This is a genomic window from Kitasatospora sp. NPDC033851 (assembly GCF_055576085.1).
In genome coordinates this window covers 170389-225660 of sequence record NZ_JBVIRL010000005.1, presented here as the reverse complement: position 1 = coordinate 225660, position 55272 = coordinate 170389, and the positions used below count along the sequence as shown (strand labels likewise).

Annotated in this window: 55 protein-coding genes (2 of these 55 cut by a window edge); 24 read left to right on the top strand and 31 right to left on the bottom strand. The window is 73.4% G+C overall.

Annotated elements, in window-relative coordinates; translation table 11 throughout:
* Together ACZ51D_RS12750 and ACZ51D_RS12745 are read right to left on the bottom strand one after the other, a co-directional pair.
* Nucleotides 1-498, bottom strand: the 5' portion of a protein-coding gene (locus ACZ51D_RS12750; protein ID WP_465620693.1) for a hypothetical protein. Its footprint begins 27 nt before the window's first position; the window shows 498 of its 525 coding nt (coding positions 1-498); its start codon is at nt 496-498; its stop codon lies beyond the left edge, outside the window.
* A 98-nt stretch (nt 499-596) separates the two neighbouring features.
* Nucleotides 597-1526: a hypothetical protein gene (locus ACZ51D_RS12745; protein ID WP_360490188.1), complete on the bottom strand. Its 930-nt coding sequence runs from the start codon at nt 1524-1526 to the stop codon at nt 597-599.
* A gap of 124 nt (nt 1527-1650) precedes the next feature.
* Between ACZ51D_RS12745 and ACZ51D_RS12740 the strand changes: the two genes are divergently transcribed.
* Both ACZ51D_RS12740 and ACZ51D_RS12735 read left to right on the top strand, forming a co-directional pair.
* A complete protein-coding gene (locus tag ACZ51D_RS12740) occupies nt 1651-2022 on the top strand; it encodes a YbjQ family protein (RefSeq protein WP_465620695.1) in 372 nt (123 codons plus the stop codon).
* 84 nt (nt 2023-2106) lie between these two features.
* Nucleotides 2107-3318 (top strand): NAD(P)-binding domain-containing protein, encoded by a 1212-nt coding sequence (locus ACZ51D_RS12735; RefSeq protein ID WP_465662215.1) that lies wholly within the window; start codon nt 2107-2109, stop codon nt 3316-3318.
* A gap of 68 nt (nt 3319-3386) precedes the next feature.
* Here ACZ51D_RS12735 and paaE read toward each other — a convergent pair whose 3' ends face one another.
* The 8 genes from paaE to ACZ51D_RS12695 form a co-directional block, all read right to left on the bottom strand.
* Nucleotides 3387-4529, bottom strand: a complete 1143-nt coding sequence (gene paaE, locus ACZ51D_RS12730; RefSeq protein ID WP_360490194.1) for a 1,2-phenylacetyl-CoA epoxidase subunit PaaE — start codon at nt 4527-4529, stop codon at nt 3387-3389.
* A complete protein-coding gene (locus ACZ51D_RS12725) occupies nt 4530-5078 on the bottom strand; it encodes a PaaD-like zinc ribbon domain-containing protein (RefSeq protein WP_465662352.1) in 549 nt (182 codons plus the stop codon). It lies immediately after the preceding gene.
* Between the two features lie 176 nt (nt 5079-5254).
* Complete coding sequence (gene paaC / locus ACZ51D_RS12720) at nt 5255-6181, bottom strand: 1,2-phenylacetyl-CoA epoxidase subunit PaaC (RefSeq protein WP_465620699.1); 927 nt, start codon at nt 6179-6181, stop codon at nt 5255-5257.
* Between the two features lie 13 nt (nt 6182-6194).
* Nucleotides 6195-6512 (bottom strand): 1,2-phenylacetyl-CoA epoxidase subunit PaaB, encoded by a 318-nt coding sequence (gene paaB / locus ACZ51D_RS12715; protein ID WP_465662213.1) that lies wholly within the window; start codon nt 6510-6512, stop codon nt 6195-6197.
* Nucleotides 6509-7525 (bottom strand): 1,2-phenylacetyl-CoA epoxidase subunit PaaA, encoded by a 1017-nt coding sequence (gene paaA / locus ACZ51D_RS12710; protein ID WP_360490200.1) that lies wholly within the window; start codon nt 7523-7525, stop codon nt 6509-6511. The genes paaB and paaA overlap by 4 nt, the downstream gene beginning before the upstream one ends.
* A gap of 305 nt (nt 7526-7830) precedes the next feature.
* Nucleotides 7831-9252: a M20 family metallopeptidase gene (locus tag ACZ51D_RS12705; RefSeq protein WP_465662211.1), complete on the bottom strand. Its 1422-nt coding sequence runs from the start codon at nt 9250-9252 to the stop codon at nt 7831-7833.
* A 757-nt stretch (nt 9253-10009) separates the two neighbouring features.
* Nucleotides 10010-10669 carry a response regulator gene (locus ACZ51D_RS12700; protein ID WP_465662209.1) on the bottom strand — a complete coding sequence of 220 codons (660 nt, stop codon included), beginning with the start codon at nt 10667-10669 and terminating at the stop codon, nt 10010-10012.
* Nucleotides 10670-10749: 80 nt separating this feature from the next.
* Nucleotides 10750-12000: a sensor histidine kinase gene (locus ACZ51D_RS12695; protein ID WP_465662207.1), complete on the bottom strand. Its 1251-nt coding sequence runs from the start codon at nt 11998-12000 to the stop codon at nt 10750-10752.
* Nucleotides 12001-12260: 260 nt separating this feature from the next.
* Between ACZ51D_RS12695 and ACZ51D_RS12690 the strand changes: the two genes are divergently transcribed.
* The 4 genes from ACZ51D_RS12690 (at nt 12261) to ACZ51D_RS12675 (ending at nt 15950) form a co-directional block, all read left to right on the top strand.
* Nucleotides 12261-13106 (top strand): class I SAM-dependent methyltransferase, encoded by an 846-nt coding sequence (locus ACZ51D_RS12690; RefSeq protein WP_465620708.1) that lies wholly within the window; start codon nt 12261-12263, stop codon nt 13104-13106.
* 118 nt (nt 13107-13224) lie between these two features.
* Nucleotides 13225-14238, top strand: a complete 1014-nt coding sequence (locus ACZ51D_RS12685; RefSeq protein ID WP_465620710.1) for an aldo/keto reductase — start codon at nt 13225-13227, stop codon at nt 14236-14238.
* Nucleotides 14239-14331: 93 nt separating this feature from the next.
* On the top strand, nt 14332-14919 hold the full coding sequence (locus ACZ51D_RS12680; protein ID WP_465620712.1) for a TetR/AcrR family transcriptional regulator: 588 nt from the start codon (nt 14332-14334) through the stop codon (nt 14917-14919).
* 110 nt (nt 14920-15029) lie between these two features.
* Nucleotides 15030-15950, top strand: coding sequence for an ADP-ribosylglycohydrolase family protein (locus ACZ51D_RS12675; RefSeq protein WP_465620713.1), 921 nt, complete (start codon nt 15030-15032; stop codon nt 15948-15950).
* An 83-nt stretch (nt 15951-16033) separates the two neighbouring features.
* On the opposite strand, the gene ACZ51D_RS12670 is transcribed toward ACZ51D_RS12675, so the two are convergent.
* The gene (locus ACZ51D_RS12670) at nt 16034-16300 is read right to left on the bottom strand and encodes a GlsB/YeaQ/YmgE family stress response membrane protein (RefSeq protein WP_360490216.1); all 267 of its coding nucleotides are present in this window, start codon (nt 16298-16300) and stop codon (nt 16034-16036) included.
* Between the two features lie 179 nt (nt 16301-16479).
* A complete protein-coding gene (locus ACZ51D_RS12665) occupies nt 16480-16746 on the bottom strand; it encodes a GlsB/YeaQ/YmgE family stress response membrane protein (protein WP_360490218.1) in 267 nt (88 codons plus the stop codon).
* Between the two features lie 199 nt (nt 16747-16945).
* Here ACZ51D_RS12665 and ACZ51D_RS12660 point away from each other — a divergent pair, with 199 nt between their 5' ends.
* The gene (locus tag ACZ51D_RS12660) at nt 16946-18187 is read left to right on the top strand and encodes a glycosyltransferase (protein WP_465620716.1); all 1242 of its coding nucleotides are present in this window, start codon (nt 16946-16948) and stop codon (nt 18185-18187) included.
* 146 nt (nt 18188-18333) lie between these two features.
* Here ACZ51D_RS12660 and ACZ51D_RS12655 read toward each other — a convergent pair whose 3' ends face one another.
* The 4 genes from ACZ51D_RS12655 to ACZ51D_RS12640 form a co-directional block, all read right to left on the bottom strand.
* A complete protein-coding gene (locus ACZ51D_RS12655; protein WP_465620718.1) occupies nt 18334-19881 on the bottom strand; it encodes an NCS1 family nucleobase:cation symporter-1 in 1548 nt (515 codons plus the stop codon).
* 39 nt (nt 19882-19920) lie between these two features.
* Nucleotides 19921-20934, bottom strand: a complete 1014-nt coding sequence (locus ACZ51D_RS12650) for a TIGR03842 family LLM class F420-dependent oxidoreductase (RefSeq protein ID WP_360490224.1) — start codon at nt 20932-20934, stop codon at nt 19921-19923.
* A 181-nt stretch (nt 20935-21115) separates the two neighbouring features.
* Nucleotides 21116-22546 carry a dihydropyrimidinase gene (gene hydA / locus ACZ51D_RS12645; RefSeq protein ID WP_360490226.1) on the bottom strand — a complete coding sequence of 477 codons (1431 nt, stop codon included), beginning with the start codon at nt 22544-22546 and terminating at the stop codon, nt 21116-21118.
* 11 nt (nt 22547-22557) lie between these two features.
* Nucleotides 22558-23400 (bottom strand): nitrilase-related carbon-nitrogen hydrolase, encoded by an 843-nt coding sequence (locus ACZ51D_RS12640; RefSeq protein ID WP_360490228.1) that lies wholly within the window; start codon nt 23398-23400, stop codon nt 22558-22560.
* A 412-nt stretch (nt 23401-23812) separates the two neighbouring features.
* On the opposite strand from ACZ51D_RS12640, the gene ACZ51D_RS12635 reads away from it, so the two are divergent.
* The 9 genes from ACZ51D_RS12635 to ACZ51D_RS12595 all read left to right on the top strand — a co-directional run bounded on the left by ACZ51D_RS12635 (nt 23813) and on the right by ACZ51D_RS12595 (nt 32021).
* Nucleotides 23813-23890 (top strand): putative leader peptide, encoded by a 78-nt coding sequence (locus ACZ51D_RS12635; RefSeq protein WP_107054354.1) that lies wholly within the window; start codon nt 23813-23815, stop codon nt 23888-23890.
* A 209-nt stretch (nt 23891-24099) separates the two neighbouring features.
* The gene (locus tag ACZ51D_RS12630; protein WP_465620722.1) at nt 24100-24681 is read left to right on the top strand and encodes a cysteine dioxygenase; all 582 of its coding nucleotides are present in this window, start codon (nt 24100-24102) and stop codon (nt 24679-24681) included.
* On the top strand, nt 24675-25061 hold the full coding sequence (locus tag ACZ51D_RS12625) for a rhodanese-like domain-containing protein (RefSeq protein ID WP_465620724.1): 387 nt from the start codon (nt 24675-24677) through the stop codon (nt 25059-25061). Before ACZ51D_RS12630 ends, ACZ51D_RS12625 begins: the two co-directional genes overlap by 7 nt.
* A 354-nt stretch (nt 25062-25415) precedes the next feature.
* Complete coding sequence (locus ACZ51D_RS12620) at nt 25416-26597, top strand: ABC transporter ATP-binding protein (RefSeq protein WP_465662204.1); 1182 nt, start codon at nt 25416-25418, stop codon at nt 26595-26597.
* Nucleotides 26587-27255 carry an ABC transporter permease gene (locus tag ACZ51D_RS12615; protein WP_360490236.1) on the top strand — a complete coding sequence of 223 codons (669 nt, stop codon included), beginning with the start codon at nt 26587-26589 and terminating at the stop codon, nt 27253-27255. The genes ACZ51D_RS12620 and ACZ51D_RS12615 overlap by 11 nt, the downstream gene beginning before the upstream one ends.
* The gene (locus ACZ51D_RS12610; protein WP_465620728.1) at nt 27252-27929 is read left to right on the top strand and encodes an ABC transporter permease; all 678 of its coding nucleotides are present in this window, start codon (nt 27252-27254) and stop codon (nt 27927-27929) included. Before ACZ51D_RS12615 ends, ACZ51D_RS12610 begins: the two co-directional genes overlap by 4 nt.
* A gap of 50 nt (nt 27930-27979) precedes the next feature.
* Nucleotides 27980-28933: an ABC transporter substrate-binding protein gene (locus ACZ51D_RS12605; RefSeq protein WP_465620730.1), complete on the top strand. Its 954-nt coding sequence runs from the start codon at nt 27980-27982 to the stop codon at nt 28931-28933.
* Nucleotides 28934-29145: 212 nt separating this feature from the next.
* The gene (locus ACZ51D_RS12600; protein ID WP_465662203.1) at nt 29146-29724 is read left to right on the top strand and encodes a hypothetical protein; all 579 of its coding nucleotides are present in this window, start codon (nt 29146-29148) and stop codon (nt 29722-29724) included.
* A 554-nt stretch (nt 29725-30278) separates the two neighbouring features.
* Entirely contained in the window at nt 30279-32021 is a 1743-nt protein-coding gene (locus ACZ51D_RS12595) for a glycosyl hydrolase family 18 protein (protein ID WP_465662201.1), read from the top strand.
* Nucleotides 32022-32115: 94 nt separating this feature from the next.
* On the opposite strand, the gene ACZ51D_RS12590 is transcribed toward ACZ51D_RS12595, so the two are convergent.
* The 8 genes from ACZ51D_RS12590 to ACZ51D_RS12555 all read right to left on the bottom strand — a co-directional run bounded on the left by ACZ51D_RS12590 (nt 32116) and on the right by ACZ51D_RS12555 (nt 39349).
* On the bottom strand, nt 32116-33399 hold the full coding sequence (locus tag ACZ51D_RS12590) for a multidrug effflux MFS transporter (protein ID WP_465662199.1): 1284 nt from the start codon (nt 33397-33399) through the stop codon (nt 32116-32118).
* 246 nt (nt 33400-33645) lie between these two features.
* Nucleotides 33646-34128 (bottom strand): hypothetical protein, encoded by a 483-nt coding sequence (locus ACZ51D_RS12585; protein ID WP_465662197.1) that lies wholly within the window; start codon nt 34126-34128, stop codon nt 33646-33648.
* 446 nt (nt 34129-34574) lie between these two features.
* Nucleotides 34575-35453 carry an alkaline phosphatase family protein gene (locus tag ACZ51D_RS12580; protein WP_465620739.1) on the bottom strand — a complete coding sequence of 293 codons (879 nt, stop codon included), beginning with the start codon at nt 35451-35453 and terminating at the stop codon, nt 34575-34577.
* Between the two features lie 225 nt (nt 35454-35678).
* Nucleotides 35679-36503 carry an ATP-grasp domain-containing protein gene (locus tag ACZ51D_RS12575; RefSeq protein WP_465662195.1) on the bottom strand — a complete coding sequence of 275 codons (825 nt, stop codon included), beginning with the start codon at nt 36501-36503 and terminating at the stop codon, nt 35679-35681.
* Nucleotides 36500-36874: an ADP-ribosylation/crystallin J1 gene (locus ACZ51D_RS12570; RefSeq protein WP_465620742.1), complete on the bottom strand. Its 375-nt coding sequence runs from the start codon at nt 36872-36874 to the stop codon at nt 36500-36502. Before ACZ51D_RS12570 ends, ACZ51D_RS12575 begins: the two co-directional genes overlap by 4 nt.
* A gap of 73 nt (nt 36875-36947) precedes the next feature.
* A complete protein-coding gene (locus tag ACZ51D_RS12565) occupies nt 36948-38135 on the bottom strand; it encodes an acyl-CoA dehydrogenase family protein (protein ID WP_360490256.1) in 1188 nt (395 codons plus the stop codon).
* 123 nt (nt 38136-38258) lie between these two features.
* A complete protein-coding gene (locus ACZ51D_RS12560; protein WP_396287678.1) occupies nt 38259-38567 on the bottom strand; it encodes an AzlD domain-containing protein in 309 nt (102 codons plus the stop codon).
* The gene (locus tag ACZ51D_RS12555) at nt 38567-39349 is read right to left on the bottom strand and encodes an AzlC family ABC transporter permease (RefSeq protein WP_465662193.1); all 783 of its coding nucleotides are present in this window, start codon (nt 39347-39349) and stop codon (nt 38567-38569) included. The genes ACZ51D_RS12560 and ACZ51D_RS12555 overlap by 1 nt, the downstream gene beginning before the upstream one ends.
* Before the next feature lie 204 nt (nt 39350-39553).
* Between ACZ51D_RS12555 and ACZ51D_RS12550 the strand changes: the two genes are divergently transcribed.
* On the top strand, nt 39554-40144 hold the full coding sequence (locus ACZ51D_RS12550; RefSeq protein WP_465620893.1) for a helix-turn-helix domain-containing protein: 591 nt from the start codon (nt 39554-39556) through the stop codon (nt 40142-40144).
* A gap of 48 nt (nt 40145-40192) precedes the next feature.
* Here the strand turns inward: ACZ51D_RS12550 and ACZ51D_RS12545 are convergent, their stop codons facing one another.
* Entirely contained in the window at nt 40193-42112 is a 1920-nt protein-coding gene (locus tag ACZ51D_RS12545; RefSeq protein ID WP_465662192.1) for a cholesterol oxidase substrate-binding domain-containing protein, read from the bottom strand.
* 250 nt (nt 42113-42362) lie between these two features.
* Here ACZ51D_RS12545 and ACZ51D_RS12540 point away from each other — a divergent pair, with 250 nt between their 5' ends.
* Both ACZ51D_RS12540 and ACZ51D_RS12535 read left to right on the top strand, forming a co-directional pair.
* Nucleotides 42363-43130: a carbon-nitrogen hydrolase family protein gene (locus tag ACZ51D_RS12540; RefSeq protein WP_465620745.1), complete on the top strand. Its 768-nt coding sequence runs from the start codon at nt 42363-42365 to the stop codon at nt 43128-43130.
* A gap of 204 nt (nt 43131-43334) precedes the next feature.
* Entirely contained in the window at nt 43335-44741 is a 1407-nt protein-coding gene (locus ACZ51D_RS12535) for a class II fumarate hydratase (protein ID WP_360490266.1), read from the top strand.
* A 168-nt stretch (nt 44742-44909) separates the two neighbouring features.
* On the opposite strand, the gene ACZ51D_RS12530 is transcribed toward ACZ51D_RS12535, so the two are convergent.
* Nucleotides 44910-45380 (bottom strand): SPW repeat protein, encoded by a 471-nt coding sequence (locus ACZ51D_RS12530; protein WP_360490268.1) that lies wholly within the window; start codon nt 45378-45380, stop codon nt 44910-44912.
* A gap of 203 nt (nt 45381-45583) precedes the next feature.
* Here ACZ51D_RS12530 and ACZ51D_RS12525 point away from each other — a divergent pair, with 203 nt between their 5' ends.
* Both ACZ51D_RS12525 and ACZ51D_RS12520 read left to right on the top strand, forming a co-directional pair.
* Nucleotides 45584-46138: a PadR family transcriptional regulator gene (locus ACZ51D_RS12525; RefSeq protein ID WP_465620747.1), complete on the top strand. Its 555-nt coding sequence runs from the start codon at nt 45584-45586 to the stop codon at nt 46136-46138.
* 84 nt (nt 46139-46222) lie between these two features.
* Entirely contained in the window at nt 46223-47938 is a 1716-nt protein-coding gene (locus ACZ51D_RS12520) for an acyl-CoA dehydrogenase family protein (protein WP_465620748.1), read from the top strand.
* Nucleotides 47939-48082: 144 nt separating this feature from the next.
* Here ACZ51D_RS12520 and ACZ51D_RS12515 read toward each other — a convergent pair whose 3' ends face one another.
* On the bottom strand, nt 48083-48775 hold the full coding sequence (locus ACZ51D_RS12515; protein WP_360490274.1) for a response regulator transcription factor: 693 nt from the start codon (nt 48773-48775) through the stop codon (nt 48083-48085).
* A 283-nt stretch (nt 48776-49058) separates the two neighbouring features.
* Here ACZ51D_RS12515 and ACZ51D_RS12510 point away from each other — a divergent pair, with 283 nt between their 5' ends.
* Nucleotides 49059-51143, top strand: coding sequence for a sensor histidine kinase (locus ACZ51D_RS12510; RefSeq protein ID WP_465662190.1), 2085 nt, complete (start codon nt 49059-49061; stop codon nt 51141-51143).
* A gap of 100 nt (nt 51144-51243) precedes the next feature.
* Here ACZ51D_RS12510 and ACZ51D_RS12505 read toward each other — a convergent pair whose 3' ends face one another.
* From ACZ51D_RS12505 to ACZ51D_RS12490, 4 genes are read right to left on the bottom strand one after another with little or no spacing between them, the layout of a single operon-like run.
* Nucleotides 51244-51513: a hypothetical protein gene (locus ACZ51D_RS12505; protein WP_465620751.1), complete on the bottom strand. Its 270-nt coding sequence runs from the start codon at nt 51511-51513 to the stop codon at nt 51244-51246.
* Nucleotides 51514-51516: 3 nt separating this feature from the next.
* Complete coding sequence (locus ACZ51D_RS12500; protein ID WP_465662188.1) at nt 51517-52179, bottom strand: cupin domain-containing protein; 663 nt, start codon at nt 52177-52179, stop codon at nt 51517-51519.
* Between the two features lie 31 nt (nt 52180-52210).
* Complete coding sequence (locus tag ACZ51D_RS12495; protein WP_465620755.1) at nt 52211-52621, bottom strand: hypothetical protein; 411 nt, start codon at nt 52619-52621, stop codon at nt 52211-52213.
* A complete protein-coding gene (locus tag ACZ51D_RS12490; RefSeq protein WP_465620757.1) occupies nt 52618-53040 on the bottom strand; it encodes a hypothetical protein in 423 nt (140 codons plus the stop codon). Before ACZ51D_RS12490 ends, ACZ51D_RS12495 begins: the two co-directional genes overlap by 4 nt.
* 357 nt (nt 53041-53397) lie before the next feature.
* Between ACZ51D_RS12490 and ACZ51D_RS12485 the strand changes: the two genes are divergently transcribed.
* Nucleotides 53398-54864: a phosphoribosyltransferase family protein gene (locus ACZ51D_RS12485; RefSeq protein WP_465662186.1), complete on the top strand. Its 1467-nt coding sequence runs from the start codon at nt 53398-53400 to the stop codon at nt 54862-54864.
* A gap of 230 nt (nt 54865-55094) precedes the next feature.
* Nucleotides 55095-55272, top strand: the 5' portion of a protein-coding gene (gene hppD / locus ACZ51D_RS12480) for a 4-hydroxyphenylpyruvate dioxygenase (RefSeq protein ID WP_360490287.1). The gene runs 1037 nt beyond the window's last position; the window shows 178 of its 1215 coding nt (coding positions 1-178); it begins with the start codon at nt 55095-55097; its stop codon lies beyond the right edge, outside the window.

Genomic DNA, 55272 nt, shown 5'->3' with positions numbered 1-55272 from the left:
CACGGCCGCCCGGATGCCCGCGCTGTAGGCGTCCTCGGGCAGCGCGTCCAGGCTGCGCACGGCCTGATCCAACTGTTCGCGCGCGAGGTCTGGCTCGCCGAGCTTGAGGTGGTCGGAGGCCAGGTTGAGGTGCAGCGAGGGGTAGAAGGCGCGTACCTGGAGGGCCGGTTCGTAGGTCCGGGCGCGCTCGGCGGTCAGCGAGTCGGCGGCGGCCAGCGCCCGCCGGTCCCATTCCAGCTCGGCCTGCGGGTCGTCCTGAAGATCGGCCAGATAGTGCGCCAGCACGCAGCGGTGGAAGACGTCCTGGTCCCCGAGCTCCTCCCAGAGCGCCTCGAAGCCGGCCCGCGCCTCGGCCGTCTGCCCGCGCTGGGCCGCCCGTACGCCGTCCAGCCCGAGCGCGATCCGGTCCAGTGCCCGATCGTCGCCACCGGCCAGGGGTTCGCCGGCCCGGCCGGAACCAGTCGAGGACACCTCACGCATATCAGGCACATCGGACATGCCCGCAGCCTAGCCGCCCGGCCGGCGACCCGCCCCACCCGATCACAGACCCGCCCCGGCCGTCCGGCGCCCAGTCCCGGCCGTCCCATCCGCTCCGGTCAGCGCCGGTAGCCGCGCTGCGGGTCTCGCTCCTCCGCGTCCTCGTACATCAGGAACCAGCCCTCCGGGTGCGTGGCCGCCAGCAGCGCCTCCGTCCGCTGTTCCGCACCGAGCTCGGGGTCACCGTCGTCGGGCCCGTAGACGCCGAACAGCTCGTCGTTGCAGCCGTCCCAGTCGTAGTCGTAGAGATCGGCCGGGAGGTCGCCCATCATGTCGGCCACCGACTCGGGCTGCGCACCGAGCAGTGCCCGGGCGTCCACCAGCGCCATCCGCAGCCCGATCTCCTCCGCCAGGCAGCGCGGCAGCGGCCATTCGCCGAGCGCGAGGTCGTCGGCCAAGTCGTCGAAGGCCCGGGCGATCGCCCGGCGCCAGGCCACGTGCATCCGCCAGGTGCGCTGGGGCAGGCGGGCGAAGACCGTCCAGTCGATGTCCTCGCCGTCGGCGACCGCCTCGTCCCCGTGCTCGTCGAGGTCGTCGTAGGCGGCGTCGGCCAGGCCGAGCAGCTGGGCGTGGAGCAGGCAGGCGGTGCGCGGGGTGAGCGTCCAGTCCGCGCCCGCGCCGCCGTCCTCGTCGTCGCTCTCCAGCGGGAAGAGTTCGGCGAAGTCCGGCGTGAAGTCCTCGGTCACGCTGATCTCCAGCGTGCCGCCGATCGCCTCGACCCCGGGGATGGCGGCCACCAACCGGTCCGGGTGCAGCAGCGCGCCGAGCGCCGCGTTGGCGTCCTCGGCGACCTCGCGCAGCAGTTCACGGCGCTGGCCGGCCGGGTCGATGCCCCCGAAGTCCAGCTCCTCGACGACCCTGATCGCGGCCGCGCGCAGGGCCGGCCAGTCGGTGATCCGCAGGCCCAGCACCACCGTCGCCTCGATCTCCTGCGCACCGGAGTCCTCCGCCGCGCCCGGCCCCTGTGGATGATCGCTTCGCTCGCCCATGGGGCTACGGTACGGCTTTTCGGCCGCCCGATCACCGGTCCGGCCCAGCTTCCGGCAGCCTTCTCGGCCACCGCCCGGCCCAGCCTCGGTCACTCGGACGCATGACATTGGCAGGATGCGTCCCATGGCTGACATCAATGAGTACGGCGGCGGGCAGGGCCCGAACGCCGATGTCCTGGTCGTGACCACCAATGACATCCCCGGCTTCCGGGTCGATCACGTGATCGGCGAGGTCTTCGGGCTGACCGTCCGCAGCCGCCACGTCGGCAGCCAGATCGGTGCCGGTCTGAAGTCGCTGATCGGCGGCGAGCTGCGCGGTCTGACGAAGACCCTGGTCGAGAGCCGCAACGAGGCGATGCAGCGGCTGGTGGAGCAGACCAGGGCGCGCGGCGGCAACGCCGTCCTGATGATGCGCTTCGACGTGACGGAGGCGGCGGACGTCGGCACCGAGGTCTGCGCCTACGGCACCGCCGCGCTGATCTCCCCGATCGGCTGAAACCCGGTCCCGCCCGCCCACGGGAGCAGCGGGTACAAGCACGAACGGCGGGAACAGTCGCCGGGCCCCCGATGTTTCACGGGCGTGACTGTTTACGGTGCAACAACCTTCGGCGCGACGGACGCCGCGCCGCAGCGCGTGGACGTCCTGGTGGTGGGCGCCGGGCAGGCGGGCCTGTCCGCCGCCTACCACCTGCGCCGCCGCGGCTTCGCCCCCCACCGGGCGGGCACCGACGGCGGCTTCGTCGTGCTCGACGCCGACGCCGAGCCCGGCGGCGCCTGGGCGCACCGCTCACCGTCCCTGCGGATGGCCACCGTGCACGGTTTCCACGACCTCCCGGACGCCGAACTCCCGCCGGCCGACCCCGAGGCGCCCGCACGCGAGGTGGTGCCGGGGTACTTCGCGGCGTACGAGGCCCGGCACGCGCTCCCGGTCGTACGCCCGGTCGCGGTGCGCGCCGTACACGCCGAGTCCGAGCGCCCCGACTCCCGGCTGCTGGTGGAGACCGACCGCGGCGCCTGGTCCACCCGCGCGCTGATCAACGCCACCGGCACCTGGACCCGACCCTTCCTCCCGCACTACCCGGGCCACTTCGCCGGGCGCCGGCTGCACTACGCCGACTACCGCGGCCCCGAGGAGTTCACGGGCAAGCGCGTCCTGGTGGTGGGCGGCGGCGCCTCGGCGATCCAGGTGCTGTCCGAGGTGGCGGCGGTCGGCGAGACGGTCTGGGTCACCCGCTCCGAACCCGTCTACCACGAAGGGCCGTTCACTCCTGAGTACGGGCGCGCGGTGGTCGCCAAGGTCGAGGAGCGGGTCCGGCAGGGGCTGCCGGTGCGCAGCGTGGTGAGCGTGACCGGGCTGGGCCCGTCCGTCGCCTACCGGCGCGCCGAGGAGCTGGGCGCGCTGCACCGCAGGCCGATGTTCGACCGCCTCACCGAGCGCGGAGTCGCGTGGGGTGACGAGGAGCTGGCGGTGGACGCGATCGTCTGGGCCACCGGCTTCCGCCCCGAGGTCGGTCACCTCGCCCCGCTCGGGCTGCGCTCCCCCGGCGGCGGCATCGCGCTCACCGGCACCCGCGCCACCGCCGATCCGCGCGTCCACCTGGTCGGCTACGGCCCCTCTGCCAGCACCGTCGGCGCCAACCGGGCCGGGCGCGCGGCCGTCAACGACCTGGTCAAGCTGCTCGGCGACCCGGCGGAACAGCCCGCGCCGGCGGAGCAGCCCGACCCTGCGAAACAGCCCGGCCCGGCGATGCAGCCCGACCCGGTGGAGCAGCCCGTGCCGGCGGCGGTCTGACCGTCCCCGGAGCGTCGTCTGACGCTTGACCACCCGGCCGCCGCCGGATCACCCGCCGACCGCGGGGCTCAGCGGTCGTAGTCCACCGTCACCCGGTCGGTGAGCGGGCGGGCCTGGCAGGTGAGGACGTAACCGGCGGCCAGTTCCTTCTCCTCCAGGGCGAAGTTGCGGCGCATCTCCACCTCGCCCTCGGTGACCAGGGCGCGGCAGGTGCCGCAGACCCCGCCCTTGCAGGCGAACGGCAGGTCGGGGCGGGAGCGCTGGGCGCCGTCCAGGATCGAGCGGTCGCGCGGGAGGGAGAGGGCGCTGCCCCGGCCGTCGAGGACGAGGGTGACCTCGCTGTGCTCACCGGGCCCGCCGGCGGACGAGGCGTCCGTGCGGTCCCAGTCCTCGTCGCGCTCCGGGAGCGGCTCGTCCTCGGCGTGGAACAGCTCCTGGTGCACCCGCTCGCCCGGGACGTCCAGCTCGGCGAGCAGTTCCTTCGCCCCGGTGACCATGCCGAACGGGCCGCACAGCCACCAGTGCCCGACGCTCCCGACATCCACCAGCGCCGCCAGCAGCGCCCGCACCCGCTCCGGGTCCAGGCGTCCGCTGAGCAGCTCGGCGTCCCTGGTCTCCCGGGAGAGCACGTGGACCAGCTGGAAGCGGCCGAGGTAGCGGTCCTTCAGGTCGGCGAGCTCGTCCGCGAACATCACGGTGTCGCTGCGCCGGTTGCCGTAGAGCAGGGTGACGGTGGAGCGGCGGTCGGCGGCCAGCACCGAGCCGGCGATCGACAGCATCGGGGTGATGCCGGAGCCGGCCGCGAGCAGCACGTGGTCGGCGGGGACGCCGAGTTCGGGGGTGAAGAGGCCCGACGGCGTCAGGACCTCCACCTCCTCGCCGGACCGGGCCTCGCGCACCAGCCAGCGCGAGAACAGCCCGCCCGGCACCTCCCGGACGGCGATCCGCAGCGGGCCGCCGACGGGGGCGCAGATGGAGTACGAGCGGCGCTCGTCCGCGCCGTCCACCAGCTTGCGCAGCGTCAGGGTCTGCCCGGGGCGGAAGGCGAACGCCTCCGTCAGCTCGTCCGGCACCTCGAAGGTCACCGCCACGGCGTCCTCGCAGAGCCGCTCCACCCGGTCGATCCGCAGCCGGTGGAAGGTGGGGCGGCGGGCCGGGCGGATGCCGGTCGCCGGGGTGTCGGCGGAGGCGGGCGAGACGGCGGCGGGCATTCAGATCTCCTTGACGCGTTCGAAGGGCTCCCGGCAGGCGCGGCAGCGCCAGAGCGCCTTGCAGGCGGTGGAGCCGAAGCGGGACAGCTCCTCCGTCTCCGTCGCACCGCAGAGCGGGCACGGCACGGGGGCCAGGGCAACGGCTGCGGTACGGGTCGCGACTGCGGTACCGGTCGCGGCGATGGCGGCTCCGGCGAGGGTCTCGGCTCCGGTACGGGTCTCGGCTCCGGCGCGGGTCGGGCCGAGGGCGAGCAGGACCGGTCCGGCCGCGCGGACGGCGGAGGTCGGACGCGGCGGGGCGATCCCGGCCTCGGCGAGTTTGCGGCGGCCCTCGGCGGTGATCAGGTCGGTGGACCACGGCGGGTCCAGCCGCAGCCGCACCCGGACCTCCCGGTACCCGGCGGCGCGCAGCCGGCGGTCCACGTCGGCGGCCATCTCGGCGACGGCGGGGCAACCCGAGTAGGTCGGGGTCAGCCAGGCGGTGACCGCACCGGTGCCACCGTCCACCTCGACGTCGGCCAGGACGCCGAGGTCGGCCAGGGTGAGCATGGGCAGCTCCGGGTCCGGGACGGCCGCGGCGACCGCCCAGGCCGGGTCGCGGGTGGTGCCCACGGTCGCCAGGCCGACGGTTTCCACCACCGCGTCCTCCGTCACCACGTCGTCCACCAGCACGTCGCCCACCAGCGCGTCGTCCACCACCGCGTGTTCCGTCACCACGTCGTCCGTCACCACGTCGCCCCCGGGTGTGCGCGGGCCAGCACCTGCAGCTCGGCGAGCAGCGGGCCGAGGGCCTCGGTGTGCACGCCGTCCCGGCCGGCCAGGCCGAGGACGGTGGCCAGCGGCGGCACGTCCGGCACGGTCAGCCCGGCCTCGGCGAGGACGGCGGCGAGCGAGCGCAGCACGGGTTCGCGCAGGGTCGCCGGGTCGACGCCCACCCGCAGCTCCACCGGGTGGGCCGTGAACAGCTCCTCCAGCAGCGGCCAGACGGCGTCCAGCCCGGCCTGCATCCGCTCGGCGGAGTACGGCGTGCCGTCGCCCAGGCGCAGGGTCCACGCGGTGGCGTACTCGCGGTGGTACGCCAGCTCCTTGACGCCCCGGGCCGCGACCGCCGCCAGCACCGGGTCGGGGTGCGCGCTCAGCGCCTCGTACAGGGCGCCTCGCGCGGTGGCGAACAGCAGCAGCCGGGCGATCGAGTACGCGAAGTCGCCGTTCGGCGTCTCCACCAGCCGGACGTTGCGGAACTCGCGGTCCTCGCGCCAGTACGCGAGGTCGTCCTCGGTGCGGCCGGAACCGTCCGCCTGGCCGGCCCGGGTCAGCAGCAGGCGGGACTGGCCGAGCAGGTCGAGGCCCAGGTTGGCGAGCGCGACCTCCTCCTCCAGCTCGGGCGCCCGGGTGCACCACTCGATCAGCCGCTGGGAGAGGACCAGGGCGTCGTCGCCGAGCATCTGGCAGTAGGCGGCCAGGTCCGTGCCGTCGATCCCGGCGGGCAGGGTGGTGTCCACGCCGAGCAGCGGGTCGGCGAAGCCCGTCCCGTACGCCCAGCGGCCCTCGCCCTCGGGGCCGGGGGCCGCCTCGGTGAGGCTGAGGTAGACGTGGTCGTCGTGGTCGGCGCCGGTGGCGGCGTGTCCCTGCGTGGCGGTGTGGTCCTGCATGGCGGTTCCCCCGTCAGATGTGCGGGACATCCTCGGGGATGTCGTAGAAGGTCGGGTGGCGGTAGACCTTGTCGCCGCTGGGCTCGAAGAACGGGTCGCGCTCGTCCGGGGTGGAGGCGGTGATCGCGTCCGAGCGGACCACCCACAGGCTGACGCCCTCGTTGCGGCGGGTGTAGAGGTCGCGGGCGGCGAGCAGGGCCATCCGGTCGTCGGCCGCGTGCAGCGAGCCGACGTGGACGTGGTTCAGCCCGCGCCGGGGGCGCACGAACACCTCGTACAGCGGCCAGCCGGCCGTGGGCGCGGCCGTGGAGTCGGCCTTGGGCTCGGTCACTTTCCGTTCTCCTGTTCGGTGGCGTGCTGTTCGGCGTGCTGCTCGGCGGTGCGGGCGGACTGCTCCGCGGCGCGCTTGGCGGCGTAGGCGACGGCCGCTTCGCGGACCCAGGCGCCGTCCTCGTGGGCGGCGCGGCGGCGGTCGATCCGCTGGGCGTTGCAGGGGCCCTGGCCGCGGATGACCCGGTTCAGCTCGGACCAGTCCGGCTCGCCGAAGTCCCAGCCGCCGCGCTCCTCGTTCCAGCTCAGCTCGGGGTCGGGGAGGGTGACGCCCAGGTGCTCGGCCTGCGGGACGGTCATGTCGACGAAGCGCTGCCGCAGCTCGTCGTTGCTGTGCCGCTTGATCCGCCAGGCCATCGAGCGGGCGGTGTTCGGCGAGTCCGCGTCCGAGGGGCCGAACATCATCAGCGACGGCCACCACCAGCGGTCCACGGCGTCCTGGACCATCCGGCGCTGGGCCTCGGTGCCGCGCATCAGCGTCATCAGGAGCTCGTAGCCCTGGCGCTGGTGGAAGGACTCCTCCTTGCAGATCCGCACCATCGCGCGGGCGTACGGGCCGTAGCTGCAGCGGCAGAGCGGGACCTGGTTGCAGATCGCCGCGCCGTCCACCAGCCAGCCGATCACGCCGACGTCGGCGAACGTGAGGGTCGGGTAGTTGAAGATCGAGGAGTACTTCTGGCGGCCGGAGATCAGCTTCTCGGTGAGCTCGGCGCGGTCGATGCCGAGGGTCTCGGCGGCGGCGTAGAGGTAGAGGCCGTGGCCGGCCTCGTCCTGGGCCTTGGCGAGCAGGATGGCCTTGCGGCGCAGCGAGGGGGCCCGGGTGAGCCAGTTGCCCTCGGGCTGCATGCCGATGATCTCGGAGTGGGCGTGCTGGGCGATCTGCCGGATCAGGGTGGCCCGGTAGGCGTCGGGCATCCAGTCCCTGGGCTCGATCCGTTGCTCGGCGGCGATGACCGCCTCGAACCGGTCCTCCGGCGTCTGCGCGGGGACCGCCTCGGCCACCTCTGCTGTCACCACAGTCCCCTCTCGTGTCCTGCGCTGTCGGTCTGCCCGGGCTCGGGCGCCAACCGACTGACCGTTCGGTCGGTACCATTCTGCGCGGCGGGGCAGAGGGATGGCAAGGCGCGAGACAGATAACAGCTGACAGATTTCGAAATCTGTCAGCTGTTATCTGTCTTCCGTCATCTGTGATCTGTGATCTGTGATCTGTGATCTGTTCGCCGCCAGCCGCCGACCGCCCGCTGCCGACAGTCAGCCGTCAGCGGCTACCTGTTCGCAGTCGGCCGCGACTCGTCCGCCGTCAGCGGCCCACCGTCCGCTCACCCCTCCGCGCGGTCGCGCAGTCGCGGCAGCGGTACGGCCAGGAGCGCCGCCAGCAGGGCGATCCGGGGGGCGAGCTGGTCCAGCCGGATGTGCTCGTGCCGGGCATGGGCCCCGGCGCCCACCGCGCCGAAGCCGTCCAGGGTCGGAAGCCCCCGCGAGCCCGGCAGGTTGGTGTCCCCCGCCCCGCCCGCCGGGGCGCCGTCCACCTGCTGCCCGAGCACCGCGGCGAGCGAACGCACGTGCCGCAGCAGTGGGTTGCCCGTCCGCTCAGGCCACGCCGGACGGCTGGACAGCACCTCGGTCCGCACCCGGGCACCCGGGCGCAGCGCGGTGAGCCGGGCGAGGTGGTCGAGCGTACGGCGCTGCGCCTCGGCGGTGGAGAACCGCAGGCCGAGCTCGGCCTCGGCTCGTCCCGCTATCACGTTGGCCCGCGAACCACCGCTGATCCGACCGGCGTTGAGCTCCGTACCGGGCTGGCCCGCGAGGCCGCGGACGGCCACAAGCTGGTCCACCAGCTCGTCGACCGCCGACACCCCGTCGTGGGCGTCGTTGCCCGCGTGCGCCTCGCGCCCGGTCACGGTGAGCCGGACCCGCGTGCTGCCGCGCCGCGCGGTCTTCAGCCGGCCGTCGGGGTGCGGCGGCTCCAGCCCCAGCACTGCGGCGGCGCCGCGCAGTTGGCGCTCGACCAGGCGCCGCCCGTCCGGGCTGCCGACCTCCTCGTCGGAGACCACGACCAGGCGCAGGGCCCGGTGCGGCCGCTCCCCCAGGTCCGCGAGCAGCGCCAACGCGCCTTCCAGGATGGCGAGTCCGCCCTTCATGTCGACCACGCCGGGGCCGGTCAGCAGGCCGTCCTGCTCGGTGACCGGCCAGTCCGCCAGGGTGCCGACCGGCCAGACGGTGTCATGGTGGCCGACGATCAGCAGGTGCGGCAGGGACTCGTCCCGCCCCTCCCACTCCAGAACGAGGTGGTCACCGGCCGGACCGGGTTCGCGGCGGGCCGTGGCACCGGTGGCGCGGAAGCCGGCGGCCAACTCCTCGGCGAGGGCGTCGAGTCGGGGGGCGTCCCCGCTGGGTGACTCGATCCGGGCCAGGTCGGCGCAGCGGCGTCGGACGGCGCCGGCGAGGGTACGGGCGCGGGCGCTGAGTGCCTGCGGCAGACCGGGCAGCGCCGCGGTGACCGGGGCGTTCGCGGCGGCGGTGGCAGCGGTGGCAGCGGCAACGGCGGTGCCAACGGCGGCAGGCGCGGGGTTCGCGGTGGCGGCCGACGTCGGGGCTGCGGTGGTGGTGGCTGCCGCGGTGGTGGTGACGGCTGCGGCGAGGGCTTCGCCGTCGGCGGCGGCGGGGACGGAGGCCTGGGTTCTGTCGGGTTCCGCGGCGGCATCCGGCGCGGCGGGCGAGCCGACGATCTGGGGACTCAACGCTCGCCTCCGCGGCCGCCGCCGGTATTCAGCGGCCGGGCCGGCCGACCGCTCCCACCCGGGTACCAGCCCCGGCCGGACCGCGCCGTGCGGCCGGGATGATCGGCGGCCCGCCGGAACGGCCCGTCTGGCCCAAGTGTGGTGGAACGGCTGGGCGGCGTGCTTGGCATTGCGTTCTCCTCGCTCGATCCGGTGGCCCCGGTCCGCCCGGAGCCCCGTGGACGGCGGCCTCCTGACGGCGGGCGCAGTGACCCGACCACCGCAGGGAAGCCGAGATGTGAGCCTAGAAGAACCGTTCGGCTTCCTGCGAGGTGGCCCTGCTCCCAGCGTGCCGGTACCGGGCCCAGCCTCGGACACCCGTCGGGGAACGGCGGCGGGCGCGCGGCACGCGGGCCTGGATCGGCGCGCGGGCGCGGTCGCCGGATCGCGCCCATCTCCACCATGGACCCGCCTCCCGGGTTCGGCAGCGCAAACCGCCAAGGCACGGCATTTCCACGCCGGATGGGTGACAGCGGCTCAGCCCGCGGTACGAACCGGGAGCACGCGACGGCTCAGGGAAGCCCGCTCCGACGGCCGCCCTGACTCCGGGGGAACATCCGGGGAATACCCGCGTGAACACCGGTCGATGTCATGCCCCGACGAGCCCCTGCCGTGCGCCGTCCTCGACCGCTCCGTCGCCGCTGGGCCGCCGAAGGGCCGCCCGCACCGCCGAGGGACCGCCGGTGCGCCGCCGCTGGGGGCGGCACAGCCGCCGCCCTCAGACGCCGTCCCCGACCAGCCCGGCATCGCGTGCCAGCAGCGCGGCCTGGACCCGGTTGCCGACGCCGAGCCCGGTCAGGATCCGGCTGACGTGCGCCTTGACGGTGCTCTCCCGCATCCCCAGGACGCCCGCTATCTCGGCGTTGGAAAGCCCGTCGGCGAGTTCGCGCAGCACGTCGGTCTCGCGCGGAGTGAGCCCGGCGACCCGGCCGCGGGCGGCCACCGACCGGGGGGCGCCGCCACGGTGGTAGCGGTCGATCAGGCGTCGCGCGGCCGCCGGGTGCAGCATCCCCTGGCCGCCCGCGACGACATGCACGGCCCGGGCGATCTCGGCGGGCGGGGTGTCCTTGAGCAGGAAGCCGTCGGCCCCGGCGGCGAGCGCTTGGTACACGTACTCGTCCAGGTCGAAGGTGGTGAGCGCGATCACCCGCGGGGCGTCGGGCAGTTCGCGCAGGCGGCGGGTGGCGGCGATGCCGTCGAGCCGGGGCATCCGGATGTCCATCAGCGCGACGTCGATCCGCCGACTCCCGGCGAGTTCGACGGCCTGGAGCCCGTCGGCGGCCTCGGCGACCACGGTGAGCACCGGGTCCTGGGCGAGCAGGTCGACCAGACCGAGGCGAACCAGCGGGTCGTCGTCGACCACCATCGTACGGATCATGCGCTCTCCTTCGGCTGCTGCGTCGGTTGCGGTGTCGGTTGCGGTGTCGGCTGCTGGAACTGATCGGGCCGCTCGGGCCGCTACGGCTGGATCGGTTGCTGCCGCTGGACCGGCCGCAGCGAGCGGACCGGCCCGGGTAACCGGGCGGAGAGCCGGAAGCCGCCGCTGCCGTCCGGGCCCGCGTCGAAGTGACCGCCGAGCGCGCCGACCCGTTCGCTCAACCCCACGAGGCCGTACCCGCCGCCCGTGCCCGGACCGTCCGGCGGCGCCTCACCCGGGCCGTTGCGGACCTCGACGGTGGTCGCCGGCTCCCCGTAGCCGACCCGGACGGTAACCGGCGCGGCGGGCGCGTACTTGCGGGCGTTGGTCAGCGCCTCCTGGACCAGGCGGTGCACGGCCAGCCGGTGGGTGGTCGGGACGGTCTCCGGGTCGCCGGCGGTGGCCAGTTCGACCTGCTGCCCGGCCTGGACCGCCTCGCCGACGAGCTCGGTGAGGTCGCGCAGGGCGGGCCCCGCGACGGGCCCGGCCCCGCTCGGCCGGGACGGCTCGCCCTCGCCCTCGCCCTCGCCCTGGGCGTCGGGTCGGGTCGGCGGCTCGGCGCGCAGCGCTCCCAGGACGTCCCGCAGGTCGTCGAGCGAGCTGGCGGCGGTGGTGCGCAGCAGTTCGAGCCGGTGGGTGAGCCGGTCCTGGTCGGCGGCGACGGTACCCGCCCGGGCCTGGTCGCGCAGCACGCCGGCGTGCAGCACCAGCAAGCTGAGGCGGTGGGCCAGCACGTCGTGCATCTCCCGTGCGATCCGGGCGCGTTCGGTGGCCCGGGCCTGTTCGGCGCGCAACTCGCGCTCGCGGCGCAGCGCGTCGACCTGCTCGTGCAGGGTGCGGATCAGCACCCGTCTGCCGTGCAGCCACAGGCCGACCGACAAGGTGGCTGCCTGGACAAGGAGTTGGGAGCCGGTGGTGCCGGCCCAGCCGACCAGCGACTGCGCGCCGGACGCGCTGACCACCGCGATGACCGTGCCCCCGGCCGCCGCCGGGCCGGTCCGGCCGAGGTAGGCGAGGTGGAAGACGCTGAACAGACCGGGGAAGGCCCGGTTGAACAGCCCGGCGGTGAGCACCGGCAGTACGGCGGAGGCGACCGGGGAACGGCGGGCGAAGAGCAGCGAGAGCGAGGCGAGCGCGGCCACGACCGTACGCGGCACGCGCAGCGGGCCGTCCGCGTGGAGCCACTGGACCAGGGACTCCTCGGCGGCGAGGGCGAGCAGGCCGAACAGCAGCAACGTGTCGGTCCAGGGCCGACGGTCCGGGCCGTACCAGCCGAGCAGGCTCCTGCGCATCGGGCTCCTCCTCTCCTCGTTCCGCGGTTCGTTCGCCGTTCCCTCCGCCCTCCGCCTCCGCCTTCCGCCCTGCGGTCCGTCGGGCACAAGCGCGGACGCGGGCGCGGACACGGACGGACACGGACACGGGCTCGATGCTAGGGGCGCTCGGCTCCGGGCCGCCTCCGTCTTCCGGCCAACCGCACCCTCGACTTTCGTCGGGGGTGCGCGCCGCTGACCGGCCGATTCGCGGCGCTCCCGCCCTTCCTAACGTCGATGACATGACGGACGACCAGCTCCACCGACGCACCAACTCTGCTCCCTCGGAACACTGTTCACCGTCCGGTCGGGACCACCTGCTGTTCCTCGCCGAGGCCCTGCGCACGTTCCACGACACCGGCGCCCTGGCCCCGAGCGGCCCGGAGCTGGTGAGCGCGCTGGTGGTGCCGGTCACCAGCCGCCCCGACCGGCCGATCTCGGTGCTCGAGGTCGGCGCCGGCACCGGCGTGGTGACCCGCCGGCTGGTCCAAGTGCTGCGCCCGGGAGACCGGTTGCACGTCGTCGAGGCGAACCCGCGGTTCGCCGACCGGCTGCGGGAGGACCCGGTGCTGGCCGCCCGCCGCCCCGGAGTAGGGCTGCGACTCTCGGCCTGCCGGGTCGAGGAGCTGCAGTGCCCCCGCCCGCCGGCGCCGACAGGGGCCCGACCGACGGAGGCCGCACCAACGGAGGCCGCACCGACGGGGTCCGGACCGGCGGGGTCCGGACCGGCGGAGCACGGGGAGCGGTACGACGCGATCGTGTCCGGGCTGCCGTTCACCAACTTCCACCTCGCGCAGGTCCGCGAGATCCTCGGCCTCTACCTGCGGCTGCTGGCGCCCGGCGGCGAGCTGACGTATTTCGGGTACCTCGGCACCACGACGGCGCGCACCCTCACCTCGGGAGCCCGCCGGGGCGCCCACCACCGCGCGGTGGTGCGACTGCTGCGGCAGTTCGAGGCGACGTACGGGCTGGGCGAGCGCACGGTGTGGCGAAACCTGCCACCCGCCCGGGCCCACCTCCTCCGCTCCCCGGGCGGGCGTGAGGACTGGGCGACCCGGTCGGGGCGTTCCGCAATCCCCAACAGATGACAATCGACAGATTTCAACTTTCAGATAACAGACGACAGCGAACAGATTTTGAAATCTGTTCGCTGTCGTGCCATAGTGGGACTCGGGCCACCCCGCCCCCGCCTCCCCTGGAGTACCCATGTCCTCGACCACCCGCCCCGCGCAGCGCCCCCTCGGCACCGCCGGGCCCGTCACCTCGGCCCTCGGCCTCGGCTGCATGGGCATGTCCGACATGTACGGCCCGGCCGACGAGGCCGAGAGCATCGCCACCGTCCACGCCGCCCTCGACGCCGGGCTCACCCTCCTCGACACCGGCGACTTCTACGGCATGGGCCACAACGAGCTGCTGATCCACGAGGCCCTGCGCGGCCGCGACCGCGAGAGCGTGCAGATCAGCGTGAAGTTCGGCGCCCAGCGCGGCCCGGACGGCCAGTGGCTCGGCTACAACACGAGCCCCGCCGCCACCAAGACCGCGCTCACCTACACCCTGCGCCGCCTGCGCACCGACCACGTCGACATCTACCGACCGGCCCGCCTCGACCCGACGATCCCGATCGAGGAGACCATCGGCGCCATCGCCGACCTGGTGAAGGGCGGCTACGTCCGCCACATCGGCCTCTCCGAGGTCGGCGCCGACACCCTGCGCCGGGCCGCCACCGTCCACCCGATCAGCGACCTGCAGATCGAGTACTCCCTGCTCACCCGCTCGATCGAGACCGCCATCCTCCCCACCGCCCGTGAGCTCGGCATCGGCATCACCGCGTACGGCGTGCTCTCCCGCGGCCTGCTCAGCGGCCACTGGAACCAGGAGCGCGCCCTCGCCGGCACCGACTTCCGCAGCCACAGCCCGCGCTTCCAGGGCGAGAACCTGGCCCACAACCTCGCGCTGGTCGAGGCGCTGCGCGTGATCGCCGCCGCGAAGGGAGCGAGCGTCGCCCAGGTCGCCATCGCCTGGGTGGCCTCGCGCGGGCAGGACATCGTCCCGCTGGTCGGCGCCCGCCGCCGGGAGCGTCTGGCCGAGGCCCTCGGCTCCCTCGACGTCACCCTGACCGAGGCCGACCTCGCCGCCATCGAGGCGGCCGTCCCCGCCGGCTCCGCCGCAGGTGACCGGTACGCTGCGGCGCAGATGGCCCACCTGGACAGCGAGCGCTGACCAGCCCCGGGCTGCGACACCCGCAGCACCGACACCGCGGGCCGGAGCACCCCGGCACCGACCGATCGCACGACCCTAAGGACGGACCTCCCCGTGACCACGGACACCACACTCACCGCCGAGCAGATCCTGATCGCGGCGGAGGACGTCCTCCGGCGGTTCGGCCCGGCCAAGGCCACCGTCGTGGACGTCGCCCGCATCCTCGGCGTAAGCCACAGCAGCGTCTACCGCCACTTTCCGAGCAAGGCGGCGCTGCGCGAGGCGGTCACCCAGCGCTGGCTCGACCAGGCGCACTACCAGCTCGCCACCATCTCCACCGAGGGCGGCCCCGCCGCCGAGCGGCTGCACCGCTGGCTGACGACACTGTTCGCGGCCAAGCGGAAGAAGGCGCTCGACGACCCGGAGCTGTTCGCCACCTACATGGTGCTGGTCGAGGAGACCAGCGGCACCGTCGACGCGCACATCGACACCCTGGTCAAGCAGATCGCGCAGATCTTCCAGGACGGCGTGGACAGCAAGGAGTTCAAGCTCGGCCACATCCTGAACACCGCCCGCGCCGTCTTCGACGCCACCGCCCCGTTCCACGACCCGGCCTACGCGCCCACCTGGTCCGCTCCAGGTGCCGACGAGCGTTTCGAGGCCGTGTGGAAGCTCGTCCTCGGCGGCCTGAAGGCCAAGTGACGCACCACGCACAGGTGATCGAGACGCCGACACCCGGAGGAAATCCGGTCGTCGGCGCCTCGGCCGTCCGGCAGACTGCCGCACACGGTTGATCTCACCTGGAGGATGACATGCGTACGGCCGGTCCGGTCCTGGACAGCCTGCGGGGGCTCGCCCTCGGCGACGCCTTCGGCGACCGCTGGTTCTCGGTCCCGGTGGACGAGGCGCCCGCGGCGCTGGCCGCGCGCCTGACCCGCCCCGCGCCCTGGCACTGGACCGACGACACCGCGATGGCACTCGTGCTGGTCCGCCACCTGACCACCCACGGCGAGGTCCGTCAGGACGCGCTGGCCGGGGAGTTCGGCGCCGAGTACGCACGCGAGTACGGCCGCAAGTACGGTCCGTCGATGCACCGGGTACTGCGCGGGATCGGGGCGGGCGGGGACTGGCGGACCATCACCGCGGGCCAGTTCGAGGGCCAGGGCTCGTACGGGAACGGTGCCGCGATGCGAGTCGCCCCGCTGGGCGCCTGGTTCGCCGACGACCTGGACGCGGTGGCCCGGCAGGCCGAACTGCAGGCGCTCACCACGCACTTCCACCCGGAGGCGGTCGTCGGCGCGGTGGCGGTCGCCCTCGCGGCGGCCTTCGCCGTCCGGAGCCGGGGCGAAACCCCGCCCGGCCGGGCCGAGTTGCTGACCGAGATCGCCGGACGGCTGCCCGACAGTGACGTCCGATCCGGCCTGCGGATCGCCGCCCGGCTGCCCGAGCACACCAGCGTCCGGCACGCCGCCACCGTGCTCGGCTCCGGGGCCCTGATCTCCGCCCCGGACACCGCCCCGTTCGCCCTCTGGTCCGCCGCCGGGCACCTGGACTCACTGACCGAGGCCGTCTGGCGCACCCTGGAGGGCTGGGGCGACCAGGACACCACCTGCGCGATCGCCGCCGGGGTGGTCGCCGCCCGCACCGGGCTCGCCGAGGTCCCGGCCGCCTGGCTGCACGCCCGCGAGGAACTGCCGGGCTGGGTCGCCGAGGTGTCCGCGGACGCCGACTGACGGCCGGACCGACCGGGCGTTCGGGGTGATCGGAGCGATCAGGGCGGTCAGGGCGGTCAGGGTGATCGGGGTGATTCGGCCGATCAGCGCCGGACGACTCGCAGGAACACCCCGTAGCCGAACAGCAGCACCACCGCGCCGCCGATCGCCGACACCCAGGTCGTCAGGTCGAGGAAACCCACCTTCACCGACCCGTGCATCCAGTGCGAGACGATCCAGGTGCCGACGTAGGAGCCGGCGATGCCGATCAGGGTGGTCCCGATCAGACCGCGCTCACCTTTCCCCGGCATCGCCATCCTGGCCAGGGTGCCCGACACCAGGCCCAGTACGATCCACGCCATCCAGCTCATCAGTCGCCCCTCGCGTCATCGGCGTGACGGCCCCGTCGAGACAGCGGGTCCGGTCCGAAGGACGCCGGAGGGCGCCGCTTGGTTTCCGGTACCCGCGACGGCCGACTCGAATCGGCCACCCGCACGACCCGGACGACCCGCGCCCCCGCTCCGAACAGCCGACGACTGCACCAGCCGTCCTAGCGACGCGAGTTGCCGAACAGCAGCCGGTAGACGATCAGCAGCACCAGGGCGCCGCCGATCGCCGACACCCAGGTCGCTCCGTCGAAGAAGTGCGCGTTGATCGACCGGTGCAGGAAGTGCGACGCGATCCAGCCGCCGACGAAGGAGCCGGCGATGCCGATCAGGGTGGTCACGATCAAGCCGCCCGGGTCCTTGCCCGGCAGCAGCAGCTTGGCCAGCCCTCCCGCCAGCAGGCCCAGCACGATCCACGCCACGATGCCCATCCGTCATCCTCCTGTCCCCGGCGCGACGGCCCCGTTCCGTCCGCTCTGCCCCCAAGGACGCCACCGCACGCCGCCCGGTTCCGATGCCGCGGGGCACAGCGCCCGAATCCGGCCACCGCCCATCGCCGCCCGCTGCCCTCCCCCGCCCGCCGCGCGTGGCGTCCTTCCTGCGGCCCGGCCGCGCCGCAATACTGCGGCCATGCGCATCCTGATCGCCACCGCCGGGTCCCGCGGCGACGTGGCCCCCTTCACCGGGCTCGGGGTCCGCCTGCGGGCGGCCGGCCACCAGGTCGCCGTCGCCACCCACACCACCTTCGCCGAGACCGTACGGGCGGCCGGACTGGAGTTCCGCCCGCTGCCGGTCGACCCGCGCGCCGAACTCGCCTCCGAGCAGGGCCGGCGCCTTCTCAAGGCCGGCAGCGGACCGGCCGTCGTCCTCCAACTCCTTCGACTTGGCCGGAAGTTCATGCCCGCGCTCGGCGACGGCATCGTCGGGGCCGTCGCACTCGGCACCGACCTCCTGCTGACCACCAGCACCACCAGCGCGCTCGGCCAGGCCGCCGCCGAAGCCGCCGGCATCCCCACCATCGGGCTGTTCCTCCAACCCATCGCCCCCACCCGCGAGTTCGCGCCCGCCGTCACGGGCACCCGATCGCTCTCCCGGCCCGGCAACCTACTCGCCGGACACGCCGTCCAGGCCGCGACCGACCAGCTGTTCGTCCCGGCCGTCCGCGGGCTGCGCCGCCGGCTCGGCCTGCCGCCGCTCGGCATCGCCCGGGCCCGGCGCAACCACCCCGTCCTGCACGGCTTCTCGCCGACGGTCGTTCCCCGGCCGGCCGACTGGCACCCCCGACTGGACGTGGCGGGCTACTGGTGGCCGGTCGCACAGCCGCACTGGCGACCTCCGGCCCGGCTCGTCGGCTTCCTCGCCGCCGGTCCACCACCGGTCTTCGTCGGCTTCGGCAGCCTGGTCGTCCCGGACCCCGAGCGGCTCACCGCCACCGTCCTCGCGGCCGCCCGCGCCGCCCGGGTGCGCCTCCTCCTGCAGGCGGGCTGGAGCGGTCTGGCCGCCGAGGACTCGGACACCGTCCTGACCATCGGCGACACCCCGCACGACTGGCTGTTCCCCCGCACGGCCGCCGTCGTCCACCACGCCGGCGCCGGCACCACGGCCGCCGCCCTCCGTTCCGGGACCCCGACCATCCCCGTTCCCGCCCAACTGGACGCCCCCTTCTGGTCGGCCCGGCTCGCCGCCCTCGGCGTCTCCCCCGGCCCCGTCCCCCTCCGGGCCCTCACCCCCACCCGCCTCGCCACCGCCCTCCGCCGCACCCTGGACAACCCCTGCTACCGCACCCGCGCCCAGGCCATCGCCACCACCCTCGCCGCCGAGGACGGCGCCGCGAAGGTCCTCGCCGCCGTCGAGCGGGCGACGGCCGGGTGACAGGCGGAGCACGACGCGTGGAGCACGACGGGTCACGGGTTGCAGCAGACAGCAGACAACGAACAGCAGACAGCTGACAGATTTCGAAATCTGTCAGCTGTCTGCTGTCGTCTGTCATCCGCTGTCCGCTGTCATCCGCCCCGCCGCTACCCCTCCCCAGCCTCCAGCCCCCGGCGGAGGTTGAGGAGGACGTAGAGGATCACCGCCGCCGCGAGGCCGACGGCCCAGCCGTAGTCGGCGAGTGGCTTGAGGAAGGGAATGAGGCCGTCCGCCGGGAACGGGCCCTGCTTGGCGCCGTGGGCGTCGACGGTGGAGTACGAACCGCCGACCGCCAGCAGGCCGCCCACCAGCAGAGCCGTGACGGCCCGCCAGTTCCAGCCACCCGTGTACCAGTACGCCCCGCCCGGACGGTACAGCTCGGCGAGCCGGAGGTGGGTCCGGCGCAGCAGCCAGTAGTCCGCGATCAGGACCCCGGCGACCGTGCCGAGCAGGCCGCCGACCACCCCCAACCAGGTGTAGATGTAGACGTGCGGGTCGGAGATCAGCCGCCACGGGAAGATCGCGATCCCGACCACGCCCGTGATCAGCGCCCCGGTACGGAAGTTGACGAACCGGGGCAGCAGGTTGGCGAGGTCGTAGGCCGGCGAGACGACGTTGGCGGCGAGGTTCACCGACAGGGTCGCGACCAGGACGGTCAGCAGCGCGAACAGGATGCCGACCGGGTTCTCCATCTTCGCGGCGAGCCGGATCGGGTCCCACACCGGTTCGCCGTACACGGCCTGGGAGCCCGAGGTGACCAGGACGGACAGGAACGCGAAGAGCGTCATCGTGGTCGGCAGGCCGAGCGCCTGGCCGCGGATCTGGGCCCGCTGGCTGCCGCCGAAGCGGGTGAAGTCCGGGATGTTGAGCGACAGGGTGGACCAGAACCCGATCATGCCCATCAGTGCCGGGAAGAAGACCTTCCAGAACCCGCCGCCCCACCCCAGCGTGGACGGCTGGTCGAGCAGCGGTCCGAAGCCGCCCGCCTTGACGGTGATCCACGCCAGCAGCGCGAGCGCGCCGACGATGACGAACGGCGCCGCCCAGTTCTCGAAGCGCCGCAGCGTTTCCATCCCCCGGGCGATGATGATCATCTCGATCAGCCAGAACACCAGGAAGGAGAGCCACTGGGTCCACGGGTAGCCGCCGAACTCGCCGGCGGTGCGCCAGGACTGGCCGAACAGCTTGCCGGCCAGCAGGAAGATGCCCTCCCCGCCGATCCAGGTCTGGATGCCGAACCAGGCGCAGGCGACCGCCGCCCGGACGAGCGCGGGCAGGTTGGCGCCGCGCAGCCCGAACGAGGCCCGGGCGAACACCGGGAACGGGATGCCGTACTTGGTGCCGGCGTGCCCGGTGAGCAGCATCGGAACCAGCACGATCAGGTTGGCGAGTGCGATGGTCAGCACCGCCTGCTTCCAGTCCATGCCGATCGCGACGAGGCCCGAAGCCAGTGTCCACGAAGGGATGTTGTGGGCCATGCCGACCCAGAGCGCGAGGAAGTTGTACGTGGACCAGGTGCGCCGCGCGACCGGGACCGGCCGCAGGTCGTCGCTGGTGAAGCCGTTGGGAGGCAACTCCTCGACGGCCGGGTCGAGTTCGACCCGGCCGTCGGGGTGCTGCCACTGTCTGCCGCCGCCGGTCGCGGTGTCGGCCATGGGCAACTCCCGTCTGCTGCAACTGGGATCACATCGGGATCACACGTGGGGGATGACGTCCGTCCCGTAGGCGTCGATGGTGGTCTCGATCGCGTCGTGCATGGCGTAGACGGCGAACTGGTCGACGCCGAGCGAGCGGAGCTCCGCCAGTCGGGCGCGCTGCGTCTCGGCCGGGCCGATCAGGCAGAAGCGGTCCACGATCCCGTCCGGGACGAAGGTCGTGTCCGGGTTCCCGGCCCGGCCGTGGTGGCTGTAGTCGTAGCCCTGGCGGTTCTTGATGTAGTCGGTGAGCGCCTCCGGCACCAGGTCGGAGTGCTCGCCGTAGTGGCTGACCAGGTCGGCGACGTGGTTGCCGACCATTCCGCCGAACCAGCGGCACTGTTCCCGGGCGTGGGCGAGGGCGGCGGGCGAGTCGTCGGCGGTGACGTAGGCGGGGGCGGCGACGCAGATGGTGACCGAGTTCGGGTCCCGACCCGCCTCGACGGCGGCGGCCCGCACCGCCTTGACCATGAACTCGGTGAGGTAGGGGTCGGCCAACTGCAGGATGAACCCGTCGGCCTGACGCCCAGTCAGCGCCAGCGCCTTCGGCCCGTATGCGCCCATCCAGATCGGCAGCGACGCACCCGGGCCGACCCAGGGCAGGTGCATCTCGGTGCCGTCCACCTCGACGGTGCGCCCCTCCGCCAACTCCTTGATGGCGTGCATGCCTTGGGAGAGCCGGGCGAGGGTGGCGGGGTGGCGTCCGGCGACCCGCATCGCGGAGTCCCCGCGGCCGATCCCGCAGACGGTGCGGTTGCCGTACATGTCGTTGAGCGTGGCGAACAGGGAGGCGGTGACCTCCCAGGTGCGGGTCGAGGGGTTGGTGACCATCGGGCCGACGGTCAACCGCTCGGTCTCGGCGAGGATCCGGCTGTAGATGACGAAGGGTTCCTGCCACAGGACGCAGGAGTCGAAGGTCCAGCCGTGGCTGAACCCGGCCTGTTCGGCGCGGATCATCCGGTCGATGAGCTTGCGGGCGGGCGGGTCGGTCTGCAGGACGAGGCCGATGTCCATAACTGGCTCCTGGAACAAGGGTGGGACCGCCGCCCGACCGCCGGTCGGGCCCGGGCGGCGGCTGGTCGACAAGGGGACGTGCGGGTCGAAGGGGGTACCGAGGTGGCGGGATACCGAGGTCGCGAGGCACCGAGGCACCGAGGCACCGAGGCACCGAGGCACCCGGGTAACGACGTGCGGCTCAGACCAGGTACTGGCAGGTGTCGCGGCGCAGGAAGGTGCCGTGCCCGGCCCGGCCGAGCCAGGTGCCGTCGTCCAGCACGACGGTGCCGCGCGAGAGCACCGTCCGCGCCCGGCCGGTGAGTCGGCGGCCCTCGTACGCGGAATAGTCCACGTTCATGTGGTGGGTCGCGGCGGAGACGGTCTGCACCGCGGTGGGGTCGTAGACGACGAGGTCGGCGTCAGCGCCCGGCGCGATGGTGCCCTTGCGCGGGTGCAGCCCGAACATCCGGGCGGGCGTGGTGCAGGCGATCTCGACCCAGCGGCGCCGGCTGATGTGCCCGTCCACGACGGCCTGGTGGAGCAGGTCCATCCGGTTCTCCACGCCCGGAAGGCCGTTGGGGATCTTCGAGAAGTCGCCGCGCCCGAGTTCCTTCTGTCCGACGAAGCAGAACGGGCAGTGGTCGGTGGAGACCACCTGGAGGTCGTTGGTGCGCAGCCCGCGCCAGAGCGCCTCCTGGTGCTCGCGCGGCCGCAGCGGCGTGCTGCACACGTACTTGGCGCCCTCGAAGCCGTCGGCGCCCTCCTCGGCGAGGTTGTCGGTGGAGAGGAACAGGTACTGCGGGCAGGTCTCGCCGAAGACGTTGAGCCCGGCGTCGCGGGCCTGGGCGAGCTCGGCGAGGGCGGCGGCGGCGGAGACGTGCACCACGTAGAGCGGGCTGCCGGCCACCTGGGCGAGCTTGATCGCCCGGTGGGTGGCCTCGGCCTCGAGCAGTTCGCGGCGGACCTCGCCGTGGTAGCGGGGGGCGGTGCGCCCGGCGGCGAGCGCCTGTTCGACCAGGACGTCGATGGCGATGCCGTTCTCGGCGTGCATCATGATCAGCCCGCCGTTGGCGGCGCCGCGCTGCATGGCGCGCAGGATGCGGCCGTCGTCGCTGTAGAAGACGCCGGGGTAGGCCATGAAGAGCTTGAAGGAGGTGGACTCGCCGGAGTCGACGAGGGCGTCCATCTCCTTCAGCACGCCGTCGTTGACGTCGGAGACGATGGTGTGGAAGGCGTAGTCGATGGCGCAGTTGCCGTCGGCCTTGGCGTGCCAGGTGTCCAGGCCCTCGCGCAGCGAGCCGCCGACGGGCTGGACGGCGAAGTCGACGATGGTGGTGGTGCCTCCCCAGGCGGCGGCCCGGGTGCCGGTCTCGAAGGTGTCGGAGGCCGCGGTGCCGCCGAACGGCAGCTCCATGTGGGTGTGGGCGTCGACGCCGCCCGGGATGACGTAGTGGCCGGTGGCGTCGATGGCGGTGTCGGCGGCCCAGGCCTCGGCGGCGGAGCTGCCGGTGGCCGCGAGGGCGACGATGCGCTCGCCCTCGATCAGGACGTCGGCGTGGAGTTCGTCGGTGGCCGTGATGACGAGGCCGCCGCGGACGACGGTGCGCTGCTGGGGGTCGCGGGTGGTCATCGCGCTGCTCCTCAGGCCTCGGCGAGCGGTCCGTAGGCGTCGGGGCGGCGGTCGCGGTAGAACGCCCATTGCTGGCGGACCTGTTCGATCAGGCCGAGGTCGAGGTCGCGGACGACCAGTTCCTCCTCCTTGTCGGAGGCGACGTCGCCGACGAACTGGCCGCGCGGGTCCACGAAGTAGGAGGTGCCGTAGAAGTCGTTGTCGCCGTACTCCTCGGTGCCGACCCGGTTGATGGCGGCGACGAAGTACTCGTTGGCGACGGCGGCGGCGGGCTGTTCGAGCTGCCAGAGGTAGGAGGAGAGGCCGCGGCTGGTGGCGGAGGGGTTGTAGACGATCTGCGCGCCGGCCAGGCCCAGGGCGCGCCAGCCCTCGGGGAAGTGGCGGTCGTAGCAGATGTAGACGCCGACCTTGCCGACGGCGGTGTCGAACACCGGCCAGCCGAGGTTGCCGGGCTTGAAGTAGTACTTCTCCCAGAAGCCCTTGACCTGCGGGATGTGGTGCTTGCGGTACTTGCCGAGGTAGCTGCCGTCGGCGTCGATCACGGCGGCGGTGTTGTAGTAGACACCGGTCTGCTCCTCCTCGTAGACCGGGACGACGATGACCAGCCCGAGTTCGCGGGCGAGGTCCTGCATCCGGCGTACGGTCGGGCCGTCCGGGACGGCTTCGGCCCAGCGGTAGTGCTCGGGCTCCTGGACCTGACAGAAGTACGGGGAGTTGAAGACCTCCTGGAAGCCGATGATCTTCGCGCCCTGGCCGGCTGCCTCGCGGGCGTACCGCTCGTGGAGGGCGATCATGCTCTCCTGGTCGCCGGTCCAACGGGTCTGGACGAGCGCGGCACGGACGATCTGCGACATGGGTACCTCCGCAACTCCGCGGCCCGGCCGTGCGGTCGGACCCGCGGTATGAGGGTTGACGGGGCGGGTCTCACCCGCGGGTCCGCTCGGGGATCCGCAGGGGTCTACGTGCGTAGAAAGCGATCTGTAGACGGTAGGCCGGGCCTTGGTGGCCTGACAATACGTCGACGGAAACGCGTCTGGGCCGATCTTGTTATGCGGACACGCGGACGGTCCTGGGTGGGATGAAAAGCTCATCTACCCCGCACGTAGCTTCTTTACTCATTCGACACTCATTCGACTGAAACCGGGGGCTTGAGGGATGGATTCGGCCACTGCGTGGTAAGGCCGCGTCGAGACAAGCGCCGGCAGGTCGACGACCGCCCCCGGCCCGGCTTGACTTCGTCCGGTTCGCTCGGGAAGGATCCGGCACATGGAATCCGGCGCCACTCTGGTCTGCCGCCTGCACGTCGATCTGCGACGCCAGGCGAGTTCCATCTGTGCGTGTTGACCCTGCACTTCCCCGCCGGTTCCGCTTCCGCTTCCGCCCTGTGACGTCTGCCAGGGCCCGCGCCGCGCACCCGCACCCGCCGTCCTGACTTCCGCCCGTTCCCGGCGCACCCCGTTGCGTGCCGGGCCGCTCCATCGGCCCGCGCCCACCGACCGGCGCCGGACCCGGGCACCCCCCGCCGACGTTCCCGCGCACCCGAGGACGCCCTGATGAGCCTGCACCCGAGCCCGGCCCCAGCCCCCGTCTCCCTCTCCGCCCCCGTTCCCGTTCCCGTCTCTGCCCCCGTCTCCGTCTCCGAGCCGCCGACGACCACTTCCCCCGCGGCGGACGACCGCGCCCCGCTCACCCCCAGCACCCTGCGGACCATCGTCCGCGAGCTGGCCGAGCGGCCCGACCAGTGGATCCACCACGTCCGCCTCTCCACCGAGGAGCGCTGGTACCGGCGTCTGGTGGCCGAGGACGACCACGAGGTGTGGCTGATCAGCTGGCTGCCCGGACAGTCCACCGGCTTCCACGACCACGGCGGCTCGCGCGGCGCGTTCGCCGTCGCCCTCGGCGAGCTGGAGGAGCTGTCCCTCGGCGGCCCGGACCAGGGCCTGCTGATCCGCCGGGTCCCGGCCGGCACCGCCCGCGCCTTCGGCCCCGAGTACGTGCACGACGTGCGCAACACCGCGCCCGGGCCGGCCGTCACCCTGCACGCCTACTCGCCCCCGCTGAGCGCGATGGCGCACTACGACCTGCGGGCCGGAGGGCTCGTCCGCACCTCGGAGGAAGGACCGGAACAATGGTGACCACGATCGACGACCTGGTGGAGCGCGCCCGCGAGGGCGTCCACCGCCCGCGAGCCCAGGAGGCGTACCAGGCCCAGCTGGGCGGCGCGCTGCTGGTGGATATCCGTCCGGCGGGGCAGCGGGCGGCCGAGGGGGAGATCCCGGGCTCGCTGATCATCGAGCGCAACGTCCTGGAGTGGCGGCTCGACCCGACGGGCAGTCACCGGATCTCCGAGGCCTCGGGCTACGACGTCGAGGTGATCGTGGTCTGCTCGGAGGGCTACGCCTCCAGTCTGGCCGCCGCCTCGCTCCGCGAACTGGGGTTGCACCGGGCGACCGACCTGGACGGCGGGTTCGTCGGCTGGGCGGCGGCCGGACTGCCGACCCGTCAGGGCGGCTGACCCGTCAGGGCGGCCGACCCGTCAGGGTTGATGACCGGTCGGGAGGCTGAGCCGGCCGGAGCTGAGCGGTCCGGGAGGCCGAGCTGTCCGGGCCCGGCCTCCCGGTACGCGCCCACGGGCAAATCAGAGACAGGAGATGATGCAGGTCATAGGCTGATCAGAGTTTCCGCCGGTCCGAACCGGGGCAGCCACGCGGGCGGAAGAACGCCCGGGCGGTTGGTACGACAAGCGTCACCAGCACCGATCCGCCCGGCCGTTTGTCGACAAACCGCCAACAACCGAACGACCGAACGACCGAACGACCGACCGATACAGGCGCCGCCTCCCCGGGGCGCCCTGACGAGGAAACACCCCGTGATCAGATTCGAGGGCGCCGGAAAGCGCCACCCCGACGGCACAGTCGCCGTCGAGGGCCTGGACCTTGAGGTCCCGACCGGTCGGATAACCGTCCTGGTCGGACCATCCGGCTGCGGCAAGACCACCCTGCTGCGCATGGTCAACCGGATGGTCGAGCCCACCTCGGGCCGAGTACTGCTGGACGGCACCGACGTCGCCGAGCTGGAGCCCGCCAAGCTGCGCCGCGGCATCGGGTACGTGATCCAGCAGGCCGGACTGTTCCCCCACCGCAAGGTGATCGACAACGTCGCCACCGTCCCCCGCCTGCTCGGCTGGGACCGCAAGAAGGCCCGCACGCGGGCCGCCGAACTGCTCGAACTGGTCGGGCTCGCGCCCGAGACCGCCAAGCGGTACCCGTTCCAGCTGTCCGGCGGCCAGCAGCAGCGGGTCGGCGTAGCGCGCGCCCTGGCCGCCGACCCACCGGTGCTGCTGATGGACGAGCCGTTCAGCGCCGTCGACCCGGTGGTGCGCGCCGGGCTCCAAGAGGAGCTGCTGCGGCTGCAGTCCGAGCTGCACAAGACGGTGCTGTTCGTCACCCACGACATCGAGGAGGCCGTCCGACTCGGTGACCAGGTGGTGGTGCTGCGCGAGCACGGCCGGATCGCCCAGCTCGCGGACCCGCACACGCTGCTCACCACCCCCGCCGACGACGGCGTGGCCGCCTTCCTCGGCCGCGACCGCGGCCTGCGCGGCCTCGGCCTGCGCCCCGCCAGCGCCGTCGCGCTGCGCCCGGTGGGCAACGGCCCCAAGGACGGTCCCAAGGGCGGGCTCACGGACGGACTTCCGGACGGACTCACGTACGGGGGCTGGGAGTTGGCCCTGGACGACGAGCGCCGCCCGATCGGCTGGATCGACCGAGACGCCGTCACCGCCGAACTGCAGCCGGCCGCCGCATTCCGGCCGGACACCGACACCCTGCGCACCGCGCTGGACGCCGCCGTCCTCTCCCCCGCCGGGGTCGCGGTCGCGCTGGACGCCGAGGGACGGGCCACCGGCACCGCGAGCCGCGAGGCCGTCCTCGCCGCGCTCCGGCCCGGGGCCGACGGACCCGTCCGCACCGCCAAGCCCTCCGGTGGCGACACCTCCGACGGAGACACCTCCGACGACGACACCCCGGGCGGAGCCTCCGGTGGACGATGAACCGATCGTCCGCTGGTACTGGATCGGCGACCACCTCGGCTACCTCGGCCACCTGCTCGCCGACCACGCCGTGATCGCGCTCGTCCCCGTGCTCATCGGCCTGCTGCTGGCCATCCCGCTCGGCCTGGCCTGCGCCCGCTTCCCCCGGCTCTACCAGCCGCTGTCCGCCGTCTTCAACATCGTCTACGCGCTGCCCTCGTTGGCCGTGTTCGTGGTGCTGATCCCGTACACCGGGCTCGCCACCCAGGCGACCGTGATGATCCCGCTCACCTTCTACGCCCTCGCCGTCCTGCTGCCGACCACCGTGGACGGGCTGCGCGCCGTCCCGGACGCCGTCCGGCAGGCCGCCACCGCGATGGGGTACGGGCCGTGGCACCGGCTGACCTCGGTCGAACTGCCCGCCGCCGTCCCGTACCTGATCGCCGGGCTGCGGGTCGCGGCGGTGTCCAGCATCTCGCTGGCCAGTGTCGGGGCGCTGGTCGGGCGCGGCGGGCTCGGCTACCTGTTCATCGACGGCTTCCAGCGCACCTTCCCGACCCCGATCGTGGCCGGCATCGCGCTGATCGCCGTCCTCGCACTGGCGGTCGACCTGCTGCTGGTGGGCGCCCGGCGGATGCTCGCACCCTGGGCCGTCCGGGAGAAGGGGGCGGGCTCGTGAACTGGCTGAACTGGCTGAGCGACTTCTTCACCGCCCCGGACCACCGCAGCGGCCCGGACTCGATCGCGCACCGGGTCTTTGAGCACCTGCTGCTCTCCGGCGAGGCCGTGCTGTACGCGGCGCTGCTCGCCATCCCGCTCGGGCTGCTGATCGGCTACACCGGGCGCGGCGTCACCGTGGTGACCGCGCTGGCCGGTGCCGCCCGCGCCCTGCCCACCCTCGGGCTGGTGACGCTGGCGGTGCTGCTCGCCGGGGTCGGCGACACCGCCGTCCTGTTCCCGCTGGTCGCGCTCGCCGCGCCGCCACTGCTGGTGGCCGCCGTCGAGGGGGTGCGCGGCACCGACCCGGACGTCCGGGACGCCGCGCGGGGCATCGGCCTGACCCACCCCCAGGTGCTGTGGCAGGTCTGCCTGCCCTCGGCCGCGCCGACCCTGCTGGCGGGCTTGCGCACCGCGACCGTCCAGGTCATCGCGACCGCCACGGTGGCCGCCTACGTCGGGCTCGGCGGGCTCGGCCGCTACGTCATCGACGGGCTGGCGACCCGCAAGTACGCCGTGACCGTGGGCGGGGCGCTGCTGGTGGTGCTGCTCGCGGTCGCCGCCCAGCTGTTCTTCGCCCTGCTCGCCCGGTTCGCGCTCCCGCCCGGGGTGCGCGCCCAGCACCAGGCCCGCTGAATCCCCTCTCCCCCATCCTCTTCGGAAGGACATCTGTCACCATGTCGACAATGAAGCGAAGCCGTCGCGCGGTCGTCCTCGGCACGCTCGCCGCGCTCGCGCTCGGCGCCACCGCCTGCGGCTCCTCGGGCGGCGACCCGCTCAGCGGGGGTTCGAGCGCCTCGGCGTCATCAGGCGGCTCGGGCGGCTCAGGCGGTTCGGGCTCGGGCGGCTCCGGGTCGACGGTGGTCGTCGGCTCGGCGAACTTCCCGGAGAACGTCCTGCTCGGCTCGATCTACTCGCAGGCCCTCAAGGCCAAGGGCGTCAAGGTCGAGGAGAAGTTCAACATCGGCAGCCGCGAGGTGCTCTACGGGCAGCTGCAGAGCGGCAACCTCACCGTCCTGCCCGAGTACAACGGCGCACTGCTCGCCTACCTGGACGCCAAGGCCACCGCCGTCACCACCCAGGACGTGAACGCGGCGCTCACCACGACGCTGCCCGCCTCGCTCGGGATCCTCGACTCCTCCCCCGCCGAGGACAAGGACTCGCTCAGCGTCACCCAGGAGACCGCCGACAAGTACAGCCTCAAGAGCATCTCCGACCTGGCTGCCAAGGCCGGCGAGTTCACCATCGGCGGCCCGCCGGAGTTCAAGTCCCGCCGCGAGCAGCAGTTCAAGGACGTCTACGGGCTGACCTTCAAGGAGTGGAAGCCCACCGCCGACACCACCGCCAACGCGCTCAAGGACGGCGGCATCCAGGTCGGCAACGTGTTCACCACCGACCCGAAGATCGTCCAGTACAAGCTCGTCCCGCTGGCCGACCCGAAGAACGTCTTCGGCGCGCAGAACATCACCCCGCTGGTCAACAAGGCGGGCGTGGACGCCACCGCGACGGCGGCGCTCAACGCGGTGTCGGCCAAGCTCGACACCGCGGGGCTGACGGCACTGATGAAGCGGGTCGCGGTGGACAAGGAGGACCCGTCGGCGGTGGCCAAGGACTGGCTGAAGTCCAACGGCCTCGGCTGACGGCCGACCGGCACGACGGACGCCCGACCGGCACGACGGACGGCGGCCCCGGGGAGGAAGGTCCCCGGGGCCGCCGTCCGTCGTTCCCCGGGTCCGGCCCGCGCTCTCCCGAGTGACCTCCGGGGGTCCTCCCCAAGGTCCCTCGGGAGGACCCCCGGAGACCTCCCGGGGGACCTTCCCTTCCGCGCCGCGAACATGACAGTCTGGGCGCCATGCGCACTCGTCTCCTCGCCGCCACCCTCACGGCACTCGCCGCGGTGAGCCTCGCTGCCTGCTCCAGCTCCGGATCAAGCTCGGGCAAGGCCACCTCCGCGGCCGGCTCCCCCACCGCCGCCGCTTCGACCACCCCGACCACCCCGACCGCCGCACCCACCGACGCCGCCTCGACGCCGGTGGCCCCCGCTCCCGGCACGGCCGCCCCCACCGCCGACGGCGCGACGGGCACGCCCGCCCCCGACGCCGGCGCCTCGGGAGCCCCCGCACCGGCCAAGCCCGCCCCGCCCGCCGACGCCGGGCTGCCCACCAAGCCGGGCGCCGACCTGACCGCGAAGCTGGTCGCCGCGCTGAACGCGATCGACCCGGCCATCGTCGGCGGCAAGCCCGACCAGGCCGTGGACCGGGCCCGCAACCAGTGCCAGTCGATGTACCAGTTCCCCAAGGACAAGGGGAAGCTGGACGACCTGGCCAACCAGCGGTTCACCTCGTCCGACCACCCGCAGGGCTTCGGGCCGGACACCGCCGCCAAGATCAACGACGCACTGCGCGCCACGCTCTGCCCGGCATCGCGCTGACCCCGCCCGCGGCGACCGCGCCGCGATGCCCCGAACCGCCCGGTGTCCTGAGCGCCGGGCCGCCGTGGCCGCGCCCCCATCGGGTGCGCGGCCACGGTCTTCTTTGTGCCCGGTGGCTTCTCCCTCGCGCTGCCCGACAGCCCTCCCTCCGGGCAACTTCCCTTCCCCGGACGCCGATCCGCGCACCCTTCGACCGCCCGGGCCGTGGGCTGACGAACTATCAGGTCTCTTGACAGACCAGTGGTCTAGTCCAAACATAAGCATGTCGATCCGACCGGGATGCACTGTGGGGGTGTGACCACCGGCGGCTGAGGCACTGCCCTGCCCTGCTCCACTCCACCCCCGCTCCGTACGGCCGCGCGCACTCGCACGCCGCCCGCGTCCACGCGAGCCGGTGGGCTGCCGCACGCCCGCACGCCCCCATATCCACCGCGCTCCACCCCGCTGCATCCCGCTGCGCCCCGGGCCACCCGGCCGTACCCCACCGGTCCGCTGCGCCCCGGGCCGATCGCACCTCGCCAACGTCCTGCCCCACCACGTCTGTTGGAGAATCCATGCGTCTTCGCAGAACCATCCAGGCCGCACTGACGGCCTGCGCCACGCTGGCCGCCTCGGTCGGCCTGGTCGCCACCGCGACGAGTCCCGCCCAGGCCGCCACCCCGCTCCCCAGCCGGGTCTTCGCCCCCTACTTCGAGGCCTGGACCGGTCAGAGCCCGGCCCAGCTGGCCGCGCAGTCCGGCGCCAAGAACCTGACCATGGCGTTCCTGCAGGCCGCCACCAAGGGCTCGTGCACGCCGTACTGGAACGGCGACTCCGCCATGCCGGTCTCCTCCTCGACCTTCGGCTCCGACATCGCCACCATCCGCGCCAACGGCGGGGACGTGATCCCCTCCTTCGGCGGCTACACCGCCGACAACACCGGCACCGAGCTGGCCGACAGCTGCACCGACGTCAACCAGATCGCGGCCGCCTTCGAGAACGTCATCACGACGTACGACATCAGCCGGATCGACCTCGACATCGAGGACAACTCGCTGACCAACACCGCCGGGATCGACCGGCGCAACAAGGCGATCAAACTCGTCCAGGACTGGGCCGCCACCAAGGGGCGGAGCATCCAGTTCTCCTACACACTGCCGACCACCACCGGCGGGCTCGCCGACAGCGGCCTCGCGGTGCTGCGGAACGCGGTCAGCAACAACGCGCGGATCGACGTCGTCAACATGATGACCTTCGACTACTACGACGGCGCCAGTCACGACATGGCGACGGACACCCAGACCTCCGCGCAGGGCCTCTACAACCAGCTGGCCAAGCTCTACCCGACCAGGACCCCCGTCCAGCTGTGGGGTTCGATCGGGATCACCGAGATGCTCGGCATCGACGACTACGGCCCGGCCGAGACCTTCACCGTGGCCAACGCCACCACCGTCTACAACTGGGCGGTCTCCAAGGGCATCAACACGCTGTCCTTCTGGGCCCTGCAGCGCGACAACGGCGGCTGCCCGGGCACGGCCGGCAGCGACTCCTGCTCCGGGATCAGCCAGAACACCTGGGACTTCACCCACATCTTCGCGCCGTTCACCAGCGGCTCGACGGCGAGCAACGACTTCTCCGTCGCCGCCAGCCCGAACTCCGGGACGGTCAAGGCCGGTTCGTCCACCTCGACGACCATCGCGACGGCGGTCACGGCTGGCTCGGCGCAGAGCGTCAACCTCTCGGTCAGCGGCGCCCCGGCCGGCGTCACCGCCACCGTCACCCCCGGCAGCGTCACCGCCGGCAGCAGCGCCACGCTCACCATCACCACCACCTCGGCCGTGGCGGCGGGCACCTACCCGCTGACCGTGACCGCCACTGCGCCGTCCGGCACCCACACCGCGACCTACGCGCTGACCGTCACCGGGACCGGCTCGACGACCGGCCTGGTCAACGGTGACCTGGAGACCGGCAGCCTGGCCCCGTGGACCTGCCAGAGCGGCGGCGCCGTGGTCTCCACCCCGGCCCACTCCAGCACCCACGCGCTGCAGGCCGCGGCCACCGCGAGCCAGACCGGCGAGTGCTCGCAGACCGTCACGCTGAAGCCCAACACCGGCTACACGCTGAACGGTTGGGTGCAGGGCAACTACGCCTACGCCGGCGTCAGCGGCGGCGCCACCGCGTCCTCCTGGGCCAACTCCTCCGGCTGGACCAAGCTGTCCGTCCCCTTCACCACCGGCGCCTCCGGCACCGTCACCGTGTACCTGCACGGCTGGTACGGCCAGGGCAACGTGTTCGGGGACGACTTCTCGATCGCGTAGCGGGGTGACAGATCACCGATGCCGGATAACGCATGCCGGATAACGCATGACAGATGACGAATGACGGATGACAGCTGACAGATTTCAACATCTGTCAGCTGTCATCCGTCGCCTGTTCCCGGCACAGCGTCAGGTACGCCGCCGTCGCCAGCACCCCGCAGGCCAGGACCACCACCGCCAGCAGCGCCGCGGACGGCCGCCCGCCGAGACTGCTCAGCGGGGCGACCACCGCCCCGGCCAGGAAGTTGCCCGTCCCGAGCAGCGCCGACGCCGTGCCCGCGACCTGCGGCTCGACCAGGCCGAGCGCCTGCGCGGCGGTGTTCGGCAGGAGTACCCCCAGGCTGCCCATCATCACGAACAGCGGCGCGCAGAACCCGACCAGCCCGAAGTCCCACACCGTCGTCAGCAGCACCAGCGCCGCGCCGGCGGCGACCGCCACCGCGAGGCTCCCCAGCATCAGCGACCGCGGCGTGCAACGCGGCGCCAGCACCCGCCCGTTCACCTGCGTCATCACCACGATCGCCACCGAGTTCAGCCCGAACAGCAGGCTGTAGGTCTGCGGCGAGACCTGGTACACGTGCTGCAGCACCGTCGACGAGCCGCTGATGTAGCCGAACAGCGCCCCGAAGGCGAGGGAGCTGGTCAGCGCCAGCCCGAGGAACGGCAGGTTGCGCAGCAGCCGTCCCATCGTCCGCAGGGTCGCGCCCACCCCGCCGCCGTCCCGGCTCTCCGGCGGCAGCGTCTCGCGCAGTGCACCGAACGCGGCCAGGGTGAGCAGCAGGCCCAGCGCGGTGAGCGCGCCGAAGGTGCCGCGCCAGGAGGTGAAGCGCAGCAACTGCGCGCCGATGATCGGGGCGAGGATCGGCGCCAGCCCCGATATCAGGGCGATCGAGGCGAGGAAGCGCAGCAGCGCGACGCCCTGGAAACGGTCCCGGGAAACGGCCCGCCCGATCACCAGCCCGGCGGAGCCCGCCGCGCCCTGGACGAAGCGGGCGGCGATCAGCACCGACAGGTTCGGCGCGAGCGCGCACACCACGCTGGACAGGGTGTAGGCGACGAGTCCCGCGAGCAGCGGCGGGCGGCGCCCGAAGCGGTCGCTGAGCGGTCCGAAGAGCATCTGCCCGGCCGCGACCCCGAACATCGAGAAGGTGAGGGTGAGCTGGACGGCGGCCGGTTCCGCGGCCAGGTCGTCGGCGATCGCGGGCAGACCCGGGAGGTAGAGGTCGGTGGTGAGCGGTCCGAGCGCGGTGAGACCGCCCAGGACCGCGATCGTGGCCCAACCGGTGCCGGCCTGGCCGGTGGTGACCGCGCCGGTGGCGGGTGTGGTGGCGGCAGCGGTCGACGTGTCATCGGCGGGGCCGACGGTCGGGCCGGGCATGGCTCTCCTAGCGGACGGGGTGACGAGGGCTTCGTTCGCGGTCCGTCCTATCGCAACCCGGTCCGGTTCCGACAGCGGGGGGCGCGCCCGCGTGCGGTCGCCGCCCCCGCACCCCGCCGGCCAGGACACGCACGACGACGGCCCGCCCGCACCTCCCGGTGCCCGGCGGGCCGTTCGATCACCCGGTCGCCCCACGCCCGGGGCGGCCGATCCCTGCCCGGGACGGCTGATTCCCGGTCAGCGCGCTCAGTGCTTGGCGACGTGCTCGGCACGGAGCGCCGCCTGCATCGCCGCGCCGTCCTGCCAGGCGTAGAGCTGGTTGCCGTTCAGTGTCACGTTGTAGTGCCCGCAGGTGCCGCTGGCCTTGGCCACGACGTTGTCCGGGAACCAGCCGGCCTTGAGCGACATCGGCACCGGGTGCGCGGCCTTTCCCGGCTGCCCGGCGGTGCAGCCGATGGGCAGCCGCCCCTCCGGGAGGGTGGCGCGCAGCAGACGGTCGTCGCCCGTGGTGGACATCAGGTACCGCACGCCGGAGGCGTTGTCGGGCAGCCAGGCCGGCACCGAGCGACGGTCCGCCTTGGCCTGGGTGCCGGTCTCGTACGAAGCCTGCTCCTGGTGGCGCTCGTCGTACCAGTCGGACAGCCGCGGGCCGACTGCCACGGCCGCCACGGCCACGGCCATGCCGGTGCCCGCGACTCCCAGCGCGACCTTGCTCACGATGCCCTTCATGCCCGGCTGTCCTCTCCGTGTCCGTTGCCGCTTGCCCGTACCGCTTGCCCGTACCGTGCCGCGTTTGTCCGCTGTCGGCTGTCGGCTGCCGGCCCGTGCGACGCGCTCCGCCGTGCGGTGCAACCATCGTGGCCCGTGCCGACCAGGCGGAGCGTCACTACCAAGTCGCGATCGTGCCTCCAACCCACGGGGTACCGTCTCCACCTTCAGGCGTATGCCTTTGGGTAGAGGCCCGGAGCCCCGACGGCCCGGGTACGTGCCGTGCCGATCCGGCGCTCAGGCTGGCATGTCCGGATCGAGCGCCGCCCGAGCCTCGATCGAGCCTCGATCGAGCCTCGCTCAAGCCCGGCCCCACCGCAGCCGGGCCTGCTGCACCCGGGGCATCACGGGCAGTGCGCGAGGCTGCGGGGCGGCGGGGCCTCGCGCGGCGGCGGGGCCTCGCGCGGTCAGACCGTCGCGGGCACCGGGCGGGCGACCGGGAAGGGGCGGCCGTCGAGGGTCCAGTGCGGGTCGATCGGGCGCAGCAGGGAGGCGTACACCTGGGCGGCGACGTCCGGGTGGCGGATCTCGCCGGTGGGCGGTCCGGCCGGGATGTCGTGCCCGGCGCAGGCGACCCAGGCGGTCCGCTCCTCGGCCGTACGGCCGCCGTGGCCGCCGGCGTCGATGTGGCCGTGGTCGGTGACGACGATGACGGTCCACTGCTCCTCGGCGTACTCGGCCCGGCCGCGGACGGCGTCCAGGAGGCGGCCGAGGCGCTCGTCGGCGGCGCGCATGGCGGCGCGGTACTCGTCGCCGCAGCCGAGGAAGTGGGCGGTCTCGTCGACGGCGCCGAGGTAGACGAAGGAGGCCTCGGGGTCGGCGGAACCGAGGACGTGGACGGCCTCCCGGGTGACCTCCTCGTCCACGACCTCCCAGGCCTCGGGGGTGTCCTCGGCCGGGGCGATGTAGGAGAGCCGGCCGGGGGCGCGGAAGAGCGGGCCGCCGGACTCGTTGATCATCAGCGGGTCCCAGCCGGCCGCGACGAAGGTACGGCGGCGGTCGCCCCGGTTGAGGCGGGTGGCGAAGTCGGGGAACACGTCGAGGCGGTTGCCGGCCAGGTGGTTTCCCCAGACGCCGTGTTTGGCGGGCTCGACGCCGGTCACGATGGTGGCCCAGCACGGCCCGGACATGGTCGGCGTGGTGTCCGCCACGGTGACCGGCACCAGGAACCCGGCCTCGGCGACCTCCTGGAGGCGCGGCATCGGCACCTGTGCCAGGTAGTCGTGGCGGACGCCGTCGATCCCGACGACGAGCACCCGGGGGCGGGGCCACAGGACAGCGGACATGGCTGGGGGTTCCTTTCGGTCGTGCGCGCACTCGGCCGCGCCCGCCGAGGGCGCCGCCGACCGCGCCATGCTTCACCGGCCGCCGTACCGGTCGGCATCACACCGTCGAACGGCGGGTGTCCGGCGGGTGTCGGGCGGGCGTCCACGCGTGCCGGGCGGAGGTCCGCAGCTGTCAGGCGGGGCCGGGCGGGCGTCCGCGACAACCGACCGGACGCCCGGCGGGCGTCAGGCGGCCGTCCGGACGAACCGGCGGTCGGCCTCCGCCAGCTCGGCCGCCGGTCCGGCGGCGCGCAGCACGACGTCCAGGACGCCCTCCGGGTCGGCGCCGTAGCAGTGCGCGAACCACGGCATGTTGGCCTCGACCACGGCCCACCGCTCGGCCGGGTCGTACGGGTCGGCGATCGGGCCGACGTCCAGGGCGACCGCGCCGGGCAGGGTGTCGCCGACGGCGGCGAGCAGGCGGCGGGCGAAGGCGAGGGCCTCGGGGGTGGGTGGCGCGGGGTCGAGCCGGCCGAAGCGGGCGTAGCGGCTGCCGGTGAGCACCTCGCCGTCGCGGACGAACAGCCGGTACTCGGCGGCGAAGGTCACCGGCTCGCTGACCAGGACGGGCGTGTCCGGGCCGATCCGCTCGCCGGTGCGCGGCAGCCGGGAGCCGTCCGGGTAGACGGCGGGCGGCAGCGACTTGTCGGCAGGCGGCTTGACGAACGCGGGGTGGCGCAGTGTCCAGGCCTCGGCGAGCGTGGTCAGCTCGATCCGGCGGCGGGTGAACTCCTCGGGGAGGCGGGCGAGCCAGTCGTCCGCGGGTTCGAGCAGGGCCAGGCCCAGCGGCGCGGCGATCCGGGCGGCGGCGAGCGGCCCGCCGTACCAGTGGACGGGCCGCCCGGCGAGCCGCTCGACCGTCTCCGGGCCGTCGAGGACGGCGGTGGCGAGGCCGCGGCGGGCGGCGGCCTCGACGAGCAGGGCGGTGGTGCCGGTCCGCTGGGCCGAGGTGAGCAGGACGCGGCCGGCCGCCGCCGGCGTACCCGCCTGCGCGAGGGCTGCCTGGGTCACGACTGGGGCCGGAACTCGTGGACCACTTCGATGCGGCCGACGATGTGCCGGTTGAACTCGTCCAACTCCTCGGCTGGCACCCATAGTTCGAGGATCGTCCGGCCGCCGGCCTGCTGCACGGGGTAGCGGGCGAGGAACTCCGTCTCGACCTCGAAACGGGTGACGTAGCCGACGCCGGAGGCCGGCACGTTCCAGTCCCGGGCGATCCGGATCGCGTAGTCCTCGTTGAGGACGGGGTAGAAGATCGGCTGGTCGGGCAGCCGGGGCGGCCAGGCGCGCCGGTCGGCGGCCTCGACCAGCGCCAGCTCCTGGGGCCCGGTGGGGCGCCAGAGGGTGGTGGTCGGGGGTGTCCGGACGGGCTGGCTGGTCATGGCAGGGAAGGTAGCCGGGCCGCGCCGGGCCCGGCCACCGAATTTCTCCTGCTCACGGCAGGTGGACGGCCCGTCAGCGGTACGCGGACTCGCCGGTGATGGTCTCGCCGAGGACCAGGGTGTGGATCTCGCTGGTGCCCTCGTAGGTGAGCACCGACTCCAGGTTGTTGGCGTGCCGCAGCACCGGGTACTCCGTGGTGATGCCGTTGGCCCCGAGGACGGTCCGGGCGCTGCGGGCGATCTCCAGCGCGGTGCGGACGTTGTTGAGCTTGCCGAAGCTGATGTGCGGCGGACGGGCGGCGCCCTCCTCCTTGAGCCGGCCGATCCGCAGCGCCACCAGGTAGGACTTCTCGACCTCCAGCATCATCTCGACCAGCTTCTGCTGGGTCAGCTGGAAGCCGGCGATCGGGCGGTCGAACTGGATCCGGCTCTTGGCGTAGTCCAGGGCGGCGGTGTAGCAGTCGCGGGCGGCGCCGACGGTGCCCCAGAGGATGCCGTAGCGGGCCTCGTTGAGGGAGGAGAGCGGCCCGCGCAGGCCGACCACCCCGGGGAGCACCGCGTCGGCGGGCAGCACCACCTCGTCGAAGGCGAGCTCGCTGGTCACGGAGGCGCGCAGGGAGAGCTTGCCGTGCACGTCGGTGGCGGTCAGGCCGCGGGTGCCGCGCTCGACCAGGAAGCCGCGCACGCCCTCCTCGGTCTGCGCCCAGACCACGGCGACGTCGGAGATGCTGCCGTTGGTGATCCACATCTTGCTGCCGGACAGCACCCAGTCGCCGCCCTCGCCGCCCTTCCGGACCGCCCGGGTGCGCATGTTCGCCGGGTCCGAGCCGAAGTCCGGCTCGGTGAGGCCGAAGCAGCCGATCAGCTCGCCGGCGGCCATGCCGGGCAGCCAGCGCTGCTTCTGCTCCTCGGAGCCGAAGGCGTGGATCGAGCGCATGGCGAGCGAACCCTGGACGGAGACGAAGCTGCGCAGCCCGGAGTCCGCCGCCTCCAGCTCCATGCAGGCCACCCCGTACGCCACCGCGTCGGCGCCCGCGCAGCCGTAGCCGTCGAGGTGCATGCCGAGGACGCCGAGGGCGCCCAGCTCGGGGGCGATTTCACGGGCCGGGAAGACCCCGCGCTCGAACCATTCGCCGATGTGCGGGCGGATCCGCTCCTCGGTGAACCGGCGGACGGTGTCACGGATCAGCCGCTCCTCGTCGGAGAGCAGGTCGCCGACCGCGAGCAGGTCGGACGGGTCGATCCGGGTCGGCTTCGTCATTGAAGCTCCTTGTAGTCTCGGCGGAGTACCGGCGAGTATTCCGCACGCCGCCGGGCGGTGGGTGGGCGCGAGCGAGTGAGGAAAGCGACATGGCGCCGGGTGGCTGTCAGCCGCCGTCCCCGCTCACCCCACCCCGCACAACCGGAGCAGCGCCGTCGTCGCCGCGCCCGCGACGACCACCGCCGGGAACGGCGCCCGGCGCAGCGCGAGCACCCCCGCGACCAGCACGCCCGCCGGACGGGCCCACCCCGCGAAACCGTGCCCCTGGGTCAGCGCCCCGGTCGCCACCAGGGCGACCAGCAGCACCGCCGCCGCAACCGCCAGCAGGTGCCGCAGCCGCTCCGAGAGGGCGAGCCGACCGCCGAGCAGCGGCCCGGCCAGCCGGAAGGCGTACGTCCCGACTGCCAGCAGCAGCACGGCATACAGCGGCATCATCGGACCGTCTCCTTCGCCGTCGGCTCTGCCTGCTCCACACGCTTCACGCGCTTCACCCGCTCCACCTGCTCGGCCTCCTCCACCGGCCGCACCGCCGCGGGCGCCTCGCCCGCTCCCGGCCGCCCGGCGAACAGCAGCCCGACGAGGGCGAGCAGCACCGGCAGCCCGGCCGGTACGAACGGCGTCGCCGCGACCGCCACCACCGCGCCCACCACCGCCGCCGTACGGGTGCGCCGGTCCGTGAGCGAGGGCAGCACGAGCGCGAGCAGCACCGCGGGGAAGGCGGCGTCCAGGCCGAGCGCGTCCGTGTCGCCGATCAGCCCGCCCGCGACGGCGCCGAGCAGCACCGAGATGTTCCACACCACGTACAGGGCGATCCCGCAGAGCCAGAACGCGGCCCTGCGCCGACGAGGCTCGCTCTGCTGCAGGACGAAGGCGGCGGTCTCGTCGGTGATCAGCTGTGCGCCGACCAGCCGCCGCCACCAGGAGCCGTCGAGGACGTCGGCCACGGTGAAGCCGAAGGGCAGCAGTCGGGCGTTGAGCACCAGTCCGGTGGCGACCGCCGCGAGCACGCCGCCGCCGGACAGCACCACGCCGACCGCCGCGAACTGGGAGCCGCCCGCGAACACGAGGGCGGAGAGCGCGATCGGCACCCAGAGGGGCAGACCGCCGGAGACGCTGATCGCGCCGAAGGAGGCGCCGACGAGGGCGTCGGCCAGGCAGACCAGGGCGATGTCACGAAGGGTGGCACGCTCCAGTGTTCGGAGTAGCGAACGCATGTCCATCAGAGTGAACCCATCAAGCATCGTTCGTCAAGGCGAACGAGACGACCGGCAGACCGAACGCCCATCGCCCGGCACCCCCGAGGGCCAGGGCGGCCATGACAGCATGAACGGCACCGGCCGCGCCGGGCCGCACCGAAACCCGGCAGCCCGGCTGTCGGCAGGCAGCGAAGGAGCCGGAGGAAAGCGTGAGTGGCGAGCATGAGTGACCAGACCACCCCGGCCACCGCCGCCGGCGGATCCGGAACCGAACTGATCGGCCAGATCGCCGCCTCCATCCGGCGTGAGCGCGAGCGCAGCGGGCTGTCGATGGCGGAGCTGGCCCGGCGCGCGGGCATCGCCAAGTCGACGCTCTCCCAGCTGGAGTCGGGCGCGGGCAACCCCAGCGTGGAGACGCTCTGGGCGCTCGGGGTCGCACTGAACGTGCCGTTCAGCCGGCTGGTCGACCCGCCGCGCCCGGTCGTCAAGGTGATCCGGGCCGGCGAGGGCCCGGTGACCCACTCCGAGCGCGCCGACTACGCCGCCACCGTGCTCTCCTCCTGCCCGCCCAACGCCCGGCGCGACATCTACCGGATCGAGGCGCAGCCGGGTGAGACCAGGGCCTCCGACCCGCACATGCCCGGCACGGTCGAGCACGTGATGATCGGCGCCGGACGCGCGCTGGCCGGGCCGACGGAGGCGCCGGTCGAGCTGGGCCCGGGCGACTACGTGAGCTACCCGGGCGACGCCCCGCACGTGTTCCGCGCCCTGGCCCCGGACACCCTGGCGGTGATCGTGATGGAACACATCTGATCCATCTGACCCAGCCGACCTATCTGACACACCGTCAATTCGCCGAGGTCACTTCAACAGCCCGTCCAGGAACGGGTTTCCGAACACCCGGTGCGGGTCGTGCCGGTCCAGGACGGCGACCGCCTCGTCCCAGCCGGGCCCACCGCCGGCGCGCAGGCTGTCGGGGATGACACGGTCGATCAGGTCCGGGTCGGACCAGGCGGCGTCGGCGGTGTACGCCCAGCCCTTGGACCACTCGACCCGCAGCCCCGCCCTGGTGCCGTCGAAGGTGCGCAGCAGCCACTGCTCCAGGTCCCGGGCGAAGCGCTCCAGCCCGGGGGTGCCGGGGAAGGCGAGGACGTCGAGCCAGACGGCGGTGTCCCACTCCGGGCGGTCGGCGCGCGGGCGCAGCGCGGACAGCAGCGGGGGTCGGGCGCCGGGGACGCCGGAGTACGCCGGGTCGTCCGGACCGGTGACCCGGATCTCCACCGCGCCGTTCACCGGGTACTCGCCCCGCGACTGGTACTCGGCGAGCAACTTCCGGTAGTACGCGGCGAATTCGCTGACCACCCACTGCAGGTCGGCGCGCCGGGCGAGGACCGCGTAGCCGTTGGCGGAGACCCGCAGGGTGGTGGGGCGGACGTACTGCAGCAGGGTGCGCGAGGGGCCCCAGAGGTCGGAGCGCAGGCCGCCCGCGAGCAGGTGGGTGAGCACGTCGCCGGTGAGCAGTCCGCGGAGCAGTCCGCCGGCGAGCAGGACGTCCGTGACGTCACCGGTGAGCCCCACCTTCGCGACCAGGTACTGGAGTTGGCCGAACAGCGGGGCCGATCCCCAGGCTCCCGCGACGATTTGGCCGGCGAGCCGGGCCACCGGTTCCGGGACGATGTCCGAGAAGGGGTAGTTGTAGGGGTGGTCGACGGCGAGGGAGGCGAGCGGCTTGGTCGGGGCGACGGTCCAGGTCTTCAGCCAGGGGTGGTCCGTGTAGGCGAACCAGATCGCCTCGGCCCGGCCGTCGCGCTCCACGAACTCGGCGAAGGTCCGCGGGCCGCCACCGCCCAGCAGTCCCCCGAGCAACCCGCCGTCCCGGCCGGCGCCCGGAGGGGCGAAGAGCTCGCTCGCCGGGATGTCGAGCCGGCTGACGCAGCGCAGCGGCCGGTCGGCGCCCGCCCGGAGGACGACCTCGGTGAGGAAGGCGCGGCCCAGGTGCACCAGGAAGGCGGCGCTGTCGGCCTCGGAGCGGTCGAAGGTGCGCAGCGCGTAGCGGCCGGTGGCCGGGTCGAGGACGACGGCGGTGAGCCGGACCACCTGGTTGCTCACCGAGCCGTAGCCGTGCCCGTCCGGCCGCGCCTCCCCTGCGGCGGGGACGGCGGTGCCGTGGCCGCCGATGGCGAGCACGCCGCCGACGGTGATCTCGCCGGGGGCCGGACAGGCGGTCAGACCGAGGCCGCGGTCGGCCAGGTGCGCGAGCAGGGCCTCCATGGTGGCGCCGGTCTGCACCCGGACGGTGCTGGGCGAGTCGGCGGTGACGGCGGTGAGGTACCGGCTGGTGTCCACCAGCAGGACGCGGGCGCTCTCCGGGGTCCGGTCGGCGACGGTGAGCGGGGCCCAGGTGTGCCGGTAGCCGGAGGCCCGCAGCCGCCAGCCGTTGGCGTGCGCCCAGTCGGCGAGGGCCGGGACCTCCTCGGGCGTGCGGGGCGCGCAGGTCCACAGCTGGTCGGTACGGATCTCGCCGGACCAGTTCTGGAAGACCCGCTGGTAGAGCTCGGTGCCGCCGGGGAGTCCGGGCGGTACGGGCGCGGCGGCCCCGGCGCTGTCCGGTCCGACCGTGCCGCGCAGGACCCAGGCCGCGCCACCGAGCGCGGCCGACGCGCCGAGCAGTTGCCGCCGGGTCAGGCCGCTCCCGGCGCCGCTGCCCCGGTGCGGCCCGCCGCCGGCTCCGCCTGCGCCCGCGTCGCCCGTCGCGCCCGTCGCGCCGTGTCCCCTGGTCATCCGTCCGTCCACCCCTTGCGCTGGTCCCCCCGGGCCGAGCTTCCTTCGGCTGTCCGGGCCGGGCCGGCTGTCCGTCTGTCCCTCCGGCCCTGGAGGAGCGTACGAAGCGCCGTACGCCGGTTTGAAGCGGTCCACCCGATGTCTCACTCGTTCGAGTGAGTGCGGCCCGGTCGTTGCCAGGCTGTTCGACGGACACATAGGTTGATCTTGACCACCCGGAACCCACCTGCCACCTGCCCGGAGCTCCGCCATGTCCTCGCCCGTGCCCTCGGCCGTGCCCTCGGCCGTGCCCGCTCCCGCACCGCTGACCGTCGCCGTCGCCCAGCCCGTCTGCGCCGCCCCCGGTCGCCCGGACACCGTGGCCGACAACGTCGAACTGCACGCCCGGACCGTCCGGGAGGCCGGGACACGACTGGTGGTCTTCCCCGAGCTGTCACTGACCGGCTACGACCTGACCGCGCCCGCCGTCGACCCTGCGGACCCGCGCCTCGCGCCGCTGGTCGAGGCCTGCGCCGCGACCGGCGCCCTCGCGCTGGTCGGCGCGCCGGTCCGGGAGACCGACGGGCACGAGTCCATCGCCACCCTGGCGGTCACCGGCGAGGGCGCCGTCGTCGTCTACCGGAAGATGCGCCTGCACGGCGCCGAGGTCGAGCGCTTCACCGCCGGCGAGAAGCCCGTCGTCCTGGAACTGGACGGCCTGCGGCTCGGCCTCGCCGTCTGCGCGGACGCCGCCGACCCGACGCACGCCGAGGAGACCGCCGCACTCGACATCGACGCGTACGTCGCCTCCACCCTGTACGGGCCCGGCCCCGCCCAGGCCGAGCGCCGCGACGGGCACGTCGGGGCACGCGCCGCCGCCCACGGGGTGTGGTGCGTGCTCGCCACCTCCGCCGGGGCCACCGGCGAGTTCCCGGACAGCTCCGGCGGCTCCGGCGTCTGGGCCCCGGGCGGCGCACTGGTCGCCCAGGCCGGTACCGCCCCGGGCGAACTGGTCCGCGCCGAGCTGCCCCGGCGGTAGGGGCGGGCCGTCGGGCGCGGCATCGGGAGCGGGCCGTCGGGGGCGGGCATCGGCGGTGGGCCTCGGGGCAGGCCTCGGTACTCGACCCGAGCCCGGTGGAGTACCCGATCACCCCCGCCGGAAATACCCGGGCCCCGCTCGGGGCTGTCGTGATCGGAGATCCGTTCCGGGCCGGACCGGCCCGTACAGGAGGTGCAGCGCACGATGGGTGACGAGCAGGCGAAGCCGCAGGAGTTCCGGGTCGAGCACGACTCGATGGGCGAGGTCCGGGTGCCGGCCGCCGCGAAGTGGCAGGCGCAGACGCAGCGGGCGGTGGAGAACTTCCCGGTGTCCGGCCAGCGGCTGGAGCGCGCGCACATCGCCGCGCTGGCCCGGATCAAGGCCGCCGCGGCCCGGGTGAACGCCCGTCTCGGGGTCCTGGAGGAGGAGACGGCGGCGGCGATCGTGTCGGCGGCCGAGGAGGTCGCGGAGGGGCGCTGGGACGACCAGTTCCCGGTGGACGTGTTCCAGACCGGCTCGGGCACCTCGTCCAACATGAACACCAACGAGGTGATCGCGACCCTGGCCGGGGAGCGGCTGGGCCGCCCCGTCCATCCGAACGACCACGTCAACGCGAGCCAGTCGTCCAACGACGTCTTCCCCTCTTCCATCCACATCGCCGCCACCGCCGCCGTGACCCACGACCTGATCCCGGCGCTGGAGCACCTCGCGGAGGCGCTGGAGCGCAAGGCCGCCGAGTTCGCGCAGGTGGTCAAGTCGGGCCGCACGCACCTGATGGACGCCACGCCCGTCACGCTCGGCCAGGAGTTCGGCGGCTATGCGGCGCAGGTGCGGCACGGGCGGGAGCGGCTGCTGGCCACGCTCCCCCGGGTGGCCGAACTCCCGCTCGGCGGAACGGCGGTGGGCACCGGCATCAACACCCCGCCCGGGTTCCCGGCGGCGGTCATCGCGGAGGTGGCCCGCGTCACCGACCTGCCGCTGACCGAGGCCCGGGACCACTTCGAGGCGCAGGGCGCGCGGGACGCCCTGGTCGAGCTGAGCGGTCAACTGCGCACGGTGGCCGTCGGGTTCACGAAGATCGCGAACGACCTGCGGTGGATGGGGTCCGGTCCGCGCACCGGGCTCGGCGAGATCAACCTGCCGGACCTGCAACCCGGTTCGTCGATCATGCCGGGCAAGGTGAACCCGGTGCTGCCCGAGGTGGTGCTGATGGTCGCCGCCCAGGTGGTCGGCAACGACGCCACGGTGACGCTGGCCGGCGCGAGCGGCAACTTCGAGCTGAACGTGATGCTCCCGGTGATCGCCCGCAATGTCCTGGAGTCGGTCCGGCTGCTGGCCAACAGCGCCAGGCTGCTGGCCGACCGGACGGTGGACGGCATCACAGCCAACGTCGAACGGGCCCGGGAGTACGCGGAGTCCTCGCCGTCGGTGGTGACCCCGCTGAACCGCTACATCGGGTACGAGGAGGCCGCCAAGGTCGCCAAGCAGTCGCTGGCCGAGCGCAAGACCATCCGTCAGGTGGTGCTGGAGCGCGGCTACGTCGAGCAGGGCAAGCTCACCGAGGAGCAGTTGGACGAGGCGCTGGACGTACTGCGGATGACGCGCCCGTAGCCGCCTCGGGGCGCTCCGGATGGCCGGGACCGTCGGCGGACATATGCCGGGAGCGTCGGTGCGCCGGAAGCGTCGGTGCGCCGGAAGCGTCGGGAGCGTCGGCGGACGTGCGCCGGGGCGCGGTGGGCGGTTGCGCCCTCCGCGCCCCGGCACGGGCTGCGGGGAAGATCAGCCCCTGGCTCGGCCGGCCCGGCCGCGCCGCATTGCCGCTCCGTTCGAGGTCATGGTGGCCATCGAGATCGCCGCGAGGCCGAGCAGGAACATCACGGCACCGACGATGATGCAGGTGACGATGTTCTTGCCGTGCGCCACGGAACCGGAGACCACCCACGGGGAGATGATCGTCCAGGCACCGAGCGCGGTGGCCGCCCAGGCCCTCGCGTGGGTGCGTTCGTAGGCCGTGCCGTAGCCGGCCATCAGCACCGTGTAGGCCAGACCCACGATCAGGCAGGTCACGGTCAGGGTGCTGAACGCGGTGAAGCCGACGATCCATGGCGATGCCGCCAGGAAGAGGCCGGCCAGTACGGCCAGGGCTTCGATGCCCTGGGCGCGGGGGGTCGAGGTGACCCGCTCGTAGTGTTCCCGTAGTTCGACGATGTCCGGATGGTGCTCCATGCCCGTCGGGATATGGGTTGCCACCGATACCACCTCCTGTGGTCCGGAACCTGGGAGGCATGTTCCCCCGGAAGGCGCATGCCCCGTACCCATTCTGTCCCTTATCTAACGTTTTGCACCCGATCGTCCTTAATGATCGATAACCATCCGATCACGCCGGTGACCTGCGTCTCAACCCGGCGGGGCACCATTGCCTATGCAACTCGTTGCATAGCAGGATGCGGGTCATGGCACTGGAGCACGCGATCCTCGTCTCGCTGCTGGAGCAGCCCGGCTCCGGCTACGAGTTGGCCCGGCGCTTCGACCGCTCCATCGGGCGCTTCTGGACCGCCACCCACCAGCAGATCTACCGGGTGTTGCGGCGCATGGAGGCGGACGACTGGGTGGCCGCGCAGGAGGTCGCCCAGGACGGGCGCCCGGACAAGAAGGTCTATTCGGCGGCGGAGGCCGGACGGGCCGCACTGGCCGGCTGGCTGCGGGAGCCGGTCGAGCCGGAGACCGTCCGGCACGAACTCGCGGTCAAGATCCGGGCCGCGGCCTTCGACGACCCGGCCGCGCTGATCTCCGAGGTCGAACGCCACCGCGAGAGCCACGCCGCCCTGCTCGCCCGCTATCTGCACGGCGAAGAACGGGACTTCCCGGACCTCGACGCGCTCGACACCCGCCAGGAACTGCAGCACGTGGTGCTGCGCGGCGGCATCGAGTACGAGCGGATGACACTCGCCTGGCTCGACGACGTGCTCGTCACCCTGCGCCGCCTCGCCGCCGACCGGACGTCCTGACGCCCTGGCGTCCTGGCGTCCTGGCGTCCTGGCGGATCTGCAACCCCGCGACCCTCACCCCCTTCGACCCCCGGGAGCCTCTCGATGCTCTTCAACCCGCGCACCTACGACCCCGCACAGTTCGACGAGCCGACCCGCCGGCTGCTGCGTGCGACCGTCGACTGGTTCGAGTCCCGCGGCAAGAAGGCGCTGATCGACACCTACATCGACCGCGCCTGGTACGCCGACTTCCTCGAATTCGCCGCGAAGGAGGGCCTGTTCGCGGAGTTCCTGACCCCGTCCGCGGCCGACCCCGACAAGCGCTGGGACACCGCGCGGATCGCCGAGCTGAACGAGATCCTCGGCTTCTACGGCCTCGGCTACTGGTACACCTGGCAGGTCACCATCCTGGGTCTCGGCCCGGTCTGGCAGAGCGAGAACGAGGCCGTCCGGGCCCGCGCCGCCAAGCTCCTGGCGGAGGGCCACGTCATGGCGTTCGGCCTCTCCGAGCGCAGCCACGGCGCCGACATCTACTCCACCGACATGATCCTCACCCCGGACGGCGAGGGCGGCTTCACCGCCACCGGCCCCAAGTACTACATCGGCAACGGCAACGTGGCCGGCCTGGTCTCGGTGTTCGGCCGCCGCTCGGACATCGAGGGCCCCGAGGGCTACGTCTTCTTCGCCGCCGACAGCCGCCACGAGGCGTACCACCTGGTCAAGAACGTCGTGAACGCCCAGATGTACGTCAGCGAGTTCCGCCTCGAGGACTACCCGGTGCGCGCCGAGGACGTGCTGCACACCGGCCAGGCCGCCTTCGACGCCGCCCTGAACACCGTCAACGTCGGCAAGTTCAACCTCTGCACCGCCTCGGTCGGCATCTGCGAGCACGCGATGTACGAGGCCGTCACACACGCCCAGAACCGGGTGCTGTACGGCAAGCGGGTCACCGACTTCCCGCACGTCAAGCGGGAGTTGACCGACGCGTACGTCCGCCTGGTCGCGATGAAGCTGTTCAGCGCGCGGGCCGTGGACTACTTCCGCACCGCCTCGCCCGAGGACCGCCGGTACCTGCTGTTCAACCCGATGACCAAGATGAAGGTCACCACCGAGGGCGAGAAGGTCATCGACCTGATGTGGGACGTCATCGCGGCCAAGGGCTTCGAGGCGGACACGTACTTCGACAAGGCCGCGAAGGACATCCGCGGCCTGCCGAAGCTGGAGGGCACCGTCCACGTCAACCTGGCGCTGATCCTCAAGTTCATGGGCAACTACCTGTTCGCCCCGGCCGATTACGCCCCGGTGCCGACCCGCCTGGACGCCACCGACGACGCCTTCCTGTTCCGCCAGGGCCCGGCCCGCGGCCTCGGCGCGATCCGCTTCCACGACTGGCGCACCGCCTACGACCGCCAGGCGCAGCTGCCCAACGTCGCCCGCTTCCGCGAACAGGCCGACAGCTTCTGCGAGTTGCTGCTCAGCCACGCGCCGAGCAAGGAGCAGCAGGCGGACCTCGACTTCCTGCTGGAAATCGGCCAGCTGTTCGCGCTGATCGTCTACGGCCAGCTGGTGCTGGAGCAGGCCGAGTTGACCGGCCTGGACGCGTCCGACGAGGGCCGCGACGTCCTGGACCAGGTCTTCGACGCGCTGGTCCGCGACTTCTCCGCGCACGCCACCGAGCTGCACGGCAAGGCCTCCGCCACGGAGGAGCAGGCCGCCTGGGCGCTGGCGAACGTGCGCCGTCCGGTGTCGGACGCGGCGCGGGCCGCGCGGGTGTGGGACCGGGTCGAGGCGCTCTCCGGCGCGTACGAGATGCAGCCGTAGGCCGCAGTACCGGACGCAGTACCGGACGTGGTACCTGAAGGACCCCGGGGGTGCCGGTCGGCGGGCCGGCACCCCCGCTTTCGGGTACGGATGCATGGCTGCACGGCCGTCCGGCACGCCTCAGCCGGCACCTCAGCCGTCACCTCAGCCGTCGCCGAGGCCCATGTCGCGGGCCCGGGCGACCGCCTCGGCACGGGTGGCGACGTGCAGCTTCTCGAAGATGTGCGTGACGTGGTTGCGGACGGTCTTCTCCGCGACCACCAGCTCGCGGGCGATCCGCCGGTTGTCCAGGCCGCGCGCGACCAGGTCCAGCACCTCCGCCTCGCGGGCGGTGAGGTCCGGGAACAGCTGCCCCGCCTCGCGCATCCGGGCCCCGGCCAGCAGGGCGGTGATCCGTCCCGCCACCTCGCCGCCGAACACCGCGCCGCCCGCGGCGACCGTCCGCACCGCGTGCAGCACCTCCTCCCGCCCGGCCCCCTTGACCAGGTAGCCGCGCGCGCCCGCCTGGAGCGCGGCGAGCAGGTTTCCGTCGTCGTCCGACATGGTCAGCATCAGCACCGGCGGCGGCGCCTCCTGGGTGGCGAGCTGACGGACGGCCTCCAGCCCGGAGCCGTCGGGCAGCGAGAGGTCCATGATCACCACGCTCGGGCGGTGCCGGGCGACCGTCTCCGGCACATCGGCGACCCGCTCCGCCTCGGCCACCACGAGGACGCCCTCCGCGCTCTCCAGCGCCGCCTTCAACCCCTCCCTGAAGAGCGGGTGATCGTCGACGATCAGTACACGGACGGGCTGCACCCCGACCGGGCCCGCGGGTGCCAGCGACTGTTCTTCATCCACACGGCCGACACTACCAGCGGCGAACCGGCTACTTTCCGTGACATGCTCGGAAGTCGTCCGCGTGGCGGGCGCGCGGGACGGATCCGGCCGGGCACCGGGACCGCGGTCAGGGACAGGATCCGAGACCGCTGCCTCAGGCGCCCAGGACACCGGGCCGTCGAAACTGGACCTGACGTGGTTCACGCCGCCGGCCGGGCCGGCGACCGACCGCGAGTCCGTACCGCCGGGGCCGCACCACCGGAGTCCACCCCCACCCGGCCCAGCCCGTCTGCGAGGTGGTGGCATGACCCCGGTGACCTCCGTCCGGCGCCGTACGCCGGCCCAACGGCAACTCACCGCCGCGGCAGTCGTCACGGCGGTCTGCCTCGTCGCCGCGACGCTGTGGATCTGCTACGTGCTCGTGCACCTCGGCGATCCGAACGTGCACCTACCGCGCGACGAACTCGCCATCCTGGTCTACGCCCTGCCGACCGCGGGCGCGGGCATGCTGCTGCACGCCCACCGCCCGGGCAGCCCGCTCGGTTGGGTGATGCTGGTCTACGCCCTGACCGACATCCTGCAGTTCACGGCGGCCGCGCCCGTCTGGGTCGAGGTCACCGACCCGGGCATCGTCGGCGCCGCGGCCGCCCTCGACGCGCTCTGCAGATCGATCAACGTGACGCTCTTCTACGTGCTCCCGCTCTGGCTGCCCGAAGGCCGGCTGACGACCCGGCGCTGGTGGTGGTACATCGCGGCCGTGGCGCTGTTCGTGGTCCCGGAGATGTCGCAGCGGCTCGCCCAGCCGAAGGCCTTCGGGCGCCCCAACCCGCTCGCCGGCAACCCGCCGGCGCGCTTCTTCGGCGACGCCACCGACCTGCTGGGCGGACACGACCTGCTGGTCAGCGAATGCCTGATCGGGATCGTGACCGTCGTCCTGCTGACCCGCCTGCTGCGTCCACCCCGCCGGGTGGGTGACGAGGGCGAGCTGCGACGGCACCGGCTGCGGGTGGCGGCGATGCTCGGGGCCTACCTGCTCTGGGCCGGGATGCAGGACATGTACTCGCGGACCTTCACCGAGCACTACTGGATCAGCTATTCGCTGTTCGCCGCCTCGGGTCTGGTGTGGGCGGTCGCGGTGGCCTTCCTGGTCGTCCGGGACCACGGCTGGCGGCTCGACCGGGCGGCCCGCAGCGTGCTGGTCGGACTCCTGCTGGGCACCGGGGTCACCGGACTGTTCGTGGTGGCCGCCGCCGTCCTCTCCACCTGGCTGCTGCCGGGGCGCGGCGGGGCGGCCCTGCTGCTGATCGCCCTGATGTACGCGCTCGGCGCGACCCTGCCACGAGCGGCGCGGCGGGCCGTCGCCCTGGTGGACCGGCTGTACTACGGCGAGCGCGCGCAGCCGTACCAGGTACTGCGGACGCTCGCTGGGCGGGTGCGCCAGGTGGTCGACCCGGCGCAGTTGCCGGAGGCGCTGTGCGCGACGGTCGCCGAGGAACTGCGGCTGCCCGGGGTCACCCTCGCCGTCACCACCCGGGCGGGGCTGCGCACCCTGGCCACGGCCGGACGGCTGGACGGGCGCAGCCAGGACTTCGCGCTGGTCCACAACGGGCTGCCGATCGGCGAGTTGACCGTCGGGCTGCGGGCGGGCGAGGAGCGGCTGGAAGCCAGCGACATCGACATCCTGCGCTCGCTCGCCGACCAGGCCTCCCCGGCCGTCGCCTCGCTGCGGCTCCAGGAGGACCTGCAGGCCAGCCGGGAGCAGATCGTCGCCGCGCGGGAGGAGGAGCGGCGGTGGCTGCGGCGGGACATCCACGACGGGCTCGGACCGGCGCTGGCCGGGTTGCGGCTGTGGGTGGACAACGCGGCCACGTCGGCGGACGAGGGGCTCGCGGACACGCTGCGCGGGGTCTCGGACGGCCTGGGCATGACGATCAAGGAGGTCCGGCGGATCACCGACCGGCTCGGGCCGGCGCCGCTCGGCGAGTTCGGGCTGACCCGGGCGGTCCGGCAGTTGGCGGACACCTTCGGCGGGACCGGGCTGACCGTGACGGCGGAGCTGTCGCCGGAGCTGTCGGCCGCCGTGGAGGTCGCGGCGTACCGGATCACGGCGGAGGCGCTCAACAACGTGCTGCGGCACGCCCGGGCGCGGACGGCGCTGGTGACGGTGCGGGTGGACGACGAGGCGCTGACGTTGACGGTGCGGGACGACGGGGTGGGGTACCGGCCGGACGGCGACTCGCCGGCGGACGGCAGCGGGGTGGGGCTGCGGTCGATGGCGGACCGTGCGGCGGAGATCGGCGGACACTGCTCGATCCGGCCGCTGCCGTCGGACCGGGGCACGCAGGTCCTGGCGGTGCTGCCGCGCTCGGCGGCGACGGATCACAGATGACAGGGGACGGACGACAGCGAACAGCTGACAGATTTCGAAAGCTGAAATCTGTCAGCTGTTCGCTGTCATGTGTCAGCTGTGATCAGCCATTGGGAGTCGGTCAGGCACCGGGAATGGGCGGCTGCGCGCAGGTACCGGGCTGGCAGCCGATGCCTCCGCCGCTGTCCGGTGTCGGTGTCGGCCCGGGCGACAGCGCATTGCTTCCGCCCGTCGCCGGCGTCGGCGACGAGCAGGCATGGCGCACAGCCGTGGCCGCCGCGATCACGCCCGCCAGTACGCCTGCCGCACAGATCGCCGTGGTGATCGGGTTCGTTGCCATGAGGTGGTACTCCTGGTTCTTCCAGGTGACCGACCAAGGCCGATCGGTCACGTCTCAACTCTGCGGACGGATACGCCCCGAGCGCATGGGCTCGGCGTCCCATTCCGGTCCCGGTTCGGCGCCCGGGGCACCGATCCGGCCCAGCACGGCGGTGACCGGCTTGCGCGACCCGGCCCGGAGGCCGTACCGCTCCTTGGCCCTGACGTAGACCAAGTCTCCGGGGTACACCGGCACTTCGCCGAGGTCGCCGAGGAAGACGCCGACCCCGGAGAGGACCAGCAGGAAGGCGTCGGCCGCCCGGTCCTCGTACGGTCCGCAGAGGCCGCCGGGGTCGAGGTCGACGGTGCTCACCTCGACCTGCCGCCAGGCCCGGGCGGACTCCGGGCCGCAGCGCTGGGCCGGGATGCCGCCCCGGGACCGGGTCGGCCGGACGGTGAGCACGGTGGTCGGCGCGCGGACGGCGGTGAGCCGGCAGCTGCTGCCGGGCCGGTGGTGCAGGGCCTCGCCCGGGGAGAGGATCCGGCCGGCCGCGGCCAGTCGGCCGGAGAGCACCACGCTGACCGACTCCGCCGACTCGTAGGGAAGCTGGTCGGTCCGGACGCCGGGCGGGAGGGTCTCGACGGTCAGTCCGGCGCGGACGGAAGGCCGCTGCTCCGGGTCGATCAGCCGCCGGAAGACGGGTGCGGTGCAGGGGAGGGCGGCGGGTACGACGATCACGAGGGGTCTCCTGAGACGGAGGGGTGCGGGTTCAGGGCCGGTCGCGGCGGGCGGCGCGGCGCCGGGCCAGGGCGGCCCGGGTGCCGGCGCTGTGCCGGGGGACGGCGAGCGTGAGGCAGAGCAGTTCGGCGCCGAGCGGCCCGGCTTCGAGGTGCAGCGTGCGGCCCCGGCGGGCCAGCAGCAGATCGCCTTCGGAGGCCAGGTGGTCGGGCTCGTCCGACAGTTGGCCGACCACGGTGGCGCCGCGCAGTACGTGCAGCACGGTCTCGGCGTCGGGCCGACCGGTCAGCTCGTGGTGGGCGCCCGGGCTCAGCCGCAGGTGGTCGAAGGCCTCGCAGGCGCTGGTGAGCATCGAGCGCCTGGCCAGGGAGCGGATCCGTACGCGTTCGCCGTTCGGGCCGAGGACGACCATGGCGGCGCCGGTGTCGGTGGTGACGATCATGCGGGTTCATCTCCGGTCGAGGAGGTGGGGCGGCCGGCGGGGACGGTCAGGACGGCGTGGAAGTACTCCATCCCGGCGGTGCCGGCGGTGAGGACGGTCCGGGTGCCGAGCGGGAGGACGACGGCGGTGCCCTCGACGAGGGGGATGCCGGAGTCACGCGGCTCGGCATCACGCGGCTCGGCGTCGTACGACTCTGCGTCGGCCGGCGGGGCGTCCCGCCGTACCGCGTTCTCGGGCGGTTCGGCGAGGCCGGAGCCGGCCGTGATGTAGAGCGCGTGCTCGACGCCGTCGGCGGCCACCTCGGTGCTGTGACCCGGTTCGAGCCGCTGCAGGCCGACGCCGCGCAGCGGTCCCGCGAGCAGACGGCCGGGGTCGACAGCGCCGCGTCGACGCAGGTCGGTGATGACGGTGCCCGGCATGTCGGGCGCTCCTTCCGGTCGTCGGCGGGCCCTCCGGTCCGCCTCTGCGATCCACGGTGCGCCGCCCGCTGTCCCGCCCACACGGGGGTTCCGTCCCGTCCCGCTCCCGGCCGGATCCCGGCCCGATCCCGATCCCCTCCCGTCCCGCTCCCGGCCGGGTCCCGGGCCGAACCCGGTTGGATCCCGACCTGTCCCGGGCCGTCCCGGGCCGAACCCGCCCTGGTCAGGGGCCTCTCCCGGCCCTGCACCGCCCCTCCCGGCTCGCTGCGGCACTCCCCGTCCCGCCCCGGGACGCCCCCGTCCGCCACCGCACCCGAGTCGCCGGGAACGACGTACGGTGGAACCGGAGGCCGTGTCATGCACGTCACCGGAACCCACTTCACCCACTTCGCCGACCGCACCGACGCGGGTCGGCGGCTGGCCGCGCGCCTCGCTCACTTCGGCGGCCCCGAGACCGTCGTCGTGGCGCTGCCGAGGGGCGGGGTGCCGGTGGCCGCCGTGGTGGCCCTGGCGCTCGGAGCGCCGCTGGACATCTGTGTGATCCGCAAGCTCGGGGTGCCCTACCAGCCCGAGCTGGGCATGGGGGCGATCGGCGAGGACGGCGTCCGGGTGCTGAACGAGCAGGTCATCCGGCTCGCCTCGGTCACCGACGACCAGCTGGCCGCGGTGGAGCGGCGCGAGCGCACCGAGTTGGAGCGCCGGGCCCGCCGCTACCGGGGCGACCGTCCGCCCGCGGACGTGCGGGGGCGGACGGTGGTCGTGGTGGACGACGGCATCGCCACCGGGTCCACCGCCCGGGCGGCCTGCCGGATCGTCCGGGCGCGCGGCGCGGCCCGGGTGGTGCTCGCGGTGCCGGTGGCGCCCCGGGACTGGACGGACCGTCTCGAGGAGGTCGCCGACGAGCTGGTCTGCGTCGACACGCCGTCCCCGTTCTTCGCGATCGGCGAGTTCTACGCCGACTTCTCGCAGACCGAGGACGAGGAGGTGCTGCGACTGCTCGCCGAGGCCCGGAGCCGAGAACGAGACCGGGGGCAGGAGCAGGAGCAGGACCGGGACCGCGACGCCCCGCCCGCCGTCGGCGTGGACCGCGAGCTGGTCCTGCCCGCCGGCGGGGTCCGCCTCGCGGGCCGACTGACCGTCCCGGTCGGCGCGCGCGGTGTCGTGGTCTTCGCGCACGGCAGCGGCAGCGGCCGGCACAGCCCGCGCAACCGGTACGTCGCCGAGTTCCTGAACCGCGCCGGGCTGGCCACGCTGCTGTTCGACCTGCTCACCGAGGCCGAGGAGCCGGACCGCCACAACGTCTTCGACGTGGGGCTGCTGGGCTCCCGCCTGACCGCCGTCGCCCGGCAGCTGCACACCGAGGACGGCCCCGCATCCGGGTCCCGCACCCCGTCCGAGAGCAGTGCCGCACCCGAGAGCGGCGCCGTGCCCGAGACCCGGGGCCTGCCGCTGGGCCTGTTCGGCGCCAGCACCGGCGCCGCCGCCGCGCTGCACACCGCCGCCGAGCTGGGCCGGGTCGTGCGCGCCGTGGTCTCCCGGGGCGGCCGCCCGGACCTCGCCAGCGCCGAGGTCCTGGGCCGGGTGAGCGCCCCGACGCTGCTCGTCGTCGGCTCCCTGGACACCACGGTGCTCGACCTCAACCGGCAGGCCGGACGCCGACTGCGCTGCGAGAGTGAACTGGCGGTGGTGCCGCGCGCGACCCACCTGTTCGAGGAGCCCGGGACCCTCGACGAGGTCGCTGAGCTGGCCCGGGACTGGTTCCTGCGCCACCTCCGCGGGTCCGAGCCCGGGGCCGAGCCCGGGGCCGGGGCCGAGAACCCGTGAACACCGATTGCGCAGACTTCGCGCATCACCCCGGATCGGCAGCACATTTTGCGCAGTGCGAGACGGGAAATCCTGGCCAGCTTGTACACATTGAGCAGTGAAAAACCGACCTGTTGCCCAACCACCCCGACAGGAGCAAGCTCTCCGCAACCGCACCGCCCACCCATCCGCGGTGCGGCCGCGATCCAGCGGGAGCCTCAAAGCCGAGGCCCGAAGTGGAGGAACGAGCGATGACCACGCAGTCCCACGCCCTTGAGCTGACCCCCGAGGAGCGCGAGGCCGGTCTTGACGCCGACCAGCTGCGCCGCCTCGTCGGCCTCGTCGAGCACGACCAGGCCGCCGATCCGTTCCCCGTCACGGCCCAGGACGCGGTCGTCTTCGTGGTCGGCAACGCCACCCAGACGGCCC

Excerpts from the sequence above, each read along its gene's own strand:
- ACZ51D_RS12745 (WP_360490188.1), bottom strand. The coding sequence starts at position 1,526 with ATGGGCGAGCGAAGCGATCATCCACAGGGGCCGGGCGCGGCGGAGGAC.
- ACZ51D_RS12670 (WP_360490216.1), bottom strand. The coding sequence starts at position 16,300 with ATGAGCTGGATGGCGTGGATCGTACTGGGCCTGGTGTCGGGCACCCTG.
- ACZ51D_RS12485 (WP_465662186.1), top strand. The coding sequence starts at position 53,398 with ATGCACGTCACCGGAACCCACTTCACCCACTTCGCCGACCGCACCGAC.
- ACZ51D_RS12520 (WP_465620748.1), top strand. The coding sequence starts at position 46,223 with ATGCTCTTCAACCCGCGCACCTACGACCCCGCACAGTTCGACGAGCCG.
- ACZ51D_RS12630 (WP_465620722.1), top strand. The coding sequence starts at position 24,100 with ATGAGCCTGCACCCGAGCCCGGCCCCAGCCCCCGTCTCCCTCTCCGCC.
- ACZ51D_RS12535 (WP_360490266.1), top strand. The coding sequence starts at position 43,335 with ATGGGTGACGAGCAGGCGAAGCCGCAGGAGTTCCGGGTCGAGCACGAC.
- ACZ51D_RS12595 (WP_465662201.1), top strand. The coding sequence starts at position 30,279 with ATGCGTCTTCGCAGAACCATCCAGGCCGCACTGACGGCCTGCGCCACG.
- ACZ51D_RS12650 (WP_360490224.1), bottom strand. The coding sequence starts at position 20,934 with ATGGACATCGGCCTCGTCCTGCAGACCGACCCGCCCGCCCGCAAGCTC.
- ACZ51D_RS12565 (WP_360490256.1), bottom strand. The coding sequence starts at position 38,135 with ATGACGAAGCCGACCCGGATCGACCCGTCCGACCTGCTCGCGGTCGGC.
- ACZ51D_RS12660 (WP_465620716.1), top strand. The coding sequence starts at position 16,946 with ATGCGCATCCTGATCGCCACCGCCGGGTCCCGCGGCGACGTGGCCCCC.
- ACZ51D_RS12590 (WP_465662199.1), bottom strand. The coding sequence starts at position 33,399 with ATGCCCGGCCCGACCGTCGGCCCCGCCGATGACACGTCGACCGCTGCC.
- ACZ51D_RS12560 (WP_396287678.1), bottom strand. The coding sequence starts at position 38,567 with ATGCCGCTGTATGCCGTGCTGCTGCTGGCAGTCGGGACGTACGCCTTC.
- ACZ51D_RS12550 (WP_465620893.1), top strand. The coding sequence starts at position 39,554 with ATGAGTGACCAGACCACCCCGGCCACCGCCGCCGGCGGATCCGGAACC.
- ACZ51D_RS12490 (WP_465620757.1), bottom strand. The coding sequence starts at position 53,040 with ATGCCGGGCACCGTCATCACCGACCTGCGTCGACGCGGCGCTGTCGAC.
- ACZ51D_RS12545 (WP_465662192.1), bottom strand. The coding sequence starts at position 42,112 with ATGACCAGGGGACACGGCGCGACGGGCGCGACGGGCGACGCGGGCGCA.
- ACZ51D_RS12635 (WP_107054354.1), top strand. The coding sequence starts at position 23,813 with ATGGAATCCGGCGCCACTCTGGTCTGCCGCCTGCACGTCGATCTGCGA.
- ACZ51D_RS12525 (WP_465620747.1), top strand. The coding sequence starts at position 45,584 with ATGGCACTGGAGCACGCGATCCTCGTCTCGCTGCTGGAGCAGCCCGGC.
- ACZ51D_RS12690 (WP_465620708.1), top strand. The coding sequence starts at position 12,261 with ATGACGGACGACCAGCTCCACCGACGCACCAACTCTGCTCCCTCGGAA.
- paaC (WP_465620699.1), bottom strand. The coding sequence starts at position 6,181 with ATGCAGGACCACACCGCCACGCAGGGACACGCCGCCACCGGCGCCGAC.
- ACZ51D_RS12540 (WP_465620745.1), top strand. The coding sequence starts at position 42,363 with ATGTCCTCGCCCGTGCCCTCGGCCGTGCCCTCGGCCGTGCCCGCTCCC.
- ACZ51D_RS12700 (WP_465662209.1), bottom strand. The coding sequence starts at position 10,669 with ATGATCCGTACGATGGTGGTCGACGACGACCCGCTGGTTCGCCTCGGT.
- ACZ51D_RS12600 (WP_465662203.1), top strand. The coding sequence starts at position 29,146 with ATGCGCACTCGTCTCCTCGCCGCCACCCTCACGGCACTCGCCGCGGTG.
- ACZ51D_RS12585 (WP_465662197.1), bottom strand. The coding sequence starts at position 34,128 with ATGAAGGGCATCGTGAGCAAGGTCGCGCTGGGAGTCGCGGGCACCGGC.
- ACZ51D_RS12640 (WP_360490228.1), bottom strand. The coding sequence starts at position 23,400 with ATGTCGCAGATCGTCCGTGCCGCGCTCGTCCAGACCCGTTGGACCGGC.
- ACZ51D_RS12665 (WP_360490218.1), bottom strand. The coding sequence starts at position 16,746 with ATGGGCATCGTGGCGTGGATCGTGCTGGGCCTGCTGGCGGGAGGGCTG.
- hydA (WP_360490226.1), bottom strand. The coding sequence starts at position 22,546 with ATGACCACCCGCGACCCCCAGCAGCGCACCGTCGTCCGCGGCGGCCTC.
- ACZ51D_RS12695 (WP_465662207.1), bottom strand. The coding sequence starts at position 12,000 with ATGCGCAGGAGCCTGCTCGGCTGGTACGGCCCGGACCGTCGGCCCTGG.
- ACZ51D_RS12555 (WP_465662193.1), bottom strand. The coding sequence starts at position 39,349 with ATGCGTTCGCTACTCCGAACACTGGAGCGTGCCACCCTTCGTGACATC.
- ACZ51D_RS12580 (WP_465620739.1), bottom strand. The coding sequence starts at position 35,453 with ATGTCCGCTGTCCTGTGGCCCCGCCCCCGGGTGCTCGTCGTCGGGATC.
- ACZ51D_RS12655 (WP_465620718.1), bottom strand. The coding sequence starts at position 19,881 with ATGGCCGACACCGCGACCGGCGGCGGCAGACAGTGGCAGCACCCCGAC.
- ACZ51D_RS12510 (WP_465662190.1), top strand. The coding sequence starts at position 49,059 with ATGACCCCGGTGACCTCCGTCCGGCGCCGTACGCCGGCCCAACGGCAA.
- ACZ51D_RS12570 (WP_465620742.1), bottom strand. The coding sequence starts at position 36,874 with ATGACCAGCCAGCCCGTCCGGACACCCCCGACCACCACCCTCTGGCGC.
- ACZ51D_RS12675 (WP_465620713.1), top strand. The coding sequence starts at position 15,030 with ATGCGTACGGCCGGTCCGGTCCTGGACAGCCTGCGGGGGCTCGCCCTC.
- paaE (WP_360490194.1), bottom strand. The coding sequence starts at position 4,529 with ATGCCCGCCGCCGTCTCGCCCGCCTCCGCCGACACCCCGGCGACCGGC.
- ACZ51D_RS12605 (WP_465620730.1), top strand. The coding sequence starts at position 27,980 with ATGAAGCGAAGCCGTCGCGCGGTCGTCCTCGGCACGCTCGCCGCGCTC.
- ACZ51D_RS12495 (WP_465620755.1), bottom strand. The coding sequence starts at position 52,621 with ATGATCGTCACCACCGACACCGGCGCCGCCATGGTCGTCCTCGGCCCG.
- ACZ51D_RS12725 (WP_465662352.1), bottom strand. The coding sequence starts at position 5,078 with ATGCTCACCCTGGCCGACCTCGGCGTCCTGGCCGACGTCGAGGTGGAC.
- ACZ51D_RS12685 (WP_465620710.1), top strand. The coding sequence starts at position 13,225 with ATGTCCTCGACCACCCGCCCCGCGCAGCGCCCCCTCGGCACCGCCGGG.
- ACZ51D_RS12740 (WP_465620695.1), top strand. The coding sequence starts at position 1,651 with ATGGCTGACATCAATGAGTACGGCGGCGGGCAGGGCCCGAACGCCGAT.
- ACZ51D_RS12625 (WP_465620724.1), top strand. The coding sequence starts at position 24,675 with ATGGTGACCACGATCGACGACCTGGTGGAGCGCGCCCGCGAGGGCGTC.